This window comes from Microvirga sp. BSC39, from assembly GCF_000739015.1.
Taxonomy (GTDB): domain Bacteria; phylum Pseudomonadota; class Alphaproteobacteria; order Rhizobiales; family Beijerinckiaceae; genus Microvirga.
On record NZ_JPUG01000047.1, the window covers coordinates 1 to 56,227 of the forward strand.

49 protein-coding genes, 1 tRNA gene and 1 pseudogene (1 of these 51 cut by a window edge) are annotated in these 56,227 nt (G+C 64.0%); 27 read left to right on the plus strand and 24 right to left on the minus strand.

The features are described 5' to 3' along the window. Window positions 1–50 precede the first annotated feature (50 nt). Window positions 51–872 carry an IS5 family transposase gene (locus MA07_RS05835; RefSeq protein WP_036345733.1) on the plus strand — a complete coding sequence of 274 codons (822 nt, stop codon included), beginning with the start codon at window positions 51–53 and terminating at the stop codon, window positions 870–872. Window positions 873–889: 17 nt separating this feature from the next. Here MA07_RS05835 and MA07_RS29500 read toward each other — a convergent pair whose 3' ends face one another. Beyond that, window positions 890–1,153: a hypothetical protein gene (locus MA07_RS29500; RefSeq protein ID WP_152568751.1), complete on the minus strand. Its 264-nt coding sequence runs from the start codon at window positions 1,151–1,153 to the stop codon at window positions 890–892. A gap of 1,020 nt (window positions 1,154–2,173) precedes the next feature. Here MA07_RS29500 and MA07_RS05840 point away from each other — a divergent pair. Then, window positions 2,174–3,508: a hypothetical protein gene (locus MA07_RS05840; RefSeq protein WP_152568752.1), complete on the plus strand. Its 1,335-nt coding sequence runs from the start codon at window positions 2,174–2,176 to the stop codon at window positions 3,506–3,508. Window positions 3,509–4,094: 586 nt separating this feature from the next. Here MA07_RS05840 and MA07_RS05845 read toward each other — a convergent pair. After that, window positions 4,095–4,601: a response regulator gene (locus MA07_RS05845; protein ID WP_348270398.1), complete on the minus strand. Its 507-nt coding sequence runs from the start codon at window positions 4,599–4,601 to the stop codon at window positions 4,095–4,097. A 1,101-nt stretch (window positions 4,602–5,702) separates the two neighbouring features. Between MA07_RS05845 and MA07_RS05850 the strand changes: the two genes are divergently transcribed. Continuing rightward, window positions 5,703–5,779: transfer RNA gene (locus tag MA07_RS05850), tRNA-Arg, on the plus strand. A 405-nt stretch (window positions 5,780–6,184) separates the two neighbouring features. Here MA07_RS05850 and MA07_RS05855 read toward each other — a convergent pair. The 9 genes from MA07_RS05855 to MA07_RS05890 form a co-directional block, all read right to left on the minus strand. Continuing rightward, complete coding sequence (locus MA07_RS05855) at window positions 6,185–6,517, minus strand: hypothetical protein (protein ID WP_152568753.1); 333 nt, start codon at window positions 6,515–6,517, stop codon at window positions 6,185–6,187. 138 nt (window positions 6,518–6,655) lie between these two features. After that, on the minus strand, window positions 6,656–6,844 hold the full coding sequence (locus MA07_RS29505; RefSeq protein ID WP_152568754.1) for a hypothetical protein: 189 nt from the start codon (window positions 6,842–6,844) through the stop codon (window positions 6,656–6,658). Window positions 6,845–6,969: 125 nt separating this feature from the next. Further along, complete coding sequence (locus tag MA07_RS05860) at window positions 6,970–7,149, minus strand: YqaE/Pmp3 family membrane protein (protein WP_036347973.1); 180 nt, start codon at window positions 7,147–7,149, stop codon at window positions 6,970–6,972. 62 nt (window positions 7,150–7,211) lie between these two features. Next, the gene (locus tag MA07_RS05865) at window positions 7,212–7,976 is read right to left on the minus strand and encodes an SDR family oxidoreductase (protein ID WP_036347975.1); all 765 of its coding nucleotides are present in this window, start codon (window positions 7,974–7,976) and stop codon (window positions 7,212–7,214) included. Beyond that, a complete protein-coding gene (locus tag MA07_RS05870; protein WP_036347977.1) occupies window positions 7,973–9,214 on the minus strand; it encodes an acyl-CoA dehydrogenase family protein in 1,242 nt (413 codons plus the stop codon). Before MA07_RS05870 ends, MA07_RS05865 begins: the two co-directional genes overlap by 4 nt. A 71-nt stretch (window positions 9,215–9,285) precedes the next feature. Then, window positions 9,286–10,434 carry an acyl-CoA dehydrogenase family protein gene (locus MA07_RS05875; protein ID WP_036347979.1) on the minus strand — a complete coding sequence of 383 codons (1,149 nt, stop codon included), beginning with the start codon at window positions 10,432–10,434 and terminating at the stop codon, window positions 9,286–9,288. Window positions 10,435–10,554: 120 nt separating this feature from the next. Beyond that, window positions 10,555–11,751, minus strand: coding sequence for a pimeloyl-CoA dehydrogenase large subunit (pimC, locus tag MA07_RS05880; protein ID WP_036347981.1), 1,197 nt, complete (start codon window positions 11,749–11,751; stop codon window positions 10,555–10,557). Between the two features lie 47 nt (window positions 11,752–11,798). Further along, window positions 11,799–13,463 carry a dicarboxylate--CoA ligase PimA gene (gene pimA / locus MA07_RS05885; protein WP_036347983.1) on the minus strand — a complete coding sequence of 555 codons (1,665 nt, stop codon included), beginning with the start codon at window positions 13,461–13,463 and terminating at the stop codon, window positions 11,799–11,801. Between the two features lie 5 nt (window positions 13,464–13,468). Next, window positions 13,469–14,482, minus strand: coding sequence for an NADPH:quinone oxidoreductase family protein (locus MA07_RS05890; RefSeq protein WP_036347985.1), 1,014 nt, complete (start codon window positions 14,480–14,482; stop codon window positions 13,469–13,471). A gap of 263 nt (window positions 14,483–14,745) precedes the next feature. On the opposite strand from MA07_RS05890, the gene MA07_RS05895 reads away from it, so the two are divergent. From MA07_RS05895 to MA07_RS05905, 3 genes are all read left to right on the plus strand, one after another. Continuing rightward, window positions 14,746–15,948 (plus strand): acetyl-CoA C-acyltransferase, encoded by a 1,203-nt coding sequence (locus MA07_RS05895; protein ID WP_036348052.1) that lies wholly within the window; start codon window positions 14,746–14,748, stop codon window positions 15,946–15,948. Window positions 15,949–16,029: 81 nt separating this feature from the next. Then, on the plus strand, window positions 16,030–18,099 hold the full coding sequence (locus tag MA07_RS05900) for a 3-hydroxyacyl-CoA dehydrogenase NAD-binding domain-containing protein (RefSeq protein WP_036348053.1): 2,070 nt from the start codon (window positions 16,030–16,032) through the stop codon (window positions 18,097–18,099). A gap of 18 nt (window positions 18,100–18,117) precedes the next feature. Then, window positions 18,118–19,116 (plus strand): alpha/beta hydrolase, encoded by a 999-nt coding sequence (locus tag MA07_RS05905; RefSeq protein ID WP_052002881.1) that lies wholly within the window; start codon window positions 18,118–18,120, stop codon window positions 19,114–19,116. Here the strand turns inward: MA07_RS05905 and MA07_RS05910 are convergent. After that, window positions 19,014–20,306: a TetR/AcrR family transcriptional regulator gene (locus MA07_RS05910; RefSeq protein ID WP_052002882.1), complete on the minus strand. Its 1,293-nt coding sequence runs from the start codon at window positions 20,304–20,306 to the stop codon at window positions 19,014–19,016. The genes MA07_RS05905 and MA07_RS05910 overlap by 103 nt on opposite strands. 429 nt (window positions 20,307–20,735) lie before the next feature. Here MA07_RS05910 and MA07_RS05915 point away from each other — a divergent pair, with 429 nt between their 5' ends. From MA07_RS05915 to MA07_RS05960, 10 genes are all read left to right on the plus strand, one after another. After that, window positions 20,736–21,602 carry a branched-chain amino acid ABC transporter permease gene (locus MA07_RS05915; protein ID WP_036347987.1) on the plus strand — a complete coding sequence of 289 codons (867 nt, stop codon included), beginning with the start codon at window positions 20,736–20,738 and terminating at the stop codon, window positions 21,600–21,602. After that, the gene (locus MA07_RS05920) at window positions 21,599–22,615 is read left to right on the plus strand and encodes a branched-chain amino acid ABC transporter permease (protein WP_036347989.1); all 1,017 of its coding nucleotides are present in this window, start codon (window positions 21,599–21,601) and stop codon (window positions 22,613–22,615) included. Before MA07_RS05915 ends, MA07_RS05920 begins: the two co-directional genes overlap by 4 nt. Beyond that, window positions 22,608–23,372, plus strand: coding sequence for an ABC transporter ATP-binding protein (locus MA07_RS05925; protein ID WP_036347991.1), 765 nt, complete (start codon window positions 22,608–22,610; stop codon window positions 23,370–23,372). The genes MA07_RS05920 and MA07_RS05925 overlap by 8 nt, the downstream gene beginning before the upstream one ends. Further along, window positions 23,359–24,066 carry an ABC transporter ATP-binding protein gene (locus MA07_RS05930; RefSeq protein ID WP_036347993.1) on the plus strand — a complete coding sequence of 236 codons (708 nt, stop codon included), beginning with the start codon at window positions 23,359–23,361 and terminating at the stop codon, window positions 24,064–24,066. The genes MA07_RS05925 and MA07_RS05930 overlap by 14 nt, the downstream gene beginning before the upstream one ends. 114 nt (window positions 24,067–24,180) lie before the next feature. Beyond that, entirely contained in the window at window positions 24,181–25,347 is a 1,167-nt protein-coding gene (locus MA07_RS05935) for an ABC transporter substrate-binding protein (protein WP_036347995.1), read from the plus strand. Window positions 25,348–25,416: 69 nt separating this feature from the next. Beyond that, entirely contained in the window at window positions 25,417–25,896 is a 480-nt protein-coding gene (locus MA07_RS05940) for a PaaI family thioesterase (RefSeq protein WP_036347996.1), read from the plus strand. A 37-nt stretch (window positions 25,897–25,933) separates the two neighbouring features. Further along, complete coding sequence (locus MA07_RS05945) at window positions 25,934–27,577, plus strand: long-chain-fatty-acid--CoA ligase (protein ID WP_244445165.1); 1,644 nt, start codon at window positions 25,934–25,936, stop codon at window positions 27,575–27,577. A gap of 7 nt (window positions 27,578–27,584) precedes the next feature. Further along, a complete protein-coding gene (locus MA07_RS05950; protein WP_036347998.1) occupies window positions 27,585–28,415 on the plus strand; it encodes an SDR family NAD(P)-dependent oxidoreductase in 831 nt (276 codons plus the stop codon). Further along, window positions 28,412–28,888, plus strand: coding sequence for a MaoC family dehydratase (locus tag MA07_RS05955; protein WP_036348000.1), 477 nt, complete (start codon window positions 28,412–28,414; stop codon window positions 28,886–28,888). The genes MA07_RS05950 and MA07_RS05955 overlap by 4 nt, the downstream gene beginning before the upstream one ends. A gap of 5 nt (window positions 28,889–28,893) precedes the next feature. Continuing rightward, entirely contained in the window at window positions 28,894–29,928 is a 1,035-nt protein-coding gene (locus tag MA07_RS05960) for a phosphotransferase (protein ID WP_036348002.1), read from the plus strand. A gap of 4 nt (window positions 29,929–29,932) precedes the next feature. On the opposite strand, the gene MA07_RS05965 is transcribed toward MA07_RS05960, so the two are convergent. The 5 genes from MA07_RS05965 to iolC form a co-directional block, all read right to left on the minus strand. Further along, complete coding sequence (locus MA07_RS05965; RefSeq protein ID WP_036348004.1) at window positions 29,933–30,130, minus strand: hypothetical protein; 198 nt, start codon at window positions 30,128–30,130, stop codon at window positions 29,933–29,935. A gap of 69 nt (window positions 30,131–30,199) precedes the next feature. Then, window positions 30,200–31,003: a 5-deoxy-glucuronate isomerase gene (iolB, locus tag MA07_RS05970; RefSeq protein WP_036348006.1), complete on the minus strand. Its 804-nt coding sequence runs from the start codon at window positions 31,001–31,003 to the stop codon at window positions 30,200–30,202. 12 nt (window positions 31,004–31,015) lie between these two features. Next, complete coding sequence (iolE, locus tag MA07_RS05975; RefSeq protein ID WP_036348008.1) at window positions 31,016–31,900, minus strand: myo-inosose-2 dehydratase; 885 nt, start codon at window positions 31,898–31,900, stop codon at window positions 31,016–31,018. Between the two features lie 20 nt (window positions 31,901–31,920). After that, window positions 31,921–33,768 carry a 3D-(3,5/4)-trihydroxycyclohexane-1,2-dione acylhydrolase (decyclizing) gene (gene iolD, locus MA07_RS05980; RefSeq protein ID WP_036348010.1) on the minus strand — a complete coding sequence of 616 codons (1,848 nt, stop codon included), beginning with the start codon at window positions 33,766–33,768 and terminating at the stop codon, window positions 31,921–31,923. Between the two features lie 84 nt (window positions 33,769–33,852). Beyond that, window positions 33,853–35,766, minus strand: coding sequence for a 5-dehydro-2-deoxygluconokinase (iolC, locus tag MA07_RS05985; protein WP_036348013.1), 1,914 nt, complete (start codon window positions 35,764–35,766; stop codon window positions 33,853–33,855). A gap of 146 nt (window positions 35,767–35,912) precedes the next feature. Between iolC and iolG the strand changes: the two genes are divergently transcribed. After that, entirely contained in the window at window positions 35,913–36,902 is a 990-nt protein-coding gene (gene iolG / locus MA07_RS05990; protein WP_036348015.1) for an inositol 2-dehydrogenase, read from the plus strand. A gap of 262 nt (window positions 36,903–37,164) precedes the next feature. Here the strand turns inward: iolG and MA07_RS05995 are convergent, their stop codons facing one another. Next, entirely contained in the window at window positions 37,165–38,025 is an 861-nt protein-coding gene (locus MA07_RS05995; RefSeq protein ID WP_081928807.1) for a MurR/RpiR family transcriptional regulator, read from the minus strand. Window positions 38,026–38,290: 265 nt separating this feature from the next. Between MA07_RS05995 and MA07_RS06000 the strand changes: the two genes are divergently transcribed. The 4 genes from MA07_RS06000 (at window position 38,291) to MA07_RS06015 (ending at window position 42,742) form a co-directional block, all read left to right on the plus strand. Beyond that, window positions 38,291–39,232 (plus strand): sugar ABC transporter substrate-binding protein, encoded by a 942-nt coding sequence (locus MA07_RS06000; RefSeq protein ID WP_036348019.1) that lies wholly within the window; start codon window positions 38,291–38,293, stop codon window positions 39,230–39,232. Between the two features lie 73 nt (window positions 39,233–39,305). Next, window positions 39,306–40,448, plus strand: coding sequence for an ABC transporter permease (locus MA07_RS06005; RefSeq protein WP_244445167.1), 1,143 nt, complete (start codon window positions 39,306–39,308; stop codon window positions 40,446–40,448). Then, window positions 40,448–41,233, plus strand: a complete 786-nt coding sequence (locus MA07_RS06010) for an ATP-binding cassette domain-containing protein (RefSeq protein WP_036348021.1) — start codon at window positions 40,448–40,450, stop codon at window positions 41,231–41,233. The genes MA07_RS06005 and MA07_RS06010 overlap by 1 nt, the downstream gene beginning before the upstream one ends. Window positions 41,234–41,599: 366 nt before the next feature. Beyond that, entirely contained in the window at window positions 41,600–42,742 is a 1,143-nt protein-coding gene (locus tag MA07_RS06015; protein ID WP_036348023.1) for a Gfo/Idh/MocA family oxidoreductase, read from the plus strand. A gap of 308 nt (window positions 42,743–43,050) precedes the next feature. Here the strand turns inward: MA07_RS06015 and recQ are convergent, their stop codons facing one another. Both recQ and MA07_RS06025 read right to left on the minus strand, forming a co-directional pair. After that, window positions 43,051–44,853: a DNA helicase RecQ gene (gene recQ / locus MA07_RS06020; protein ID WP_036348024.1), complete on the minus strand. Its 1,803-nt coding sequence runs from the start codon at window positions 44,851–44,853 to the stop codon at window positions 43,051–43,053. After that, window positions 44,850–46,121, minus strand: coding sequence for a TIGR03862 family flavoprotein (locus MA07_RS06025; protein ID WP_036348026.1), 1,272 nt, complete (start codon window positions 46,119–46,121; stop codon window positions 44,850–44,852). Before MA07_RS06025 ends, recQ begins: the two co-directional genes overlap by 4 nt. A 152-nt stretch (window positions 46,122–46,273) precedes the next feature. On the opposite strand from MA07_RS06025, the gene MA07_RS06030 reads away from it, so the two are divergent. Further along, window positions 46,274–46,738, plus strand: coding sequence for a CAP domain-containing protein (locus MA07_RS06030; RefSeq protein WP_036348061.1), 465 nt, complete (start codon window positions 46,274–46,276; stop codon window positions 46,736–46,738). Window positions 46,739–46,799: 61 nt separating this feature from the next. Continuing rightward, window positions 46,800–48,578, plus strand: coding sequence for an SLC13 family permease (locus MA07_RS06035; RefSeq protein ID WP_036348027.1), 1,779 nt, complete (start codon window positions 46,800–46,802; stop codon window positions 48,576–48,578). A gap of 108 nt (window positions 48,579–48,686) precedes the next feature. Here the strand turns inward: MA07_RS06035 and MA07_RS06040 are convergent, their stop codons facing one another. Beyond that, window positions 48,687–48,938 (minus strand): hypothetical protein, encoded by a 252-nt coding sequence (locus tag MA07_RS06040; protein WP_036348028.1) that lies wholly within the window; start codon window positions 48,936–48,938, stop codon window positions 48,687–48,689. 209 nt (window positions 48,939–49,147) lie between these two features. Between MA07_RS06040 and MA07_RS06045 the strand changes: the two are divergent. Beyond that, a pseudogene (locus MA07_RS06045) lies at window positions 49,148–49,393 on the plus strand (EamA family transporter); the annotation flags it as partial. On the opposite strand, the gene MA07_RS06050 reads toward MA07_RS06045, so the two are convergent. Continuing rightward, window positions 49,356–50,309, minus strand: a complete 954-nt coding sequence (locus tag MA07_RS06050) for a hypothetical protein (protein ID WP_036348030.1) — start codon at window positions 50,307–50,309, stop codon at window positions 49,356–49,358. The pseudogene MA07_RS06045 and the gene MA07_RS06050 sit on opposite strands and share 38 nt — an antisense overlap. 245 nt (window positions 50,310–50,554) lie before the next feature. Between MA07_RS06050 and ribA the strand changes: the two genes are divergently transcribed. Continuing rightward, window positions 50,555–51,670 (plus strand): GTP cyclohydrolase II RibA, encoded by a 1,116-nt coding sequence (ribA, locus tag MA07_RS06055; protein WP_348270399.1) that lies wholly within the window; start codon window positions 50,555–50,557, stop codon window positions 51,668–51,670. A 203-nt stretch (window positions 51,671–51,873) separates the two neighbouring features. Then, window positions 51,874–52,593, plus strand: a complete 720-nt coding sequence (locus tag MA07_RS06060; protein ID WP_036348031.1) for a DUF4198 domain-containing protein — start codon at window positions 51,874–51,876, stop codon at window positions 52,591–52,593. Between the two features lie 69 nt (window positions 52,594–52,662). On the opposite strand, the gene MA07_RS06065 is transcribed toward MA07_RS06060, so the two are convergent. Together MA07_RS06065 and MA07_RS06070 are read right to left on the minus strand one after the other, a co-directional pair. Further along, the gene (locus tag MA07_RS06065; RefSeq protein ID WP_036348032.1) at window positions 52,663–53,832 is read right to left on the minus strand and encodes a M20 aminoacylase family protein; all 1,170 of its coding nucleotides are present in this window, start codon (window positions 53,830–53,832) and stop codon (window positions 52,663–52,665) included. An 82-nt stretch (window positions 53,833–53,914) separates the two neighbouring features. Next, the gene (locus MA07_RS06070) at window positions 53,915–55,126 is read right to left on the minus strand and encodes a hypothetical protein (protein ID WP_036348033.1); all 1,212 of its coding nucleotides are present in this window, start codon (window positions 55,124–55,126) and stop codon (window positions 53,915–53,917) included. 123 nt (window positions 55,127–55,249) lie between these two features. On the opposite strand from MA07_RS06070, the gene MA07_RS06075 reads away from it, so the two are divergent. After that, window positions 55,250–56,227: the 5' portion of an FAD-dependent oxidoreductase gene (locus tag MA07_RS06075; RefSeq protein WP_036348034.1), read on the plus strand. The gene runs 153 nt beyond the window's last position; 978 of the gene's 1,131 nt are visible here — the first part of the coding sequence; its start codon is at window positions 55,250–55,252; its stop codon lies off the right edge, out of view.

Genomic DNA, 56,227 nt, shown 5'->3' on the forward strand with positions numbered 1-56,227 from the left:
GAATGTCGCAGTGGGTTAGATTGGGCTAGTCTTGAGTCCACATGAGCCGGATGTGGACCAAAGAGCATCGTGAGCGCCAGAAGGCCTTTGAGCGGCAGCGCTACCCGACCGACCTGACCGATGAGGAATGGCAGCGGATCAGGCCGATCCTGCCTCAACCCACCCGGCGTGGCCGCAAGCCCAAGGTGGATCTGCGCGAGATCCTCAACGCCATCCGCTATCTGGCTCGCACCGGCTGCGGCTGGCGCATGCTGCCGCATGAGTTCGGGCCGTGGCAGACGGTGTATTGGTGGTTCCGGCGCTTTGTCCGCCGCCTGCTGTTCCAGACCCTGCACGATGTCGCTCTCATGCTGGACCGCGAGCGCTCAGGCCGGGAGGCGAGCCCGACGGCTGGCGTGATCGACAGCCAGACGGTCAAAGCGCCTGCAGCCCCGGGCGGAGGCGGCTATGACGCGGCCAAGAAGGTGAAGGGCCGCAAGCGGCACATTGCAGTGGACACAGACGGGCGCCTGCTCATGGTCAACCTCACAACCGCCGACATCCAGGATGCTCAAGGGGCCGAGCAAATCATCAAGGCCGTGCGTCAGCGCTGGCCGTGGCTCAAGCACCTGTTTGCCGATGGGGCCTACGACCGTGGGCGGCTGATGAGCGAGGCGGCTTACCGGGATTTCGTGATCGAGATCGTACGCAAGCTGCCCGACCAGCAGGGTTTCCAAGCACTGCCACGCCGGTGGGTTGTGGAGAGAACATTCGGCTGGATGACGCGCTGGCGCCGGCTGGTGCGCGACTACGAAGAGCACTGCGACGTCTCCGAGGCTATGATCGGAGTGGCCATGAGCAGCCTCATGCTCCGCCGCATCGCTCATCCGTAGCAATTCTCAAACGGGCACTAAGTCTCAGCGTCGTTAGCCTCATCAGTAAATGGCTTCGATGGAAGCCGCCCTTCAAGCGCACAAATAATCTTGTACTTATCATCCGTCAGCGACTTGTAGACAGATATGAGCATGAACCACAGGCAACAGACAGCAATTCCGGTCAATGCAATGATCGGTACTGGAAAATATTCGGAACTAAGCCTTACACTTAGAATATCTGCTTTTGCGCCAATCAAAGCGAAGATAGCGGTATTGATAGTAACATAAAACGTATTCATTCCTTGTCGTCGAGCGCGAACCCTGTCCCACATTTCGACAGCAAGCTTATATTGTTCAACTTCAATGTCCCGGGTCTTGGCCCTGTCAATCTCAGTGGTTGCTTGGCTAGGTGCTTCCAGAGGCGCAATTACAGCACTAGCTCCTGTTCAAGATGCAACGATATGCGATGAAGTCTGACTTACAAAGCATTGATCTGCTTAGAGCCTTTCTCCTAGCCCAGAGCAATGCCACATTGCTGAACCGTTATGCATGATCGCTCTGTTAACTCAGACCTTCGCTAAGCCCACGCCTAACCCAATCACTGCCTAAGTGAGGCCATGGCTCAGCCCAAGGATGATCTGATGGGCTTGGAGTACGTCTTGTTAGGCGAGTAACTCACCCTGACACTAACCCTTTGAGGATCATGGTGTGATTATAGATAGGCCTAGCCCTGAGCCTAGAACATTTTGACACCCATTTGAGTGACACGATCTTGCTCAATCTTGGTCAACCGGACCGCTCATGTGACCTTTGGACAAAGGGTCGCGCTCTTACCTGATCGAAGCGAGCTAAGCCCAACACTGATTTGATAGGTCTAATCCTGAGGCTCAGTCATTTCGACTACCACTAGCAATACAATGTGCTGAGCCTCGCTGAACCAGACTGCTCACTCAGGGGCATGACACATCCCTTGGGGTTTTGGGGTTCTTCCCACCACGAAGAGCAGCAGCCTAACCATCGGGCAGACCAAATCATTATGACTACCAACCGAATAATGACGAACTCTAGTCGTGTTAGACCAATACGGTTAGGTACGATGTATGTAATAGATTGTTAGGTCGAAGGTGAGGGTGAGATTAAACCTAATCCCATCCTCCCCTCTTCTCCAATAGATTCCTTATTCAGAATCTCTACCCACCAACACACCTGCTGATTCATAAAAGGCTGCGATATATGCCTCTCGTCAGGCCACGATGCCTTGCGTCCTGCTTATCCAGGTGAGCATCCCATCAACATAACCAAAAAGGATCAATCCGTGCATGACGGATACAAACCCGTTTACCCCTACCCTATCCAATCACCCATTCTTCAACCCTGATCTTATCCCCGCTGAGGGTCTTAATGAGCTTTGCAAGCAGCTTTGGCCTTTGGTCATGACTTACCTTCCTGAGAGCCGGAAGAAACCTTATGGAGTGGAATATGTCTTCCGATCCTTGATAGCTAACTTCGTGAGCGCAATGCAGGTCGGTGAGCAAGTGCTGATCGTGCCGAGGAACAAGAGCTTCTTTCCGGCCAAGAACCGCTACCGACCCGATAAGGCAACATACGGGAGTACTATCAAGGCGCTGGAAGCAATGGTTTCATCAGGGCTGATCACGCAGGATCTTGGATCAGGCAAACACAAGATCACTTGCAATTATCATGGCGCCTACAAATGCGTCAGGGAGGCTACACGGGTCAGGCCCACTGACGACCTCACCCGACGCCTCACACCTCTCCTGACGGTCCCCATCCATAGCCTCACCCGATGGCGAGACGATACAGAGGTCATCCATCTGAGAACCAAGACGCAAGACAGGAGCAAAGGCTCATCAAGTCAGCAAATGCTTTACTGCGATACACCTATGACCAAAACCTTTCGTGGTGAGGTCAGGCGGATCAATCGTCACCTTAAGAATCACTCCTCTCATTATGACGGGAAGCTCAGGGTCAACCTGATGCACGACCATGTTGCCCGCATCTTTAACAACGGTGACTGGAACCAAGGCGGAAGACTCTACGATTACTGGCCGATGAACTTACCCAAAGGTGAAAGGCATTACCTCAGCATTGACGGTGAGCCTCTGGCTGACTTGGACTTCGGATCATGCTTCGTCGCTCTCCTCCATGTCTATGATGGCACAGAGTTTGACCCTGATGCTCCTGATCCCTTTAAGATCGAGGGCTATGAGGAGTTGCGGGATGCAATCAAGCAATGTGCCTACTCCATCCTCAACGCCTCTCGTCGGATAAAGAACTATCCTGAGGACGTTGCCCAGGAGGATGGGTCAAGACCTCCGTTGCGATGGAGGGAAATGGAAGAACTGATCTTCGTGCATATCCCTCTCTTCCAGCAGTACGCTTACACCGCTGTGGGTTTGACGCTCATGCGGAAGGAAAGCGACATTCTCGTCGCGGTTCTGCTGGACCTGATCGAGCGAGGCATTGGGTTCATTCCCATGCACGACGGGATCATGGTTCCTGAGTCCAAGAAGCAGATCACTCGCGACCTGATGCTCAGGCATTATCGAGTCATCACAGGTCAGGGCATCCGGATCAGAGAGAAGGCGATCAGGAAGCCTTCCAATCACGAAGTGGGGCTATCCTACTCCTGACAAGCCGAACGCCGCCTTTGCCCTGCGCCTCACCCATTACAATCACAACCTAATAGCCAGTGATCCTCGTCGATCCCGGCTTTTCCTTTTCAAACCCGATCAATCGAGAACATCAATGAACATTACCATCCGTCCACTGGTCCGGGGGCACTTTGCTGCGTTCCTAGGTCAAAGACTGCTCTGCGAGAGCAAGACACCGTTCTTTACCTCAGCCCGTACCCTGCGAGCCGAGGGTGTACCGGACAACACACCCATCATCATGAAACATGAGGGTTCACCTATTGTCGCTATGAGGTCCACGATAGGTGAAGCCGCGAGTAAGATTGTCCATGAAACCGATAGAGAAGGACCGAAGCTCAAACGCTACCGACCTATGTCGAACCTAGTGCCACGCCAGCGGGTGAGGCAGGAGGCTAGGACGCCTGATATGAAACGGGAAGTACCAAGAGTTAGCCGAGCGCCTATCCAGCTTTCTTTCATCGCGCCTCAGCTATTCGGTGATCACGCCTCATATTAGGACGCAGCCCTCTCAGAAGCCAACCATTGCAACTGAGAGGGTGCTGACCTGTGAGTTTGTCAGGGTATTTTATTGGATCGTTTGGCGAGTAGCCTTCTCAGCTTCAACCAGCACGTCCAGTGCCCTCCACGGCTTGGGCATAAACCTCACATCCCTCAACGCTTTCTCATGCTTGTCTTCAAGGGGAGCACCAGAGGTAAGGACTGTCCGCACCCAAGGCCATTTCAGTCTGACCGTCCGCGCAAGGTCTACACCGTCCATAAGACACGGAAGCCTCACATCAGAAAACAGGAAGGCGACCTCATCCGCATGATGGTGCAGGTAGTGCAAAGCCTCCTCGCCGCTGGAAGCCTCAACAATATCTAGATCAGTTTCTTCCAACAGTGCGGCGGCTAGTGACCTGAGTTCTACATCGTCCTCAACAATCAGCGCTTTCGGGCTCGGCTTGTATTGTTGTCCCATAAGGCAGGCTTCCCCTGTTTGAGTAAGAGCTTTTGCGTTGCTCTTCGTATGAGTTGAACAAATCGTAGAACCGCTGAGGCACAGGCAGTTTGAGAAGCTCGCTGTATGTTTCACGAACATAGCGATCCACTGCGGGAGCCAAGGTAGAAAGGGTGTTAGTACGCGACAATCCAATGGTGTTCAGGCTCATAGGAGTGAGAACCCTCGGTATGGCCTCTGCGGCGTGCTATAATGAAACGGGTGATTAACATATGACAGTGATCACCGAACCGTGAACAGCTAATAAGGTTCCAGCTTGGCAATAAGATATTTGGCAGAACATAGTCGTATTGCTCAGGAGCAGAAGCTTCATCAACTTAACTACTGAGCGAACTCACCGCCTGACCAACAGGGGCTTTGAGCCATGGATGTAGCGGTATCATTGATGATGATCTTTGTTGCCGTAGCAGGATTATTTGTACCGTCGATTTGGTTTAGAAGACGGTCTGCCCAGATTCAGCCGACAAGTTCTGCTCATTCAAACAGGGAAACAGCCCAGCAACTGGCATCGCCCGGCCCTGATCGATTCATCCCGATGCCAGACTATCTCAGGACGAGGGAAGAAATGGTCGCTTGGCTAATTCATGAATTGCCAAAGCTAACCTCACGGCAGCACGAGGTAAGGAAGTAGGATAGTTGCCAAGTACACGAGCAAGGCAAGGACTGGGGTCAGAATAACAACGGCGAGGATTAGCAGAAGCGTGACGTTGAGCAGTCTCATGGCAAGGCTCCCGCACAGCGATATGTGCAGCGTAGCGATAATCTTGACCCTAAAAGGGCATAGCCTTGGCCAAACAAAAGAGGCCCCGTGAGTGGGACCTCAGTTTACTAAAGGGAGTGACCGATGCGATCAGTCGGGACCAGTCTCAGCCTTCAACTCACATCGGTCAATTCACGTATCCTTACTGATAATGAAAGGAATGTTCGTCTACGTGCGGCGGGACACTGGTCCTTGAAATTTTTCTGCAAAAATCTCTGAGCCTATCGTGAGACCTTTGTTCAGAACGGTTCCCCCAGTGGGGTGGGGCTCAGCCTGTCACAACGGTTGTCACAGTGAGTGTGACAAATCGGCTTTGAACTCATGCGCTAAACCTCTTGCCAAGGTATGCGAGGCTGCTACCTTAGGCAGTGTAACTGACTGGATTTACTGACTGTTTCTCAGGCGAACCGCCGCAAGCACCCGTAGCTCAGCTGGATAGAGCGTTGCCCTCCGAAGGCAAAGGTCACACGTTCGAATCGTGTCGGGTGCGCCACTTCTCAGCTCGTTTGGAGCAAGAGGTCAGGCACAACAGGTCGCTCCCTCCAAGACAGCTATTAGCCCTGACGGACGTTGCGATCAGCAACAGAGATATCCGGGATCAGTGGTCCTCGGACAATTCATGTCTCTCGAACGAACCTACTTCCCGATGAAAGCGGAGGCTAGGATCGTTGTGGCGTAGGCTGAGATCACGAAGAACGGGCCAAGCACCGAAGCCGACACAAGCAGGACAAGCGAGTTCTTGAGGGTACGCATCGTGAGGCTCCTATACCTTGGAGCCTCGACCTTAGGGACGATAGGGTTAACCTCAGGCTAACCTTGGCAAGAAAAATTGGCCGTGAGGTATAAGGACCCTCGCATGCGCCGGGAGATCGGCCGACATGCGAGGGTCCGAATGCGATCAGTCGCAGCGGCGAACGCGCCGGGTGACAGAACCGCCCCAGCGATCCTCTTCCACGATGGTGACATTCCGGCAGTTTTCTTCGTAGGCGCCATAGCGCCGCTCATTGCGGCGGGCGTCACGCCGTCCTTGCTCGTAGGCACGCTCGGCATCCCGGCGCTCACGCCACCGCTCGCGCCGCTCGCGTTCCTCCTGCTGAGGATCACGAACGCCGATCTGAGGGCGACCGTCGGGGCCGATGCCGAACTGAATCGCCGGCTGGGCCATTGAGGGCGTGCCGATGAAGAGACCAGAACCGATGGCAGCTACAGCCAAAAGGGCAAATTTTCTCATGGGTTCAATTCCTTAGGTGATCGCGACGTAACGTCCGATGACTAGGGCGGTTCCAACCCACAGCCGCGTCGCGGCACCTTGCCTCACACTCAAAGCAGAGTTCTGACGTTCTGATCTTGAGCGATCTTCTTCAACGACTCAGGCGTTGAAACGCTTACGAGGAGACGGATCGGGAGATTTCAATCCTTCTCCCGCGCGCGATCTCTGACCTGCACGAACCTGTTGCTCACCTCCGGCGAAGCCTTCCTGCCGAATGATCGGCCGGCATGGCTTTGCTGAAAGATCAACCGTGATCTGGCGTCCGGAGATGGGATCGAAAATCGTCATCAAGGTCTGCTCTCGTCGAGGCGCGAGGGTGTCGCTGCCTGCATGAGAGAAACGGCCGAACCTGCGCACCGTTCGGATGACAGATCCCGCGATGTGCGCTCCAGCACCAGGGGAGACTAAGGGCTTCAGCGATACGGCGAAGGGTTCCGCCTAGCGATAATCCAGACCGCGTGGACGATGCCGGGAATGTAGCCCAGAATCGTCAGCAGGATGTTGAGCCAGAACTGACCGCCAAGGCCCACGGTGAAGAACACGCCGACCGGTGGCAGAAGAATGGCGAGGATGATGCGAAGCAGGTTACCCATGGGCCCAGGTCTTGATGACGATCATGAGTGGAACGGGATCGCGCCTCTCCTGTTCCACTCCGTCATGCAATCGTGACGCCGCCATCCACGACCACGGTCTGGCCGGTCATGAAGCTTGATGCCGACGAGGCCAGGAAGGCGGCCACGGGGCCGATCTCGTCGGGGGTGCCGATCCGGCGCAGGGGCGTCTGGCTGTTGCGCTGCTCCAGGGCCTGCGGGTCCTCCCACAAGGCGCGGGCGAAATCCGTCTTGACCAGGCCCGGCGCGATGCAGTTGATCCGCACATTTTGCGGCCCCCATTCCACTGCGAGGTTGCGCGCGAGGGCAAAGTCCGCCGCCTTCGAGATCCCGTAGCCGCCGATTACCCCCGTGCCCCGCAGTCCCGCGATCGACGAGACGATCACCACCGCGCCGCCGCCCCGCTCGGCCATGTCCGGCATCACGAGATTGCAGAGCCAGAGATTGCTCTTCACGTTGGCGCCCATGATCTTGTCGAAGGCCTCGTCGCTCAAGGAGCTCATGGGGCCGTAGACCGGATTGACGGCAGCGTTGCAGACCAGGATGTCCACCGGCCCGAGACGCTCCCGTGTCTCGGCGACGAGCGCTTCGACCTCAGCTTTGCGCGAGATGTTGCAGGCAATGGCGATGGCCTCTCCGCCTCTCTGGCGGATGCCGTCGACCACAGGCTCGCAGGCTTCGATCTTGCGGCTCGACACCACCACCTTCGCGCCAAGCGACGCCATGGTTTCCGCAATGGAGCGGCCGATGCCGCGGCTCGAGCCAGTGACGATGGCGACCCTTCCAGTAAGATCGAAGGGGTTTGTCATGCGGCAGGCCCTGCATTGTGCGGCCGGTCGGCGGCCTTGTATTTGGAGAACTCGATCTTGGCGATGGTCTCGCGATGCACCTCGTCGGGGCCATCCGCGAGTCTCAGCACGCGGGCGCGGGCATAGGCGTAAGCCAGGTGGAAGTCTTGGGATACGCCGCCGCCGCCGCAGACCTGGATCGCCCGGTCCACGACCTTCTGCGCCACGTTCGGGGCCACCACCTTGATCATGGCGATCTCGGCGCGGGCCGCCTTGTTGCCGACCTCGTCCATCATGCGCGCGGCCTGCAGCGTCAGCAGGCGAGCCTGGTCGATCTCCATGCGCGACTCCGCTATCCAGTGGCGTGTCACGCCGTGATCGGCCACCTGCCTGCCGAAAGTGCTGCGCGACAGGGCCCGCTTGCACATGGTCTCCAGCGCGCGCTCGGCCAAGCCGATGGAACGCATGCAATGGTGGATGCGGCCTGGGCCCAGCCGCCCCTGCGCGATCTCGAAGCCGCGCCCTTCGCCGAGCAGGATGTTGGAGGCGGGCACGCGCACGTTCTCGAACAGAACCTCCGCATGGCCATGCGGCGCGTCGTCATAGCCGAAGACGGTGAGCGGACGCACCACCGTCACGCCGGGCGTGTCCATCGGCACCAAGATCATCGATTGCTGCTGGTGCTTGGGCGCATCCGGGTTCGTCTTGCCCATGACGATGGCGATCTTGCAGCGCGGGTCCATGGCGCCGGAGGTCCACCACTTGCGCCCGTTGATCACGTATTCGTCGCCCTCGCGGCGGATCTCGGTGCGGATGTTGGTGGCGTCCGACGAGGCCACCTCCGGCTCCGTCATGGCAAAGCACGAGCGGATCTCGCCGTTCATCAAGGGTTTGAGCCAGCGCTCCTTGTGCTCCTGCGTGCCATAGAGAATGAGCGTCTCCATGTTGCCGGTGTCTGGCGCGGAGCAGTTGAACGGCTCGGCCCCGATGGGCGAGCGCCCCATGATCTCGCACACCATGGCGTATTCGAGATTCGACAGGGAATCCGGATAGTGGCGCTTAGGCAGGAACAGGTTCCACAACCCTTGAGCTTTGGCGCGCTCCTTCAGATCCTCCATGACCGGCGCCACGCCCCAGCGGTTGGGCATGGCGTTGAGCTGCTGCTCGAAGATCTCTTCCGCCGGATAGACATGGGCCTCCATGAATTCCGTAACGCGGTGGCGCAGGTCCTCGGCCCGCGGGCTTATGGGAAACAGCATCGACGTCTCCTCCGAATCATTATGTCGCATTTTCCCAACGGCGAACCGGGTCCACTTCGCCTGAAAATGCTTTAGGCCGCCATCAGGCCGCCGGTTTCCGCAAGCTTCGACAGATGATGATCGGCATCGCCGAACAGGGTGTCGATCATCGTCACGCGCTTGAAGAGGTGCCCGACCTTGTATTCCATGGTCATGCCGACTCCGCCGTGCAGCTGGACCGCCTGCTGCCCCACGAAGCGGCCGGAGCGGCCGATCTGCACCTTCGCGGCCGAGATCGCCTTGCGGCGCTCTTCCGGATTCTGTTCCTGGGCCATCATGGCGGCAAACATCGCCATGCTGCGTCCCTGCTCGAGGGCGATGAACATTTCGGAGGAGCGGTGCTGCAGCACCTGGAACGACCCGATGGTGGTGTTGAACTGCTTCCGGGTCTTCAGGTAATCGACCGTGAGCTTGAGCATCTCGTCCATGGCGCCGATGGCCTCGGCCGCGAGGGCCGCGATGGCGATGTCGGTCACCTTCTCCACGACCGGCAGAGCGCCTTCCGGATTGCCGATGACATTCTCGGCATCGACGCGCACGGATTCCAGCGTCACCTCGGCGGCGCGCTGCCCGTCCTGAGTGGGATAGCCGCGTCGCGAGACGCCGGGCGCATTCGCATCGACGAGGAACAGGCCGATGCCGTCGCGGTCGCGGCGTGAGCCTGCAACGCGCGCGGTCACCAGGATCTTGTCGGCGCTGTCGCCGTGCAGCACGACGCTCTTCTGCCCGTTGAGGATGAAGCTGCCGCCGTCGCGCTGTGCTGTTGTGCCGACATCGAAGAGATCGTAGCGCGACTGCCGCTCCGTATGAGCGAAGGCGAGGCGAAGATCGCCCGATGCGATCTGGGGCAGGTGAGTGGCCTTCTGCTCCTCGCTGCCGCCGTGGTGCAGCAGGCCGCCGCCGAGAATGACGGTGGCAAGATAGGGCTCGAGCGCCAGCGAGCGACCGAAAGCCTCCATGATCGTCATGGTCTCCACGGGGCCGCCACCAAAGCCGCCATGGGCCTCGTCGAAGGGCAGGGCGAGGAGGCCCAGCTCCGCATAGGCGCTCCACAGCGCCCGGCTCCAACCCTCCGGCTCCTTGGCATAGCGCTGGCGGTTCTCGAAGTCGTAGCGGTCCGCCATGAGGCGGTCGACGCTGTCCTTCAGAAGGCGCTGTTCTTCGCTGAGATCAAAGTCCATGTCTTGTCTCCTTGTCATTCCCGGCCGGAGCGCAGCGGAGGGGAAGGAAATCCATCAATTCGAGTGTGCGGGTGGATCCCCTTCCCGGCCCTTTCGGACCGCCGGGGATGACATTCATCGTCAGAATCCCAGGATCGCCTTGGCGATAATATTCTTCTGGATTTCGTTGGAGCCGCCGTAGATCGAGATCTTGCGCCAGTTGAAGTAGGTCGGCGCGGCGGTGCTCGCCCAATCGGGTCCGTCGGTGGGCTCGTTGCGGCCTTCCTCCTCCGGGTGGTACGGCATGGCGAAGGGGCCGACGACCTCCATCAGCAGCTCGGTGGTCGCCTGCTGGATCTCGGAGCCCTTGATCTTGAGGATCGAGGAAGCCGGATCGGGCTTGCCCTTCTCGCGCCGGCTTTCGGCCGCCACCACGCGCAACTGCGTCATCTCGAGAGCCTTCAGCTCTACCTCGACAGCCGCGAGCTTCTCGCGGAAGCGCGGAATCTCGATGAGCGGAACGTCCCCGATGCGCTCGACGCTCGCGAGCTCGCGCACGCGCTTCAGGCGCGCCTTCGAGATGCCGATGCGGGCGATGCCCACGCGCTCGTTGCCGAGCAGGAACTTGGCGTAATCCCAGCCCTTGTTCTCCTGGCCGACGAGGTTCTCGACCGGCACGCGCACGTCGTCCAGGAACACCTCGTTGACCTCGTGCCCGCCGTCGATGGTCTGGATCGGACGCACGGTGATGCCCGGCGTCTTCATGTCGATGAGCAGGAAGGAGATGCCCTCCTGCTTTTTCACGGAGGAGTCGGTGCGGGCCAGACAAAAGATCCAGTCCGCATGCTGGGCCAGCGTGGTCCAGGTCTTCTGCCCGTTGACGATGTAGTGGTCGCCCTCACGCCTGGCCGTGGTCTTGAGCGACGCCAGATCGGAACCGGCACCGGGCTCCGAGAAGCCCTGGCACCACCAGTCGTCGAGATTGGCGATGCGCGGCAGGAAGCGGCGCTTCTGATCCTCGTTGCCGAAGGTGTAGATCACCGGCCCGACCATGCTGACACCGAAGGCGAGCGGCTCGGGAGCCGGGGCCTGCTGCAGCTCGTCCCGGAAGATGTACTGCTTCACCGGGCTCCAGCCGGTGCCGCCCCATTCCACGGGCCAGTGCGGCACGGCCCAGCCCTTGGCATTGAGGATGCGGCTCCAGGTGACGAGGTCGTCCTTGCTCGGATGATGGCCCTCGATCATCTTGCGGCGGATCGAGTCGGGCAGGGCGGTGCGAAAGAATTCGCGAACCTCGTCGCGGAAGGCGAGCTCCTCATCGGTGAAGCGCAGATCCATGGGCGATATCCTCTAGGCAGAGAAACGAAGGGAATGGGGACGGCTGGTCATGGGGCGGCGTTCTCCGCCTTGCGTCGCTCGGCATCGCGCAGCTCGATCTTCGACAGCTTGCCGACCGAGGTGCGCGGAAGCGCCTCGCGGATTTCGAGTGCGGCCGGCATTTCGTGCTTGCCGATCTTGTCGGCGAGAAACGCCTGCAGGTCTTCCAGGGTGAAACCGGGCGCATTGTTCTTCAGCTTCACGAACACCTTGGCAGCCTCACCCCGATAAGTGTCAGGAATGCCGATCACGAGAGCCTCCTCGACCTGCGGGTGCTCGTAGACCGCCTGCTCGATCATCTGCGGGTAGACGTTGAAGCCGCCGGAGATGATCATGTCCTTGCGGCGGTCGACGATGAAGAAATAGCCGTCCTCGTCTCGATAGCCGATGTCGCCGGTGAGAAAGCCGTCCGGGGTGAAGGCCTCGGCCGTCTCCTTCGGCTTATTCCAGTAGCCGCGGCTGACATTGAGACCGCGGACGCGAAGCTCGCCGGTCTCGCGCACGCCGAGCACCCGGCGAGGCTCGTCAAGGGATACGATGTCGAGCTCGACGCCCGGCATGGGGATGCCGATGGAGCCCGGTTTCGGCGGTCCTTTGAGCGGCAGGTTCGTGCCGGCCGGAGAGGTTTCCGTCATGCCCCAGCCGCCGAGAAGTCGCTGCCCTGTCAGGCGATGGAAGCGCTCCCCCACCTCGACCGGCAGCGGCGCTCCGCCGGAGCTGAGATGGATTACGGAAGAAAAGTCGCGGTTCTCGATCCCCGGATGATTGGCGAGCGCGATCCACATGGTGGGAACGCCCGGGAAGGCGGTCGCCCGCTTCACCTCGATATCCCGCAATGTGGTCTCGGGGTCGAAGCGCAGGCGCAGCAGGATCTCGTTGCCGTTCTTGATCTGCCGCAGCAGGATCGTGGTCAGGGCGAAGATGTGGAACAGCGGCAGGGCGCAGATCACCTTCTGCTCGCCGGGGCGCGTATTCAGCTGCGGGCCGAACCACGCCTCGTACATGGCGACCGCCGCCGTGAGATTGCCGTGGGTGAGAATGGCACCTTTCGGCGTGCCCGTGGTGCCGCCGGTATATTGCAGCAGCGCAATGTCGTCCGGCGTGATCGCAGGCCATTGCGCAGGCGCAGCCGCATCGCGCGTGAAGGCCTCGAAGGTGATGACATCGGACCGCTCGGGGATGGGCATGACAGGTGCCGGGCACGGTCCCCAGACGGTATCCTCGCCGACGATCAATAGATCCACATGGCCTGCATCCAGGAGCTTGAGAGCCATGGCCAGCATGCTGGCGAGATTGGTGGTCACGAGAATGCGTGCGCCGCTGTCGTGCAGCTTGTGCGCCAGCTCCCGCTCGGCATCGAGCGGGCTCAGGTGAGCGAGGCGGATCCCGGCCTTCGCGGCGCCGAAGAAGCAGTAAGGGTGATAGGGCGTGTTGGGCAGATAGAGCGCAACTGCTCCGGTCGCGTCGATTGCTGAGCGGAGGAGGGCGGCAGCGAACGCATCGGCCTGACGGCCGATCTCGGCATAGCTGATGTGCCGGTCCCGGTATTCGATGGCAGACCTGTCGCCATAGGCTTCTACTGCGTCATCGAGGAGCTTGGGCAGCGTCGACGGCACAATGGGAGCATCCCAGCGGACGCCGGGCGGATAGGAGCGCTCCCAGGGAAAGGCCATCCGGCTCATGATGCGTCCGCTCCGTCCATGGTGACGACGATCTTGCCAAGAGCCTTGCGCGCGCTCAAGGCCGCGATGGCCTCGCCGGCCCGGGCCAGAGGAACGCGCTCGGAAATCACCGGCTTGATTGTCCCGCCCGCGTAGAGATCGAGAAGTTCTCGCAGATTGGCCGCGTTGGCCTTCGGGTCGCGTCGGGCGAAGGCGCCCCAGAACACGCCGACGATCTGGCAGGATTTCAGCAGCGGCAGGTTGAGGGGAAGCTTCGGGATCCCGGCCGGAAAGCCGACCACGAGAAAGCGGCCTTCCCAGGCGATGGCGCGTAAGGAGGCTTCCGAGTAGTCGCCGCCCACGGGGTCATAGATCACGTCGGCGCCGTTTGGGCCGCATACAGCTTTGAATTGCTCGGCGAGAGCCTTGAGGCCGTCCTTGTCGAAGGGACCGGACGCATACACAAGTGTTTCGTCGGCGCCGTGCTTCTTCGCAAGCGCAGCCTTCTCGTCCGAGGAGACGGCGGCGATCACCCTTGCGCCCATCGCCTTGCCGAGTTCCACGGCCGCGAGCCCCACGCCTCCGGCCGCGCCCAGCACCAGCAGCGTCTCTCCCGCCTTCAATTGGGCCCGGTCCTTGAGAGCGTGATAGGAGGTGCCATAGGTCATGACGAAGGCGGCGGCCTCGTCGAAAGGCATGGCATCCGGCATCGGGATGCAGCGATCGGCAGAGAGGGCGAGCTTCTCGGCCATGCCGCCCCAGCCGCAGGAGCCGATCACCCGGTCGCCGGCTTTCAGGAAGGACACACCTTCGCCGACAGCCTCGACGATGCCGGAGACCTCGCTGCCCGGCGCGAAGGGGCGCTCCGGCTTGAACTGGTAGCGGTCCTCGATGATCAGCGCATCGGGATAGTTCACCCCGCAGGCCTTGATGGCCAGCAGGATTTCTCCCGGCTTCGGGCTGGGATCGGCCACGGATTCCAGCACGAGCGTCTCGGGTCCGCCCGGCTGTTTGCTGAGTAGGGCCAGCATCCTTCGCTTCCTCCCCAGAAAGCGCAATAATCTTTATGGGAGGTAGGGTATCGCCGCCGTTTCCAGATGCAAGCCGATTTTTCGAAAAACTGTGGTGCCGCGAATTTTCCTCATATTTTCAAAAGGATTTGGGCTAGACAAAAACATACCGCTTTTGTCATTAATAACACCAGACAAGGTCAGGAGCGCTCGCCGCCGCCGGCGTCGGGTCGCTTGGAATGAAGGGGCTGCAACCGCCCCAGCGATCCAGGGAGGATCCCAAGATGCGTGAAGCTGTCATCGTTTCCACGGCCCGCACCCCTATCGGAAAAGCCTATCGCGGCGCCTTCAACGACACCCAGGCCCAGGCCCTCGGCGGCCATGCCATTGCCGAGGCCGTGAAGCGCGCCGGGATCGATCCGGGCGAGATCGGCGATGTGGTGATGGGAGCTGCGCTGCAGCAGGGCTCGACCGGATCGAACATTGCCCGTCAGGCCGCCCTGCGGGCAGGCCTCCCGACGACCATTGCCGGCATGAGCATGGACCGGCAATGCGCCTCCGGCCTGATGGCCATCGCAACAGCCGCGAAGGAGATCGTCGTCGACGGGATCGACGTTGCCGTAGGCGGCGGCCTCGAATCGATTTCCCTCGTCCAGAACGAGCATGCGAATCGCTACCGCGCCAAGGACCCCGCCCTCGTGGAGACGGTTCCGGCGCTCTACATGAGCATGCTCGAGACGGCCGAAACCGTGGCCGACCGCTACGGCATCTCCCGCGAGGCGCAGGACGAATACGCCCTGCAATCGCAGCAGCGCACCGCCCAGGCCCAGGCCGAAGGGCGTTTTGCCGCCGAGATCGTTCCCATGACGACCCGCATGGTCGTGGTCGACAAGGCTACGGGCGCCACCTCCCAGCGGGAGATCACGCTCTCGCAGGACGAGGGCAACCGCCCGCAAACACGGCTCGAGGACCTGAAGGCGCTGAACCCGGTGTTCAAGGACGGGCTGCGCGTGAAGGAAGGCCGCTTCATCACGGCGGGCAACGCCTCGCAGCTGTCGGACGGCGCGTCGGCGGCTGTTCTGATGGAGGCCAAGGAGGCTGAGCGGCGCGGCCTGCAGCCGCTCGGTGCCTATCGCGGCATGGCGGTGGCCGGATGCGATCCGGACGAGATGGGCATCGGGCCGGTCTTCGCCGTGCCGAAGCTGCTCAAGCAGCATGGCCTGACGGTGGACGACATCGACATCTGGGAGCTGAACGAGGCCTTCGCCTGCCAGGTGCTCTATTGCCGCGACCGGCTCGGCATTCCCAACGAGAAGCTCAATGTCAGCGGCGGCGCCATCTCCATCGGCCATCCCTACGGCATGTCGGGCGCACGCATGACCGGGCACATCCTAGTCGAGGGCAAGCGCTGCGGTGCGAAATACGGCGTCGTCACCATGTGCGTGGGCGGCGGCATGGGGGCTGCCGGTCTTTTCGAGATCTACTAAGACACGTCTTCAAGACTAGCGCACCGAATCAGGGGAGAAAACAGCATGAGCAGCGCGGCCGAGACGAGTTCCGCAACCCCCATCAATCCCGTCGTCGAACTGAGACGCGACGGCGAGATCGCCGTGCTCGCCGTCAACTCGCCTCCCGTGAACGCGCTTTCGGCGCAGGTGCGCGAGGGCATGGTGGAAGGCATTCGGGCAGCCGGCGCTGACGCGAGCGTCAAGGCCGTAGTGCTGCATTGCGAGGGCCGCACCTTCTTCGCCGGTGCCGACATCAGCGAGTTCGGCAAGCCGCCGAAGCAGCCGATGCTGCCCGAGGTGGTGGACTTCATCGAGGCCTCGTCGAAGCCGGTGGTCGCCGCCCTTCACGGCACGGCTCTCGGCGGCGGACTCGAGACGGCGCTCGCCTGCCATTACCGCGTCGCCGCGCCTTCCGCGAAATGCGGCTTTCCGGAAGTGAAGCTCGGGCTGCTGCCGGGTGCCGGCGGCACACAGCGCCTGCCGCGTCTCGTTGGTCCGGAGCGTGCCATGGAGATGGTCACCTCCGGCAGCCCGATCTCGGCCAAGGCCGCCAAGGAGATGGGCATCGTCGACGAACTCGTCGATGAAAACGATCTGCTCGCCAGCGCCATCGCCTTCGCCCGCAAGGTGGTTGCCGAGAACCGGCCGCTGAAGAAGGTGCGCGACCTCGACGACAAGATTGCGGCAGCCCGCGGCAAGCCGGAGGTCTTCGAGGCGTTCCGCAAGGCCAATGCCCGCAAGTTCCGGGGCTTCCAGGCGCCGGAATACAACATCCGCTGCATCGAGGCGGCCGTGAACCGGCCCTTCGACGAGGGCATCAAGCTGGAGCGCCAGCTGTTTCAGGAACTGGTGAGCGGCGAGCAGTCGGCGGCGCAGCGCCATGTGTTCTTCGCCGAGCGCCAGGTCTGGAAGATCCCTGACATCTCCGACGACACGCCGACCCTGCCGGTGAAGAAGGTCGGCATCATCGGCGCCGGCACCATGGGCGGCGGCATCTCGATGAACTTCGCCAATGCGGGCCTGCCCGTCACCATCGTCGAAGCCAAGCCCGAAGCCCTGGAGCGGGGCCTCGGCGTCATCCGCCGCAACTATGAGAGCACGGCCAAGAAGGGCCGCATGAGCATGGACGACGTGGAGCGCCGCATGGGGCTCCTCACCGGCAGCTTGAATCTGGAAGACCTCGCCGATTGCGACCTCATCATCGAGGCCGTGTTCGAGAACATGGCGATCAAGAAGGAGATCTTCTCCAAGCTCGATGCCATCGCCAAGCCCGGGGCGATTCTGGCCAGCAACACGTCCTATCTCAACGTGAACGAGATCGCCGCGATGACGAAGCGGCCGGAACACGTGCTCGGCATGCACTTCTTCTCGCCGGCCAACATCATGCGGCTGCTGGAGGTCGTGCGCGGCGAGAAGACCAACAAGCGGGTGGTCGCCACCGCCATGCAGCTCGGCCGCCAGATCGGCAAGATCGCCGTGCTGGTGGGCGTCTGCCACGGCTTCGTGGGTAATCGCATGCTCGAGCCGCGCCAGCGCGAAGCCAACCGCCTGATCCTCGAAGGTGCCATGCCGTGGGACGTGGACCGGGTGCTCTATGAGTTCGGCTTCCCCATGGGGCCTTTCGCCATGGCCGATCTTGCCGGCCTCGACATCGGCTGGTCGCGCGAGACCTCGAAGGGGGAGACCGCGCGCGAGATCCTGTGCGAGCAGGATCGCCGCGGCCAGAAGACGGGTGCGGGCTTCTACGATTACGACGAGAACCGCAACGCCAAGCCATCCGGGCTCGTGGAGCAGATCATCCTCGATCTCTCGGCCAAGAAGGGCATCGAGCGGCGCACGATCTCCGATCAGGAGATCTTGGAGCGCTGCGTCTACACGATGATCAACGAGGGCGCGAAGATCCTGGAGGAGGGCATCGCCATCCGCTCATCCGACATCGATATTGTCTGGATCAACGGCTATGGCTGGCCGGTCTATCGCGGCGGCCCGATGTTCTACGGCGAGCAGGTGGGTTTGGGCAAAGTGCTCGACCGGCTGCGTGCCTATGAGGCGCAGTACGGAGCGGACTTCAAGCCGGCTGCGTTGCTCGAGCGCCTCGTCGCCGAGGGCAAGGGCTTCCGCGATCTCTGAAGGAGGATCGCTCCTGCCATGAACGACACGGCTCCCGAACCGCGGCGTCAGACACTGCTTGCATCGCTGGCCGGCGCACGTCCGAGCGCGCCGGGCTGGTTCGATCGGGCACTTTCGGATGCGCCGGAGCGGGGCTTCACGGAGGCGGCAGGCGCCAGGATCGAAACGCTCACCTGGGGCGAGCGTGGCAGGCCCGGGCTCCTGTTCCTCCATGGCAACGGGGCCCACGCCGATTGGTGGAGCTTCATCGCGCCGTTCTTCTCTGTCGATTATCGCTGCACGGCCTTCTCCTGGTCGGGCATGGGCGGGTCGGACCGGCGCGAGCGCTATTCCTTCGATATCTTCGTCGAGGAGGCGATGACGGTTGCCGAAGCGACAGGGTTGTTCGACAGCGAGGTCAGGCCCGTCTTCATCGGCCATTCCTTCGGGGGCTTTCCCATCATCGAGGCCGCCGCGCAGCACGGGGAGCGCCTAGCCGGTGGGATCATCATCGACACGCCGATCTTCTCCCCCGAGCGTCGCAAGGAGCGCAAGGAGAAGGGAGCTGCCTGGGAGATGCGCCCGCACAAGATCTACCCGACCTTGGAGGATGCCCTGAAGCGCTTCCGGCTCGTGCCGGCTCAGCCTTGCGAGAACCTCTTCATCGCGGATTTCATTGCCCGGACGTCGCTGACCCAGGTCGAAACCCCGGAGGAATCCGGCTGGACCTGGCGCTTTGATCCGTATCTCTGGCGCGACTACGAATGGGAGGATCCGGCTCCAGCCCTGTCGGCTCCGAAATGTCCTCTCGCGGTTCTGCTGGGCGCCCATTCCACCCTGATGCAGGCGGGGGACATCACGCGGATGCGCAGCATCCTGCCGCCCGGCACCCCGGTGATCGACATCCCGGAGGCCTACCACCATGTACCGATCGATCAGCCCCTCGCGCTGGTCGCGACGCTGCGCGCCGTGCTGGCCGGCTGGGCCTCGGCTTCCGCCTCGGGCGAGAACACACCGACGAACAGGGGCCGGGCGTAGATATCCGCCGCCGTCTCCCGCGTGACGCCTGAAATCCAGCGCTCGAGCTCCGCCGCCGCATTGATGGCGCTGTCGACCACATGGGCCGCCACGAAGGGATCGAGCGGGCGGATCGAGCCATCCACCATACCGTCGACCACGAAGCTGCCGAAGCGCTGAGCCAGACGGTCCATGGTGCGCTTGGTCTGGCCCCTCAGGCCTTCCGGCAGAGCACTGAAGGCGGAGATGCGCAGCAGCGGGCCCTGATCGGAGATCTGGTAGCGGATCAGCTCGTTCGTTGCGGCGCAAAGACGATCCCAGCCTGTTTCGCCGTCCGCTTCGGCCGCCTGCTGGACCTGCCGCACCACCGCAAAGGTGCGCTCGAAGCAGGCTGTCACGAGGTCGTCCTTGTTGTCGTTGTGATGGTAGAACGACCCCTTGGTGACGTTCAGCCGGGCCGAGATCTTCTCCACGGAAGCCCCGCGATAGCCCTGCTCGTTGATCAGGATGGTGGCCGACCGCAGGAACGCTTCCGGCGACACCTCCTCGACCGAGGGCCAGGTCATCTGCGGCAGCACGGTGGGGCGCCACGCCGCTTGCGGGGTGGCGAGCCCGTGAATCAGGATATCGCCGATCCTGTCCGCGACGCGCCGATAATCCTGGGGCTCGTAATGGTCGATCCAGTGCCGGACGCCGTGCATGACGGAGATCAGCAGATGGGCGCGCGCATTCTTCTGGGCGCGGCTCAGGGGCGGCGCACCGTCGAGATCGTACAGGCTGCGCAGGTGCCGGAACATCTGGTTGTAGGTGTCGAACACCAGCTCCACGTGCGGGCTGGTGAGCGACCGCATGTCGCTGAAGCTCATGAGCGGCGGCCGCTCTCCCGAGGCGCTTTCCGCCAGCCTCTCGCAATACAGCCGCAGGATGGTCCGCAGGCGCTCCTCCGGGGTGTCCTGCTGCAGGGCGGCGGCGATGAGCGCGTCCAGCGCTTCGATGGAGCGCAGGAGGCAGGCCGTCGCCAGTTCCTCCTTCTTGCGGTAATAATAGGTGACGCTGTTGGTGATCAGCCCGACGCTCTGGGCCACATCGGCCAGGGTCGTCCCCTTCAATCCTTTTTGGTTGAAGAGCTGGACGGCCCCATCGAGGATGGCCTGTCGCTTCTGCTCGTACCGCTTGGTCTGGCGCGGAAGAGCGTTGGAGGTCGGCGTCATGGCAGTTTCGTGGCTCCTGGCCCGAGGGCAGGCCCAAGCCCGCCCATGGTTGAGCTCCTAACACGAATTGGCCCCGGGAGCGATGCCCCGAGTGCAACAGTTCGACTGTACCGGTTATTCTAAGAGGGAGTCGAGGATGAATTCCGGGCTGTCGGAAATCGGTGCAATTCCGCTTCCATGATCCGTTGACGAGGCCATGGTCTCGTGTCAGTCTCCTCTCAGACACAGGACAGGGCCAATGAAGCCCTGCCAGCGGTGCGAGCCTGAAAAGGACCGTACCGTTCATTCGAGAGGAAACGATCCGAGGAGCCCGGTTCGTCCGGTTTGAGGGTTCGGTGCCGCAAGTCACAGGCCCTTGAGTCCTGCCCCAGCCAGGCAGGAATGCGGTCGAGCATGGGAGCCCGGAGCCCAGGAGGAGGACGCGGCTCCTTGAACATCTTTTTTCAGCAAGTTCTGAACGGGCTGACGCTCGGGAGCGTCTATGCGCTCGTGGCCCTCGGTCTCACGCTCGTCTACGGGATTCTCCACATCCCCAACTTCGCCCATGGCGCCCTGTACATGGTCGGCGCCTACATGGCCTTCTACCTCGTGGGTTCGCTGGGTGCGAACTACTGGATCGCCATGGCCGGAGCGGCGCTCGTCGTGGCCCTTCTCGCGGTTCTGTCGGATCGCCTGATCTTTCATCGACTTAGAAACGCACCGCCCCTGCACGACATGATCGCGGCGATCGGCCTTCTCCTGTTTCTGGAGGCCGGCATCCAGGCGATCTGGGGCGCTGAATTCCACCGCCTTGCACCGCCTTATCCGCAGATCGTGCGCCTCTTCGATCTCGTGGCGCCTGCGCAGCGTCTGATTATCATCGCGGCGGCGTTCGGCCTGATGTTCATGCTCCATCTCTTCCTGACCCGCACGCTCACCGGCTCCACGATCATCGCCATGGCGCAGAACCGGGAAGGAGCCTCTCTGGTCGGCATCGATGCCACCAAGGTTTCGGTTCTCACCTTCGCTATTTCCGGCGCTCTGGCGGCCGTGGCTGCGACGCTCTTTGCGCCCATCAACCTGATCTACCCGTCCATGGGACATCTGGTGATCATGAAGGCTTTCGTGATCATCATCCTGGGCGGCATGGGCAGCATTCCGGGTGCCATCGTCGGGGGCCTCGTGATTGGGTTCGCGGAGAGCTTCGGGGCCTTCTACGTCTCCACGAACTACAAGGACATCATCGCCTTCGCGCTGCTCGTCCTGATCCTGTCGTTCCGGCCCCAGGGCCTCTTTCCCAGCGGAGCCCGGGCATGACGTCGAAGACCTTGCAAAAGCCTCTTCTCGCCGTCCTGCTGGTTCTGGCTATCGTCTTCCCGATGCTTGCCGCGAACGACTATTACATCTACGTGATGTCGCTCGCCTACATCATGGCGATCGCCGCGGTGGGGCTCAACCTGATCCTGGGCTACACGGGTCAGCTCAACCTCGCGCATGCGGGCTTCATGGCCATCGGCGCCTACACGGTCGGTATCCTGACCGTCGATTACGGCGTGCCCTACTGGATCGCCTTTGTGGCCGCTGGATTCCTGAGTGCGATCATCGGCTTCTTCGCCGGTCTCCTGTCGCTACGGCTGAAAGGGCACTTCTTCTCAATCTTCACCCTCTGTGTCGGCTTCATGATCTATCTCATCATCGAGAAATCGGATGCACTGACCCATGGAACGGTGGGCATCATCGACATTCCGGCACCCACCGGCATAGGCCCTATCCGCTTCGACAACACCTGGTCGCAGTATTACCTCGTGCTCTTCTTCCTCGTGGTGAGCCTGTGGCTCATGAGCCGGATCGTGAATTCGCTGCTCGGCCGCGCCTTCATCGCCATCCGCAACGGTGAGGACTTGGCCGAGACGCTTGGCATCAACCTGATGCGCACCAAGGTTCTGGCCTTCGTGCTCTCCACCTTCTACGCCGGCATGGCCGGTGCGCTCTATGCCGGCTTCGTGCGCTTCATCGGCCCGGCCATGGCGCTGGAGAGTCACACCTTCGACATGATCGCCTTCATCCTCGTCGGCGGCATCGGCACCCTGTTCGGGCCGCTGCTCGGCGCTGTCCTGCTCACCTGGCTGACGCAGTCCCTGCAGTTCCTGCAGGATTTCCGGATGATCGTGTTCGGCCCGCTCCTGATCCTGCTGGTCATGTATTTCCCGCAGGGCCTCATCGGCTACTGGCGCGAAAGGCAGGCACGGCGGGCGGCAGCCTCCATGCAGGACAGGCGCCTCCAGCGCTCCGTGATCGGCTCGCAGCAGGAGGTCAGCACCAATGCTTGAGATCCAGGGCCTGACCAAGCGCTTCGGCGGTCTGACGGCCGTGCGGGACGTGACCACCACCTTCGAGAAGAACCGCATCAACGCGATTATCGGCCCGAACGGCGCCGGCAAGACCACGTTCTTCAATCTGGTGAGCGGCTATCACAAGCCCACCTCCGGACGCATCATCTTCGACGGGCAGGACGTGACGGGCTTGCGTCCCGATCAGGTCGCGAAGCTCGGAGTCGCGCGCACCTTCCAGTCGACCACCCTGTTCGACAAGGCCACGGTGCTCGACAACCTCATCGTCGGGCATCGGCTTCGTACCGCCTCCACCTTCTGGGACGTGGTTCTCAATACGAAGCGCCTGAAAGAGGACGAGCATCGCTGCCGGGCCAAGGCCGAAGAGGTTCTCGATTTCGTCGGGCTCTCCTCCGTGGCGCACCATCTGGCGGCGGACATCTCGCAGGAGGAGCGCAAGCGCGTGGCGTTTGCCCTGGCGCTCGCCACCGATCCGAAAATCGTGCTGCTCGACGAGCCCGCGGGCGGCGTCAATCCGGAGGAGACGCTGGGTCTCGCCGAACTCATCCGAAAGATGATCCGCAAGGGACTGACCGTGTGCCTGATCGAGCACAAGATGGACATGATCATGAGCCTTGCCGACAAGATCGTGGTGCTCGACCACGGCGAGATGATCGCCGAGGGAACGCCGGCGCAGATCCGGTCCGACCAGCGCGTGATTGAGGCTTATCTGGGAGCTGACTATGCTGCGGCTTGAGGGAGCACAGCTCAATTACGGCAGCTTCCGCGCGCTCGACGGAATCTCGATCCATGCGGAGCCGGGCGAACTCGTGGTGATGCTGGGTGCCAACGGCGCCGGCAAGAGTTCCCTGTTCCTGGCCATCAGCGGATTGCGCAAGCTCAGCCGCGGCAACATCTGGTTCAGGGACCAGAACATCGCCGGGCGCAAGCCGTCGCAGATCGTGCAGTCCGGGGTCGTGCATTGCCCGGAAGGGCGCAAGCTCTTCCCCGAGATGTCCGTGCGCAAGAACCTGCTTCTCGGCGCCTACGTGCATCGCCAGGACAAGAAGGAATCCGAGAAGATCCTCGACCAAGTCTTCGAGATGTTCCCGATCCTGTACGAGAAACGGCACGACATGGCCGGTTCCCTGAGCGGTGGTCAGCAGCAGATGGTGGCCATCGGCCGCGCCCTGATGGGGCGGCCGCAGGTGCTGCTGCTGGACGAGCCGTCGCTCGGCCTCGCGCCTCTGGTGGTGAAGCAGGTGCTCGGCGTCATCAAGGCGATCAACGACAAGGGCACGACCGTGCTGCTCGCCGAGCAGAACGCCTATGCGGCCCTGCAGATCGCCCATCGCGCTTACGTCATCGAGAGCGGCCGGATCGTCATGGAAGGCGACCGGGACACCCTGCTCAACGATGAGCGCGTTCGGAAAGCCTATATCGGCGCCTGACCCGGCGCCGGTTGTGGAAGCCTGCGAGCCCAAAAGGTTCGCCAACAGAGAGACGGGAGCCGATTGCGGTCGAACTCCTGCCCCGTGAAGAAAGAACAAGAGGAGAGGAAACAAATGGCTCTTTGGAAACACCTGGTTCACACCGCTGGCGCAGTGACGCTTGCGGCCGGCTTCGCGTCCGTCGCATCGGCGCAGGAGACGGTGAATATCGGCTATACCGGCCCGCTCAGCGGCGGCGCCGCGCTCTACGGCAAGAACACCCTGGTCGGCCTCGAGATGGCCGCGAAGGAGATCAACGACGCCGGCGGCTTCGATGTCGGCGGCAAGAAGTACAAGTTCAACATCGTGGCGCTGGACGACAAGTACTCGCCCAGCGAAGCGGCCGTGAACGCCAAGCGCCTGAAGGCCCAGAACAACACCCCGATGGTCTTCACGCCCCATTCCGGCGGCGCCTTCGCGATCCAGGCTTTCAACGAGCAGGACAACTTCATTCTCGGCGCCTATACCAGCGTGCCGAACATGACCGAGCGCGGCAACAAGCTCACCCTGCGCATTCCGCCGTCCTTTGCGGGTTATGTGCAGCCCTTCATCAGCGTGCAGATGAAGACCTTCGGCAAGAAGCTCGCCATGGCTGGCGGCGATCATGACTACGCCAAGGCCTGGGCGCAGCTCTTGGGTCCCGCCTGGACGAAGGCCGGCGGCCAGATCGTGGCCGAGAACCCGATGTCCTACAACAAGGATACGGACTTCTACAGCGGCGTGAGCCGTGTGCTCGCCGCCAGCCCCGACGTGCTGTTCATCGGCGGCGCCTCCGAGCCGACGGCTCTGGTCGCCAAGCAGGCACGCGAACTCGGCTTCAAGGGCGGCTTCGCCGTCATGGACCAGGCCAAGCTCGACGAGATGGCGGCGGTGACCGGCGGCATGGACATGCTCGAGGGTTCGGTCGGCGTTCTGCCGTTGATCTACGACAAGCGTCCGGGCACAGAGGACTTCATCGCGAAGTTCAAGAAGCAATACGACCGCAACCCGGGTACGGAAGCCTCCTATCACTACTCGACCCTGAATGCCGTGGCAGAGGCCATGAAGCTCGCCGGAACCGTCTCCGACCCGAAGGCGATCCATGCCAAGCTCAGTGAAGCCTATGGCAAGCTGCCGCCGGAAAAGAACCCCGCGCGCATCACCAGCGTCGATGATCGCGGCGGCACCAATGCCAACATCGTCGTGGGCGTGGTCAAGAACGGCAAGGTTGAAACCGTCGAGGCGGCAAGCCTCGGCCAGTAAGAACCTTGATGAACAGGGCCGGCCTTCGGGTCGGCCCTGTTTCTTCCGCAAGAGGGGCAGGCGTTCCGCATGGATGAAATCCCATTCGAAAGCCGCGCCGCCGGCATCCGGGAGCGCGTCGCCCTGCAGGGGTTCATGCGTCTCGTCGGGGCGCAGATCGACGAGCTGGCGCCCGGCTCCGCGACGATCTCCGTCGCCCGTCGCGATGACTTGCTTCAGCAGCACGACCTGTTTCACGGCGGCGTCACGGCTTTCCTGATCGACAATGGCACGACCATTGCGGCCGCGACTGTTCTCAAGTCCGGGCAGGGCGTCCTCACGGCCGAATACAAGCTCAACCTGTTTTCGCCCGCCGACGGGGATCGGCTCATCTGCCGCTCCCGGGTGCTCAAACCAGGCAGCCGCATGATCATCGTGGCGGCGGACGTATTCACCGAAAAGGACGGCCGTGAGAAACAGACGGCGGTCGCGCTCGCCACCATCGCCGTTCTGGATCAGGCCTCGATGCCGCCCTTGCGGCAGGCTGGACAAGTCGCGAGCGGCCGATAAATTCCTGACAATAAGCAAAAAGCGGAGGGAAGAAACGATGTTGAAGGGAATGATGATGGATCGGCAGCTGTCGATCCCGGCAATCATCGATCTGGCCGCGGAGGTGCACGCCAACACCGAGATCGTCTCGGTGGCGACCGAAGGCGGCATCCACCGCACCACCTACAAGGACATCCACAAGCGCGTCGCCCGGCTGGCGCATGGTCTGCGTGCGCTTGGCGTCAAACCGGGTGATCGCGTGGCGACCCTTGCCTGGAACGGCTACCGGCATCTCGAGCTCTACTACGCCATCTCCGGCATCGGCGCCGTGTGCCACACGATCAATCCGCGCCTGTTCCCCGAGCAGCTCGTCTACATCATCAATCACGCGCAGGACTCGGTGTTCTTCTTCGACATCACCTTCGCGCCACTCGTCGCCGCCCTCCGGCCGAAGCTGCCCCAGAACATCACCTTCGTGGCGATGACCGGCCGCGAGACCATGCCGGCGCAGGACGGGCTCGACGGCCTTCAGTGCTACGAGGATCTGCTCACCGGACAGCCTGACACCATCACCTGGCCCGATCTCGACGAGAACACCGCGGCGGCGCTGAGCTATACCTCCGGCACCACGGGCGAGCCCAAGGGCGTGCTCTACTCGCATCGCTCGCAGGTGATCCATGCCATGACGTCGGTGATCGGCGCGTCGCGCTACTTCGGCATGGGAAAAAAGATCCTTCCCGTCGTGCCGCTGTTCCACGTCAACGCCTGGGCGCTGCCCTACTCGGCACCCATCTCCGGCACTTCGCTGATCTTCCCCGGCGCGAAGCTCGATGGCGCGAGCCTGTTCAATCTCATGGACGCCGAGAAGGTCGACAATGCCTGGGGCGTGCCCACCGTGTGGCTTGGGCTCCTCCACGAGATGAAGCAGCGGGGGCGCAAGCCCGAGGGGCTGACCGATGTGATCATCGGTGGCTCGGCGGCGCCGCAGCCGATGATCGAGGCCTTCGAGCGCGATTACGGCATCAGCGTCTGCCACGGCTGGGGCATGACCGAGATGAGCCCCATCGGCACCTTCGGCATGCTGAGCCCCGAGATGGAGCAGTTGCCGCTTGACGAGAAGGTCGCGCTCAAAGTCCGCCAGGGCCGCCGTCTTTTCACCGTGGACATGAAGATCGTCGACGAGAACGGCAAGGAATTGCCGAAGGACGGCGAGGTCTTCGGGGAGCTCTGCGTGCGCGGTCCTGCGGTTGCTTCGGGCTATTACAACAACGAAGCGGCGACGGCGCAGGCCCTCGACCCGGAGGGCTGGTTCAAGACCGGTGACGTGGCCAAGATCACGCCGGACGGCTTCCTCCAGATTGTGGACCGCACCAAGGATCTGGTGAAGTCCGGCGGCGAGTGGATCTCCTCCATCGATCTCGAGAACGCGGCCTTGGGCGCGCCCGGTGTCGCCAATTGCGCTGTGCTCGCCATGCCGCATCCGCGCTGGGGCGAACGGCCGCTCCTCGTGGTGGTGCCGAAGCCAGATGCAAACCCTGCCAAGGAGGATATCCTGGCCTATCTCACCACCAAGGTCGCGAACTGGCAGGTGCCGGACGACGTGCTCTTCGTCGAGAGCATTCCGCTGACCGCTACAGGAAAGATCTCCAAGCTGGAGCTGCGCAAGATCCTGAAGGACTATGTCCTTCCCACGGCCGCGTGAGCGGCCCATGACGGAAGCCTACCTGAACTCGTTGTTCTCGGTCGCGGGCAAGACGGCGCTCGTGACCGGGGGCGCTACGGGCATTGGCCGCATGATCGCCGAGGCTCTCGCGCGGGCCGGCGCACGGGTTCTGATCGCTTCGCGCAAGGGCGAGGCCTGCGAGGCTGTGGCGCGGGAGCTCAATGCGCTTGATGCTGGCGGCACGGCGGAAGGTTTCGCCGGCGATGTGGGGACGGAGGCCGGCGTGATGGCGCTGGCTTCCGAGGTGAAGGCGCGCACGGCGCACCTCCACATCCTCGTCAACAATGCGGGCAAGACCTGGGGCGAGCCGCTGGAACAATTCCCGCACAAAGCCTGGGACAATGTGTTCTCCGTCAACGTGGCGGGGCTCTTCACGCTGACCCAGCAACTGCTGCCCCTGCTTGAGGCGGCGGCCAGCGACGACGATCCCGCGCGCGTCGTCAATCTCGGGTCCGTGATGGGCGCTGCACCCATCGGCGACAATGCCTATTCCTACGCGGCGTCCAAGGCCGCCGTGCACCACCTCACGCGGATCCTGGCAAAGGAGTTCGCCGAGCGCCGCATCACGGTGAATGCCTTCGCGCCGGGACCTTTCCAGAGCCGCATGACGGCTTTCGCCACAGGCGATGAGCAAAAGCGCGCACTGGTTGCGGCCAGCGTGCCCTTCGGCCGCATCGGACGACCGGAGGACATCGCAGGTGCGCTCTTGTTCCTCTGCGGCCGCGGGGGCGCCTATACGACGGGAGCCATTATCCCGCTCGACGGCGGCATCGGCGTGGAGACCGGGCACAAGATCTTCGGCGAGGCGGCGTTATGAACGTACATGCACCGATCTCCGTCTCTATCGACGACCTGAAGAGCCGGGTCGGCCAGGAGGTCGGCGTTTCGTCCTGGAAGGTGATCGATCAGGACAGGATCGACCGCTTCGCAGCTGTCACGGAAGACCTCCAGTTCATCCATGTCGACCCTGAACGCGCCCTCGCGGAGACGCCCTTCGGCGGCACCATCGCGCATGGCTTTCTCACCTTGTCGCTTCTGTCCACCATGGGGCAGGAGGCGCTGCCGGCGATCAGAGGCCGGACAATGGGCATCAACTACGGCCTGGAGCGTGTCCGTTTTCTCTCGCCTGTGCCGGTGGGCGCACGGGTGAGGGGACGGTTCACCCTGTCCGACGTCTCCATGCGCTCCGCCACGCAGGCCATGCTGCGCTATCAGGTGACCGTCGAGATCGAGGGTGCGGAAAAGCCGGCGCTTGCGGCCGAGTGGATGACCCTCGCGGTACTCGGGTAATCGCAATGGCGACACAAGCCGCAGCCCATCTCAACACGGATCGCCTCGGCCCGTATCTCGCCGCGCGAGTTCCGGGCTTTGGCCGCCTCATAGGCGCGGAAAAATTTGCCGGAGGCCAATCGAATCCGACCTTCCTGATCACCTCCACGGAAGGCCGCTTCGTGCTGCGGCGCAAGCCGCCCGGAACGCTGCTGAAATCGGCCCATGCGGTCGACCGCGAATACAGGATCATGGCAGCCCTGGCGCAGACGGATGTGCCCGTGCCGCGCGTCCTGCACCTGTGTGAGGATGAGACGATCATCGGCTCCATGTTCTACGTCATGGATTACCTGGAGGGGCGCATCTTCTGGGACGGGCGGCTGCCCGATCTGAGCCTTGAAGAGCGCAGCGGGATCTACGATTCCATGAACGCGGCGCTTGCCGCTTTGCACAAGGTCGATCCCGCGGCCGTCGGCCTTGCCGACTATGGCAAGCCGGGCAGCTATTTCGAGCGCCAGATCGCCCGCTGGTCAGGTCAATATCGCGCGTCGGAAACCCATCCGATCCCAGAGATGGACGAACTCATCACATGGCTGGAACGTCACACGCCAGCAGATGACGGCCGCGTGAGTCTCGTTCATGGCGACTATCGGCTCGACAACATGATCTTCGAGCCCTCTGGGACGCGCATCCTGGCGGTGCTCGATTGGGAGCTGTCCACCCTGGGCCACCCCTTGGCCGATCTCGCCTATCAGTGCATGCAGTGGCGGCTGCCCTCGGAGGGTGCATTCCGAGGTCTGGGCGGCATCGACAGGAAGGCTCATGGCATTCCGACGGAAGCCGAGTATGTGGAGCTCTACTGCCGTCGAACGGGAACAGAGGTGATCGACCACTGGCCCTTCTATCTCGCCTTCAGCTTCTTCCGCCTCGCGGCAATCCTGCAGGGCGTCTACAAGCGCTCTCTCGACGGCAATGCGTCGAATCCGGAGCGTGCCCGCCTCATGGGCGAGGCCGTGCCGATGATGGCCGGAATGGCCCTGGAGGTTGTCGGCGCCCGCTGATACTTCAGCGGTCCCACTTGATGTTGAGCGCGCTGGTGACGAGCCGGTCGACGAGAACCGGCGCGTCGGCGGCCATGCGCTCGATACCTGCGACAGCCCGGCGCGTCATCTGCCCGTTCAGGAACGCGTAGTCCATCACGATCGCGCTGACGAGCGCGATCACGGTCTTGAAGCCGCGCGAAGCGAGATCGGACCAGGTCATGGGGCCTCTCAGAAAAACGGTGCTGGCCTCATGCCCGAAAGGTTCAGGCAGATCAAGGGACAGAAGAGCTCAGGCCTGCTTCAGCATCCACTCGTGGTCCGGGTCGTTATGGAACTTCCAGACCCGCTTCGGGCCGGCCATCACGTTCAGATAATAGAGCTCGTAGCCATGCGGCGCTCCGACCGGGTGATAGCCCTTCGGCACCAGCACCACATCGCCGTTGGCTGCCGCCAGGGTCTCATCGAGGGAGCGGTCGTCCGTATAGACCCGCTGCAGGGCAAAGCCCGATGGCGGGTTGAGACGGTGATAGTAGGTCTCCTCGAGCAGCGACTCGTGCGGCAGCATGTCCCGGTCGTGCTTGTGGGGCGGGTAGCTCGACCAGTGACCGGAGGGCGTGATGACCTCGACCACCAGCAGGCTCTCCGCAGGTTCCGTCTCCGGCAGGATGTTGCGCACATGGCGTGTGTTGGTGCCTTTACCACGCGTTTCCTGGCCCACTTGGTCGGGGCCGATCACGCGGGCCGGCAGCTTGCCCTCGGCGGGCGCGGTGCAGATTGCGATTTCGCAGTCCGTCTCGGCCTTCAGCGACCAATCGGAACGGGCTGGCGCATAGAGGGACCATGGATCCGGCTCGAACGGCGAGTTGCGCCCGCCGATCGTGCCGAAATCCTGTCCGGCTGCGCCAACATGCGCGCGTCCCGACAGCATGACGATGCAAGCTTCCCGATCCCCCGTCGCCTGTTTCAGGCTCTGACCGCTTTTGATCTGGTAGACCTCGAACCCCACATAGGTCCAGCCGGCCGATGCCGGCGTGATCGCGTGGATGCGCCCGTTGGCATCGGGCTGCGACGGCTTGACGAGAAGCTTGGACATCGTGAGCACTCCTTACCGCAGGCCGGCTTCCTGGAGGTAGCGGGTGAGATTGGCATAGCCCATCTTGGCATAGGTCAGCGGATGCGCCTTCTTCGGGTCCTGCTCCGCCTCGATCACCACCCAGCCGCTATAGCCCGGCAGTTCCTTGAGCACCGAGACGAAATCCACCATGCCGTCGCCCGGAACGGTGTAGACGCCCTCAATGACGGAATCGAGGAAGCTCCAGCCTTCCGCGCGCGAGCGCTCCATCACGCTTTTGCGCACATCCTTCGTGTGCACGTGACTGATGCGGCTGCGGTAGCGGCGGGCGAGCGCCGCCGGATCCGCGCCGCCCCAGGTGGCGTGACCCGTATCGAGCAGAAGATGAACAGCCTCACCGGTGGCATTCATGAAGGCGTCGATGTCGGCCTCCGACTCCACGATGGTGCCCATGTGGTGATGATACACCACGCGGACACCTTCCTGCAGCGTGCGCTCGGCAACTTCAGTGATGCGGCGGCCGAATTCGGCCCAGTCGCGATCCTTCATCACCGGTCGCTGCGACAGCGGCTTGGAGCGGTCGCCGTGGATCGCGTTCGAGGTCTCGGCGAAGACGAGCACGTTCGAGCCCATGGCTTTCAGGAGATCGAGATGCGGGCGCAGTGCCGTCATCTCCGCATCGGCATCGCGGGTGAGAAGCTCGGCGGAATACCAGCCCGACACACAAGCCATGTTGAAGGGTGCAAGCGCCTTCTTCAGGGCATCCGGCTCGCGCGGAAACTTATTGCCGAGCTCCATGCCCTCGAAGCCCGCTTCCTTGGCCTCGGCGAGGCAGACCTCCAGCGGCGTCTCGCCGCCGAGTTCCAGCATGTCGTCGTTGGACCAGCCGATAGGGTTTGCCCCGATGCGGATCGTCATGTTCTTATCCTTCTGTTGTGTCAGTCGCCCACGCGCTGTGCGGTGAGGGCTGTTTCATAATCCTGGCGCGCGGTCTTCACCTGCTCGCGTACGGAAACCTCCGGCACCGCCACATCCCACCAATGGCCACCTTCGTCGGTGGAGGCGAGGGGATCGGTGTCGATGACGATGACGGTGCTGCGCTCCGCATTGCGCGCCTTCTTCAGCGCGTCCTCCAGCTCGCCGATGCCCTTCACCTTTACGGCTTGCGCGCCGAGGCTTGCGGCGTGGGCGGCAAAGTCGATGTCGGGCAGGGTCACGTGGTTGGTGTGCTGCAGCAGGTTGTTGAAGCTCTCGCCGCCGGTGGCGCGCTGCAGGCGGTTGATGCAGCCATAGCCGCGGTTGTCGAGAAGAACGACAGTGAGCTTGTGGCCCAGCATCACGGAGGTGGCGAGTTCCGAATTCATCATGAGATAGGAGCCATCGCCTACCATCACGATGACCTCGCGGGAGGGATCGGCCATCTTCACCCCGAGCCCGCCTGCAATCTCGTAGCCCATGCAGGAATAGCCGTATTCCAGATGGTAGCCGAGCGGTTGCAGAGCCTTCCAGTGCTTGTGCAACTCGCCCGGCAGGCCGCCCGCCGCGCACACCACCACGTCGGTCGGCTGGGAGTTGCGCTGCACGGCGCCGATCACCTGGGCGTCGGACGGCAGTTCCGCATTGGTCGGATCCGTGAAGCGGGCGGCGGTGTCGAACCAGCGGGTCTTCTCCTCCCGCGCTTTCCCGGTCCACCCTTCCGGCGCCTTCCAGCTGCCGAGCGCCCGGCTCAGTTCTTCCAGACCCACACGTGCGTCCGATATGAGCGGCAGCGCGTTGTGCTTCGTTGCATCGAAAGCCTGAATGTTGAGGCCGACGATGCGCCGGTTCGGGTTCTTGAACAGGGCCCAGGAGCCGGTGGTGAAATCCTGCAGGCGGGTGCCCACCGCAATCACCACGTCGGCATCCTCTGCGAGCGCATTGGCAGCGCCGGTGCCGGTGACGCCCACCGCGCCGAGATTGGCCTGATGGTCATGGGGCAAGCTCGACTTGCCCGCCTGCGTTTCGCCGACGGAGAGCCCGTGCTTGTCGGCGAAAGCAGCCAGCGCCTGTTCCGCGCCGGAATAGAGCACGCCGCCGCCTGCCACGATGAAAGGCTTCTTGGCGCTGCGGATGAGATCGGCGGTCTGTGCAAGCTCCGTCTCGTCGGGGCGGATGCGGCGCGGCGTCCAAAGTTTCTCCGCAAAGAAGCTCTCTGGATAATCGTAGGCCTCGGCCTGGGTGTCCTGGCAAAGCGCAAGCGTCACCGGGCCGCAGTCGGCCGGGTCCGTGAGCACCGCCATGGCACGCTGGAGCGCGGGAATGATCTGCTCGGGACGCGAAATGCGGTCGAAATAGCGCGAGACGGGTTTGAAGCAGTCGTTGGCCGACACCGTGCCGTCGGAGAAGTTCTCGATCTGCTGCAGCACCGGATCGGGCCTGCGGTTGGCGAAGACATCGCCGGGGAGAAGGAGCACCGGCAGGCGGTTCACGTGGGCGACGGCTGCGGCGGTCACCATGTTCGTAGCGCCGGGTCCGATGGAGGTGGTGCAGGCCATCATGCGGCGGCGCCGCGAAGCCTTCGCGAAGGCGATGGCCGCATGGGCCATACCCTGCTCATTGTGCGCGCGGAACGTGGGAAGCGTGTCACGCACCCCGTGCAGCGCCTCGCCCATGCCGGCCACATTGCCGTGGCCGAAGATCGCCCAGACGCCGCCGAAGAGCGGCACCACCTGTCCGTCGATCTCCGTCTTCTGCGCCGTCAGGAACCGGGCGATGGCCTGCGCCATGGTCAGGCGGATCGTGCTCATGGGTCTTCCTCTCGAATGGCGCCGACCTTGGACGAGGGGCGCAGCGTTCTCAAGCTGATCTTCAGGATAACGGTCCCGTTGAACTCATGCAGCCTTTGCGCGGCCGGACGCCCGCTGCCACGCGTCGACGAGACGCTGGAAGCGGGAGGCCATGTCGCTGACGGCGGCCTCGTCCGTGATCTCGCCCTTCAGCCAGCGCCGCGCGGCGTCGTTGAAGATCGTGCGGCCTACCGCGAAGCCCTTCACCTGCGGCTCCCGGGCGGCGGCCGCGAAGGCTGCTTCCAGCTCGTTCTCCGGCGCTTCGAGGCCGAGCAGCACGATGCCGCGGCAGAGGGGATCGTTCCTGGTGATCACCGCGCCGATGGCGTGCCACGCCGCCTCGTCCCGCTGCGGCTCAAGCTTCCACCAATCGGGCTTGATGCCGAGATCGTAGAGACGCTGCAGGATGCGCGCGACCGTGTCGGTCTTCAGCGCCCCGTGCTTGCCGGCGATGATCTCCACCAGCAATTCGCGGCCGATGCGGCGCGCGGCATCGTGGAGGCGCAGCAGGTCGCGTTCCTGGCGCTCCTTCAACTCCGGCGGATCGTCGGGATGGTAGAAGCACAGGCACTTGATGGTGTGCCCGACCGGCCATTCCACGAGCTTCGCACCGAGCGAGCCGCCGCCTTCGAACTCGAGCGGGCGCGAGCCCGGCAGCTCCACCGGGCGGCCGATCCAGAAGGGATGATCGGCGGCCCGGAACAGGGCCTCGCGGCCATAGGTGCCGTCGATCAGCATGCCGAAGCCAGGGCGGCCGTCTGCTACCCGCGCCGCTGCCTCGACGGCAAGAACCTTGAAGTCGGGAATGCGCTCCACCGGCGCGCCGATTTCCTGCGCCATCGCTTCCAGCTGCATGCGGTGGTCGATGGCGAGCGCCATGAGGGTGTCGGATTGCGGCCGGCGTGTTGTCGCCCAGTGAATGTGGTTGATGTCCTCGTCGAAGCGCAGGGCCTTGTGGCGGCTGCCGGTCTTCAGGAAGTGCTGCAACTCGGGGAAGGTCGGGATCTCGGGCGAGCAGAGCAGGCGGGAGACCGCGAAGGCGCCACTCGCATTGGCGTAGGCGCAACAGGTCTCAAGCGGCTCGGCTTTCAGCCATCCGCGCAGGAATCCGGACAGGAAGGCGTCGCCGGCGCCGAGCACATTGTAGACCTCGACCGGGAAGCCGAGTCCCTTCACGCCATCATCGAGCAAATCCGGAATGGCATCGGGAAACACCACGCAGCCCATGGGCCCACGCTTGCACACGATGGTGGCCTTCGAGATCGCCCGGATGGCCCGAATGGCTTCCAGCGTGTTCTCCGAACCGCCGGCAATGTGCAGTTCTTCCTCCGTGCCAACGATCAGATCGCAATCGGCCAGGATCGGCTTCAAGTGCTCCGTCACCGTATCCGAGCGCACATAACGCGACTCACCTGCGCCATGGCCGAGAAGTCCCCAGAGGTTGGGGCGGTAATCCACGTCGAACACCACCTTGCGGCCGTTCGCCTTTGCGATGCGGATCGCCTTCTTCTGCGCAGCAGCGGTTGTTTCCCGCGAAAAATGCGTGCCGGTGACGACGACGGCTGCCGCCGAGGCAATGAAACTCTCGTTGATGTCCTCTTCCGTCAGCGCCATGTCGGCGCAGTTGTCGCGGTAGAAGATCAGCGGGAACGAATCCTCGTCGCGCACGCCGAGGATCACGAGAGCCGTGAGACGCTGCTTATCGGTGACGATGCCTTGCGTCGCGACACCTTCGCGCTCCATCTGCTCGCGGATGAAGTGTCCCATGGCCTCGTCGCCGACCCGGGTGACGAGGCCTGACCTCAGCCCGAGTCGCGCCGTCCCGATGGCGATGTTTGCAGGACACCCGCCGACAGCCTTGGAGAAGGAGGCCATGTCCTCGAGACGCCCGCCCACCTGCTGGCCGTAGAGATCGACCGAGGAGCGGCCGATGGTGATGACATCGAGGGCTGGCTTCATGCTATTCCTCCCGCTCCCGGCTTCGGTCAATTGTGTCTGAGCCGGGTGCGGCCCTTGCACTTATAGAACGTTTATTCTATTAGCAGCTTACGCTGGAATATCAATTCCAAATGTTGCCGTAGCCGGCAAAGGATCAGAGGGGAAACATGATCAGGATCGCCGTTCTGGGCGCCGGCCGCATCGGCCGCATTCACGGGCGCAATGCCGCCAGCCATCCCGATGCCCGCCTCGTGGCGGTCGCCGATCCGCACGCCCCCTCGGCGCAGGAGCTGGCAACGGCGACGGGCGCTGAGGTTGCCTCGCTGGAGGAGATCGTCGAGCGCTCCGACGTGGACGCCATCCTCGTCTGCACGCCGACCACCACTCATGCGGATCTGATCGAGCGCGGCGCGCGCGCCGGCAAGGCGGTGTTCTGCGAAAAGCCTGTCGATCTCTCGAGCGCCCGCATCGAGGCCTGCCTCGCCACGGTCGAGAAGGCCGGCACGCCGCTGATGATCGGCTTCAACCGCCGCTTCGATCCGAATTTCGCGTCTCTTCGTCGCCGCCTTGCCGATGGCGAGGTGGGCGAGGTGGAGCTCGTGACCATTCTCTCCCGCGACCCCGGCCCGCCGCCGGTGAGCTACATCGCCACCTCGGGCGGCCTGTTCCGGGACATGATGATCCACGATCTCGATATGGCGCGCTTCCTGCTGCTCGGCGACGAGCCGGTGGAGGTGCATGCGGTCGGCTCGTCCCTGGTGGATCCGGCCATCGGCCAGGCCGGTGACGTGGACACCGCTGCCGTGATGCTCAAGACCGCCAAGGGCCGGATCGTGCAGATCTCCAATTCCCGCCGGGCGACCTATGGCTACGACCAGCGCATCGAGGTCCACGGCTCGAAGGGCATGATCCGCGCGGGCAACATCCACCGCACCACGGTGGAGGTGGCCAATGCGTCGGGCGTCACCGCCGATCCGGTGCAGGACTTCTTCCTGGAGCGCTACGCGGATGCCTATCGCGACGAGCTCACCACGTTCCTGAACGCGATCCGCGACGGCAAGCCGTGCAATCCCACCGGCCAGGACGGTCTCATGGCCCAGCGGCTCGCCGATGCGGCGACGGAGTCGGCGCAGAGCGGGAAGCCGGTGCGGCTCTGACACAGGCCTCATCCCGGACGAAGCGCAGCGAAGATCCGGGATTGGGCCTAGGGTAAAGCGCAGGAAGCACTACGCTGTCATCCCCGCGAAGGCGGGGATCCATAACCGCTGATGGTGCAGAAAGAGACGCAACGCTGGTTGGTCGTCCTTAAACGTCGTGTTTATGGATTCCGGGCTCTCGCTGACGCTCGCCCCGAAATGACAGCGTCTCTCTGGTCTTGCGATCCCGGATCGGCTTCGCCGTCCGGGATGACGCCTGGCCTTATCCCTCCGCCCGCTTCTCCGCCGTTCCCACGGCCAGCGCCATCGCCAGGGCAAAGGAGGCCGAGAGCGACCGGAAGGCGCCGAAATCGGCCTCTGCCATCTCCAGCCACACATCGGCGCTCGTCACCAGGGGGCTGAAGGCCGAATCTGTGATCGCCACCACCGGGATGTTGCGCTGCGCGGCGGCCGCTGCGAGGTCCGCCGTAACGGGCGCATAAGGCGTGAAGCTGATGGCGAGCACCGCGTCCCGCCCGGTGGCGGTAGCCAGTTGCTCGGGGCCGAGCTGGCCCACATGGTCGATGAGAATGGCCCGTACGCCCAGCTTGCCGAAGGCATAGGCGCAATAGGCAATGACAGGAAAGACCCGGCGCGCGCCCAGCAGGTAGATCGTATCGGCCTTGGCCAGCGTCTCGATAGCGCGGGACAGCTCTTCCGGGCGCACGGAGCCGCGCATGCGCTCCAGCGAGACGGCGGCTGCATGGGCGAAGCCCTCGAGCAGGGAGGCCGCGTGAACGTGATGCCCCTCGGCGTCCCGCAGGCCCTTCAAACGCTCGCGATAATCCGGGAAGCGCTCCCGCAGGCGATCGCGAAAGATCTGCTGCAGGTGGGAGAAGCCGTCATAGCCGAGGCTCTTGGCAAAGCGCACCAGTGTGGAAGGCTGCACGCCCGCATGCTCGGCGATGCCCGCCACCGTTCCGAACGCCATGTCCTCGGGGTGCTCCAGGGCAAAGGCTGCGAGCTGCTTCAGCCGTTTGGGCATGGCATCGTGGCGGCTGAGCAGAAGGGTCCGAAGCCCCTCGAAATCATCCGGAGCCTCAGTGGTGACCTCTGCCTCGTCCATGCTCTTGCCCGTTCTCATGCCCCGACCTGCGGCTCCAGATCGGGCCTTGACACCAATCCTACAAAAATGGAATAAAAATTCCAATATATAAACAAAAAGGTTCTGGCGTTCCGCATGAAGTGGACGACCGAATTGGTAGAGGGAACGCCAGAAACGGACGATTCGCTCTCGAATCTCTGGTGTTTCACTGACAGTTCATACCAGCGGCCGTGGAAGCCGCAGCGTTCATCTGAGCCGGAACTCTGGCAGATGGCCGCATGAGATACCAGTTGGGAGGAAGCACATGAAATCACTCGTTACAGGTCTTGCCGCAGCCGCCGCTCTGACCCTCGCCGCGGTCACGCCGGTTGCCGCGCAGCAGAATTCCCGCATCATCGTCGTCAGCCACGGACAGGCCAACGACCCGTTCTGGTCCGTGGTCAAGAACGGCGTGGCGGCGGGCGGCCAGGACATGAAGGTCCAGGTCGATTACCGGGCGCCCGAGACCTTCGACATGGTCGCCATGAGCCAGCTCATCGATGCCGCCGTGAACCAGAAGCCCGCCGGCCTCATCGTGTCGATCCCCGACGCCTCGGCGCTCGGCCCGTCGATCCAGAAGGCCGTGGCCGCGGGCATTCCGGTGATCTCCATGAACTCCGGCTCCGACGTGTCGAAGAAGCTCGGCGCGCTGCTCCATGTGGGCCAGGACGAGGTCGAGGCCGGGCGCATCGCCGGCGCGAAGCTCAAGGAGATGGGCGGCAAGGTCGGCCTTTGCGTGAACCAGGAGGTCGGCAACGTTTCGCTCGACTTGCGCTGCAAGGGCTTCACGGAAGGTTTTGGGGGCAAGGTGACGGTGCTGCCGGTCTCCAACGATCCGGCGGATATCCGCGCCAAGGTGAAGGCGGCGATTGCGTCGGACGCATCCGTCGACACGATCCTGGCGCTCGGCGCAGGCACGGCCGGCGAGCCGTCGGTTGCGGCCGTCAAGGAAGCCGGCAAGACCGGCGCCATTCGCGTTGCCACCTTCGACATGTCGGCGGGCTTCCTCAAGTCTGTGGCTGCCGGCGAGGCGGTGTTCGCCATCGACCAGCAGCAATACCTGCAGGGCTATCTGCCGGTGGTGTTCCTGGCGAACTACGCCAAGTACGGCCTGATGCCGGGCGGCGACGTGGCCTCGGGACCGAACCTGATCACCAAGGACAAGGCCGCCCAGGTGGTCGAGCTGTCCGCCAAGGGCATCCGCTGATCGACACACGAAGCCCGCGGCCCCCACGGCCGCGGGCTTTTCCATTCTCATGCATTCACTCGGGAAGGCCCCCATGGTGAACACCCCTCAGCCGACCGCAGATCTGTCTCCGGCTCCCACCGTCAAGAAGATCCAGGACGAGCGGCTGCGGGAGGTCTCCTTCGTGACCAGGATCATGCGGCGCCCCGAACTCGGGGCGCTGGCCGGTCTCATCCTGGTGGCGATCTTCTTCGCCTCCACGGCCGATCCGTCGATGTTCACGCTGGCCGGCATCATGAACATCCTGTCGCCGGCAGCGCAGCTCGGCATTCTCGCCATCGCGGCGGCCCTGCTGATGATCGGCGGCGAGTTCGATCTTTCCATCGGCTCCATGGTGGCGTTCACCGGCCTAATCTTCGGCGCCTTCATCACCTTGAGCGACTGGCCGCTGCTGCTGGCCATTGCCGCCACCCTTGTGATCGCAGCCGTGCTCGGTGGGCTGAACGGCCAGCTCGTCATCCGCACGCGGCTGCCCTCCTTCATCGTGACGCTGGCCTTCCTGTTCATCCTGCGCGGGCTCTCTCTGGTGGGCCTGAAATGGGCCACTGGCGGCTCGACCCAGATGCGCGGCATCGGCGATCAGGCGGGTGAGGGAATCGTGCGCGAGCTGTTCTCGGGCAATGCGCTCGAAGGCGTCTTCGCCTGGCTCGCCGCCAACGATCTCATCGGCAAATTTCCCAATGGCACGCCCACGGTCACGGGTGTCCCGGTCTCGATCGTGTGGTTCGTGGGCTTTGCCCTTCTGGCAACCTGGATTCTCCTGCGCACCCGCGTCGGCAACTGGATTTTTGCGGCGGGCGGCGATCCCAATGCGGCGCGCAATTCCGGCGTGCCGGTGGACCGGGTCAAGACTGGCCTGTTCATGTTCACGGCCGCCGCGGCCGCGCTGGTCGCCATTCTGACCGTGCTCGATGCCGGCTCGACGGATGCACGGCGCGGCTTCCAGAAGGAGTTCGAGGCCATCATCGCAGCGGTGATCGGCGGCTGCCTGCTCACCGGCGGCTACGGCTCGGCCATCGGGGCGTTCTTCGGCGCCATCATCTTCGGCATGGTGTCGATTGGGCTGACCTACACGCGGTTCGACTCCGACTGGTTCCAGGTGTTCCTCGGCGCCATGCTGCTGCTCGCAGTGCTGTTCAACAACTTCATCCGCCGGAAAGTCACGGGAGAGCGCTGATGGACGACAAGCTTCCGCTCATCGAGATCCGCAACCTCGTCAAGCATTTCGGCTCGGTGATCGCGCTGTCCGGCGTATCGCTCAACGTGCATCGCGGCGAGGTCATGTGCCTGCTCGGCGACAACGGCGCGGGAAAATCCACGCTGATCAAGACGCTCGCCGGCGTTCACCGGCCCACCTCGGGCGACTTCCTGGTGGAGGGCAAGCCCGTGAGCTTTAACAGCCCGCGCGATGCGCTCGATGCAGGCATCGCCACGGTCTATCAGGATCTGGCCATGATCCCGCTCATGTCGGTGACGCGCAATTTCTTCATGGGCCGCGAGCCGGTGAAGGGCGTCTGGCCATTCCGCCGCGTGGACTTCGATCATTGCGACGAGGTCACCCGCGAGGAGATGCACAAGATCGGCATCGACGTGCGCGACCCGCATCAGGCGGTCGGCACCCTGTCGGGCGGCGAGCGCCAATGCGTGGCGATTGCCCGCGCGGTCTATTTCGGCGCCAAGGTGCTGATCCTCGACGAGCCCACCTCGGCGCTCGGCGTCGCGCAGACCTCCATGGTGCTGAAATACATCCATCAGGTGCGCAGCAAGGGACTGGGCGTCATCTTCATCACCCACAACGTGCGCCACGCCTACGCGGTGGGCGACCGCTTCACGGTGCTCAACCGCGGCAAGACGCTGGGCACCTACGCGAAGTCCGAGATCGCCATCGACGAGCTGCAGAACCTGATGGCCGGCGGCAAGGAATTGCAGGCGGTTTCGGCGGAACTCGGCGGGATGGTGTGAGCGCGCTTGCTGTTTGATCCCCTCCCCCTTACGGGGAGGGGCAGCCGCGTAGCGGCCGGGTGGGGGTCGCTAGGTCGGAACGCCGCGCGTCATCAGAGATCATGAAGGTTGCTACAATCCACCACGTCATCACCGGCCTTGTGCCGGTGATCCCGATGATGGTGAGCGCCATGCTTTACAGATCGGGATGGCCGGGACAGGCCCGGCCATGACGTGGAGGGTTTCATGACGAGCGGGTATGGCCGGGACAGGACCGTCTCACCCGGTCGCACCACCCCCACCCCTGCCCCTCCCCGCAAGGGGGAGGGGAAAGGTCGATTCGCAGGATGAGAGCAGACGAATATCATTCACTTCAGGAGCAAGCGCATGACAGGTCTCGGCATCGGCCTCATCGGCACCGGCTATATGGGCAAGTGCCACGCGCTGGCCTGGAACGCCGTGGCGGCCGTGTTCGGCGACGTGGCGCGGCCGCGCCTTGCGGTACTGGCCGAGCACTCGCAGGATCTGGCCGAGCGTAAAGCACGCGAACTCGGCTTTGCCCGCGCCACCGGCGACTGGCGCACGCTCGTCGCCGATCCGGCTGTCGACGTGGTGTCGATCACCACGCCCAACGCGTTCCATCCCGAGATGGCGATTGCCGCCCTGGAGGCCGGCAAGCATGTGTGGTGCGAGAAGCCCATGGCGACGCGGCTTGAGGATGCGGAGCGGATGCTGGCTGCGGCCAGCGCGTCGGGCAAGGTGGCGGCGCTCGGCTACAACTACATCCAGAACCCGATTGTCCGCCTGATCCGGCGCCTGCTCGAAGAGGGCAGGATCGGGGATGTGAACCATGTCCGTCTCGAGATGGACGAGGACTTCATGGCGGATCCGGAGGCGCTGTTCTACTGGAAGAGCGAGGCAACGTCCGGCCATGGCGCGCTCGACGATTTCGGCGTTCATGCCCTGAGCCTGATCCGGGTCCTGTTCGGCGGCGTGCGGCGCGTATGCGGCCACATGGCGAGGCCGTATGCGGATCGCCCGGTGCAGGGCGGCGGGCGCCGCGCGGTCGAGACCTACGACATCGCCACAACCCTGATCGAGCTGGAGACCGGCGCTTCGGGGGTGATCGCGCTCAACCGCTCCGCCTGGGGCCGCAAGGGGCGCATCGCCGTGCAGCTCTTCGGCTCGCGCGGCACCATCGTGTACGACCAGGAACGCATGAACGAGGTGCAGCTCTATACTGTGGAGGGAGCCAACGAGACCCAGGGCTTCCGCACCATCCTCACCGGGCCGCAGCATCCGCCCTACGACAAGTTCATCCCGGCGCCCGGCCATGGGCTCGGCTTCAACGACCTGAAGATCATCGAGTGCCGCGAGCTGATCCGGCGCATCGACGGCGAGGCGGCGCACCTGATCACCTTCGAGGACGGCATCCGCATCGAGCGCACGGTGGATGCGATTGCCAGGAGTGCGCATGAGGGGCGGTGGGTGGAGGTGGCAGAGGCGGGTAGCAAGATAGGCGCTGTCTGACCCACCATGTCATCCCCGGCGAGCGGAGCGAGGGAAGGGGATCCACGATCAGGCATGGCGCTATGGATTTCCTTCCCCTCCGCTGACGCTCCGGCCGGGAATGACACTCACTCCGTCATGGCCGGGCTTGTCCCGGCCATCTCGGTGATGTGAAGCGCCGCGCCTTTCCAAACGAGATCACCGGCACAAGGCCGGTGATGACGGGGAGATAACCTTCCGGCTATACCCTCAGGATAAGGGTTGAGAATGGTTGCCGGTCCTGAAGACGTGGATGGCCGGAACAAGTCCGGCCATGACGGGAGGATTGCCTAACCCGCGTGCGCCTTCACCACGTCCAGAAACGCATCGGCGTAGCGGTCGAGCTTGGCCTGTCCGACGCCGTGGATCTCGCCGAAGGCGCGTGACGTGACGGGGCGCTTGGCCGCCATGTCGATGAGGCTGCGATCGGAGAAGATCACGTAAGCCGGCACGCCCTCTTCCTTGGCGAGCTTCGTGCGCAGGGCCTTGAGGTCGAGGAGCAGCGGATCGTCGGAGGGCACCACCGATTCCGCTTCCATCCGGCCGCGCCGGCGGCGGCGCTCGGCCGGTTTCATGAGCACGTCGGAGCGCAGCTCGATCGTCTCCTGGCCTTTGAGCACGGCAACACCCCGGTCGGTGAGGGTCCAGCGGCCGTATTCGGCAAGCTCCAGGCTGATCAGGCCGGCGGCATAGATCTGCCGCAGGAGCGAGCGCCATTCGTTTTTCGAGCGGTCATTGCCCACGCCGAAGGTCTTCAGCTTGTCGTGGCCGAAGCGGCGGATCGAATCCGTAGCCTCTCCCGTCAGGATGCTGATGAGATGCTCGGTGCCGAAGCGCTCGCCGGTGCGCACGATGGCGGAGAGAATCTTCTGCGCCTCGATGGTGCCGTCGAAGGACATGACCCCGTCGATGCACAGGTCGCAATTGCCGCAGGGTTCAGTGGTCTCGCCGAAATAGGCGAGCAGGGTCTGGCGGCGGCAGCGCGGGGCTTCGCACAGGGCGACCAGCGCGTTGAGGCGCTGGCGCTCCACGCGCTTCTGCTCGTCGGCGGCGTCGCTCTCCTCGATCTGCAGGCGGCGCAAGCGCATGTCGTCGAGGCCGTAGAGGGTGAGCGTGTCGGCGGGCGCGCCGTCGCGGCCCGCGCGGCCGATCTCCTGGTAGTAGGCCTCGATGGATTTCGGCAGGGCCGCATGGGCCACGAAGCGCACGTCGGGCTTGTCAATGCCCATGCCGAAGGCCACGGTGGCCACCATCACCACGCCGTCCTCCTGCAGGAAGATGTCCTGGTTCTTGGCCCGGTCCTGCTGGTGCATGCCCGCGTGGTAGGGCAGGGCGCGATAGCCCGCCTGGCTCAAGGAGTCCGCCAGCCGCTCCGTCGCATCGCGCGACGAACAATAAACGATGCCGCTCTCGTGCCGGTGCTTGTCGAGGAAGCCGAAGAGCTGGCGCTTGGAATTCTCCTTCGACTGCATGGCGAGCCGCAGGTTCGGCCGGTCGAAGCCGTGGATGAAGAGGCGCGGCTCCTCCTCGAACAGCCGGTGCATGATGTCGCCGCGGGTCGCCACATCGGCCGTGGCGGTGAGCGCGATGGTCTGCACGTTGCCGAGCCGCTGGCGCACCTCGCCGAGCATGGCGTATTCGGGCCGAAAATCGTGACCCCATTGCGAGACGCAATGCGCCTCGTCGATGGCGAGCAGGTTGACGCCTGAGCGGGCGAGCCATTCGGTGGTGCTCGTGTTGGCGAGGCGTTCCGGGGACGCATAGAGGATGCGCATGCGGCGGTCGCGCACCGCGTCCACCACGCGGCGGTTCTCGTCCTGGTCGTTGGCGGAGTTGAGGCTGCCGGCCTCGATGCCGAAATGGCGCAGCGCCGCCACCTGATCGCGCATGAGGGCGATCAGCGGCGACACCACGAGGGTCAGCCCTTCCCGGGCCAAGGTGGGCAGCTGGAAGCACAGGGACTTGCCCGCGCCGGTCGGCATCACGGCCAGAACATCCTCGCCGGCCAGCACCGCGCGCACGATCTCCTCCTGTCCTTCGCGGAAGGAGGGGAAGCCGAACACGTCGTGGAGGATTTTAACCGGATCGATCACGTCTGCCGTGTGGCCGATGAAGGCTCCAAGGTCAATGCGGCATCGGGAATCCGGAGAGAGGCCAGCACGCCACGGGCGGCCGCGATGCCGGTGGCGAAGGTGGCCTGGAGCAGGTAGCCGCCGGTGGGCGCCTCCCAGTCCAGCATCTCGCCGGCCACGAACACGCCCGGCAGCCGGCGCAGCATCAGGTGTTCGTCGAGCTCGCTGAACGGCACGCCGCCGGCGCTGGAGATGGCGCGGTCGAGGGATTTCGTGCCGGTGAGCCGCAGGGGCACGGCCTTGATCAGGCGGGCCAGCGCCTCGGGCTCCACAGGCAGGGCCGGAGAGGCCTCCCGCAGCAACGCGATGCCGACCGGGCTCAGGCCCGCGCTTTTGCGCAGGAAGGTGGAGGCGGATTGCCCTTTTCGTGGAGTGTCGAGCTTCCTCTGCAAAACCTCCTGCGGGAGGTCGGGCCGGAGATCGACGTGGAGCAGGGCGCTGCCCGTCTCGTCGATGGCATCGCGGAGCTTCGCCGACAGGGCGTAGACCGCCCCGCCCTCGATCCCGTCCTGCGTGACGATGGCCTCGCCCTTCACAACAGTGTCCGCGAAGGTGAGGGCGATTCGCTTCAGGGGCTCGCCCGCGAAGCGGCTGCGCATGATCTCGGACCAGGGGCAGGTGAAGCCCATGTTGGCAGGGCGCAGGGGTGAGACCGCGATGCCGCGCTGGGCCAGCAGGCTCGCCCAGCTCCCGTCCGAGCCGAGGCGGGGCCAGCTCGCGCCGCCGAGCGCCAGGATCGTGGCATCGGGCTTGGCCCGCACCGGCTCGCCGGCCGCATCGGTGAAGATCAGGCGCTCCTCATCGTCCCAGCCCTGCCAGCGGTGGCGCAGGGCGAAGCGCACGCCGAGCCCTTCCAGCCGCTGCAGCCAGGCGCGCAGCAGGGGAGAAGCCTTGAACGCCTTGGGGAACACCCGTCCGCTGGAGCCCACGAAGGTCTCCTGGCCCAGACCTTCGCACCAGGCGCGCAGATCGGCCGGAGCGAAAGCCGTAATCAGAGGCTCGAGCTGCGGCCGGGCCTCGGCGTAGCGGGCGACGAATCGCGCGAAATCTTCCGAGTGGGTCAGGTTCAACCCGCCCCGGCCCGCCATGAGCAGCTTGCGGCCGACGGAGGGCATCCGGTCATAGACGGTGACCGTGAGGCCCGCGCGCCCGAGCACCTCCGCGGCGATCAGGCCGGCGGGGCCGCCGCCGATGATGGCGACTTCGGGAGCTGTGGGGGACGGGAGCATGCGGTCAGCTGACGCGGGAGGACGAGGAATCTGGACCCTCACGCTGCAACATGGCATGCAGCGGCATCGGGTTCATGGCCCCTGCACATGAACGCCAGAAGGTCTTTTTTCAAGGGGAGCGGTGCTTCGAACGCCGCCCGAAGGGGAATGCGATGCGTGCTCTTTTCATCCTCGGCGTGATCGCCCTGGGGCTGGCCGGCTGCGCGGGCGATTCGGCACTGACGCCGACCGATACCGTCCTGGCGAGCTCGACCAACGATGCGGCCCAGGCGGCGGCCCTGATCTCGGCCTATCGCGTGTCGAAGGGCCTGAGCCCGGTCACGGTGGATTCCCGCCTCAACAAGGCGGCGGAGCACCAGGCGCGGGTGGTGGCGGCGGCGGGCCGGCTCAGCCATGGCAGCTTCGTGAGCCGCATGGATCAATATGGGATCAGCGGCTATTCCGCCGAAAACCTGTCGGCGGGCTCGTCCTCGGTGGATGGCGCCATCAGCCGCTGGAAGGCCTCGCCCGGCCACAACAGCAACCTCCTGATGCCCCAGGCGCGCAAGATCGGCCTGGCCCGCGCGGATGCCAACAACCGCTATGGCCGCTACTGGGCGCTCGTGCTCGGACAGTAGCGAAGGCACTTATCGAGGCGTGACGCGTTAGGACTCCGGTTCCTCTCGCTCCACGCTCCCCATGACCCATCAACAAATGCTCTCCTTCGCCATCGTCGCCGGGATGATGGCTCTCTTCGTCTGGGGACGCTTCCGCTACGATCTCGTGGCGGTCCTCTCGCTTCTCGTGGCCGTGCTGGTCGGCATCGTGCCGGCCGACAAGGCCTTCGAGGGCTTCAGCGACGACATCATCATCATCGTGGCGAGCGCGCTTCTGGTCAGTGCGGCCGTGGCGAAGTCCGGCATTCTCGAAGCAGGCCTCAACCATGTCGGGCCTTACTTGCGCACGACGCAGATCCAGGTTGTGGTGCTGGTCGGCGTGGTGACGGTGCTGTCCGCCTTCGTGAAGAACATCGGGGCGCTCGCCATGATGATCCCCGTGGCGTTCCAGATCGCCCGGCGCACCAACACCCCGCCTTCGAGCTTTCTCATGCCGATGGCGTTCGGATCGCTTCTCGGCGGCATCGTGACCCTGGTGGGCACCTCGCCGAACATCATCGTGTCGCGGGTCAGGGGCGAATTGCTGGGCGAGCCCTTCGGCATGTTCGACTTCACGCCGGTGGGCATCGGCATCGCGCTGGCGGGCGTGGTCTTCCTGGCCTTCGGCTACCGCCTGCTGCCGCAGGGCCGCAAAGGAGCCGCTTCGCTCGATGCCGCCCTCGACATCAAGGACTACGTGACCGAGGCCCGCGTGACGGCGGAGTCCGACGTGGTCGGCCAGACGGTGGCGGACCTGCACAAGCTCGCCAACGGCGAGGTGAAGGTCGCGTCGATCATCCGCAACGAGACCCGCAGCTCGAGCCCGCTTCCCGACGCGACCATCCGCGAGAACGACGTGCTCATGCTGGAGGGCGAATCGGATGCCCTCGAGAGCGCCGTCGCCCGGGCCGGGCTGAAGCTCAGCCGCGACCATCACCAGCCGGAAACGGACGAGGCCACGGACGAGATCGGCGCCATCGAGGCGATCGTCGGGCCCAGTTCCGTGCTGACCGGGCTGTCGGCGGAACGCATCGGCCTCTACGAGCGCTTCGGCGTCAACCTGATCGCGGTGAGCCGCAGCGGCGAGCGGTTCAAGGAGCGCCTGCGCACCATCACGTTGCGAGCCGGCGACGTGATCGTGCTCCAGGGCAATCTCAAGCGGCTCCCGGACACCTTGCGCGACATCGGCTGCCTGCCGCTCGCCGAGCGCGAGATCCGCCTGGGGAGCGCGCGCCGGAGCCTGCTTCCCGCCGTTATCCTGGCCGGCACCATGGTGCTAGTCGCCTTCAACATTCTGCCCGTGGCCATCGCGTTCTTCGGGGCCGGCGTGCTTCTCATGCTGTTCGGCTCGCTCACCCTGCGCGAGGCCTACGAGACCATCGAGTGGCCCATCATCGTGATGCTCGGCGCCCTGATCCCGGTCAGCGAATCGATCCGCACCACGGGTGGAACGGACCTGATCGCCGGCTGGCTGTCGTCCGCCGCCAATATGCTGCCGCCGACAGGCGCGCTCGTGCTCATCATGGTGGCGGCCATGGCCGTGACGCCGTTCCTCAACAATGCCGCAACCGTGCTGGTGATGGCCCCCATCGCGGCGAGCTTCGCCGGCCAGCTCGGCTTCAAGCCGGACGCCTTCCTGATGGCGGTGGCGATCGGCGCAGCCTGCGACTTCCTCACGCCCATCGGGCACCAGTGCAACACTCTGGTCATGGGGCCGGGCGGCTACCGGTTCGGCGACTACTGGCGGCTCGGGCTGCCCTTGTCGATAATCGTGGTGGTGGTCGGCATTCCGCTGATCATGCTGTTCTGGCCGCTGAACTGATCTGGAGCATCGTGCGGCCCGCTGGGTCCGGGCACACGATGCCCTCACCCAAGATGAAAGCATCGGATCCGATCCCAAAAGTGCAAGTCCACTTTTGGGTCCGATGCTTTAGCGCAGGACAGCGGTCAGCAGCAGGGTGGTGCCCGCCGCCGAGGTCGAAAGGGCCACGATCATCGCCCAGATGTGCAGCCGGTCCCGCTCCTCCTGATTGAGCAGGGGACGGTAGCGCGCATCGGAGCGGCCGAAGATGAAGCTGACGTTCCGTGCCGGCCGCGGATCGTGGGGCATCACGCAGAAGCTCGACCGGGCCACGGATCGCACCGGCTGGGGTTGAACGCTGTAGGACGGCTCGCGAGACATCGGCGGGTTCATGGCTTGACGCTACACAGGAAGAGATCGTGAGTGAGAGGCTCGCCTCCCAGCCGTGAAGGAGAGGTAAAGGCGCCGAATTGCTTCCCATCATTGTAAATCAAGTCTTTACGAGCCGCTGCAGATCAGGCCTGGCGGTTGAGCACAGGGCGATATCCTGCTGGACCACAGGAAGCGGGACGCGAACCGGCCGGTCCTGCGCCTACCTGATCTTCTTCCGCCTGCTCGCGCGGGCCGGCGCCACCAATGTGGGGCTCGTGACCTTCCTCATCCCGGTGAGCGCCATTCTGCTCGGGGTGCTGATCCTCGGTGAGGCGCTCGCGGCGCGGCACTTTGCCGGCATGGCGCTGATCGGCTTAGGCCTCATCCTCATCGACGGCCGCGCGGTGTCGGCCGTGACTGCGCGGTTCAGCGGGAAGCGGCTGGCGCCGCGCGGAAACGGTTGAACATCATGTCCGGCGCGCTGGTGTTGTGGCGCGACGGCACGAGCCGGCCCATCCAGGCATCCGTCGCCTTGCCGCCCCGGAAATTCATGATCGGCTCCTCGCGCCAGGAGCGCGCGCCTTCCTCCCGCACGGCGACGCGGGCCACGTCCGCGTTGAACTCGGTCACGTACATGGACCGCAGGCCCGCGAAGGGCAGGCCGGAGACCGCCTGATCGAAGGAGACGTCGAGGGTCATGCGCTCCTCGTTGAGCGCCTTCATGGCGACACTCGCCTTGCCGCCCTTGGCCAGGGTGAGAGTGAAGGTCATGGTTGCCGGGTCGAAGGCGACGTCCTTCAGGTTCACCACGGGCCGCTGGTCGAACTCCACCGGGCCGACCAGGAAGGACGAGCCGTAGGAGGTCCAGTCGAGATGCTCAGGGGGAAGCGGCTTGATGCGCCAGTAGCCGTCGCCCGGATAGATCACGAGCACCTCCACGGCCTTGTCGCCGCGCTTCCTGAGCAGCTGGAGCATGTGGATGTTGCGCTCGACCCGTGCGCCGATGGTCACGGTCACGTCGCTGGGGCGCCAGAACTCCGTGAAGGACAGGCCGATGATCTGCACGTTGCCGTCCTCATGGAGGGTCGACATGGTCGGATGCGGCTTGGTGGAGGTCTCCTCCGAGATGTCCTCGCAGGCCGTCCAGTCCGGCTCCCAGCGGTCCTGCTTGAGGGCTCCCATATAGGCCGGATGCACGGCCTCGATCTGGAAGTGCCGCACCTCCGCCGAGGCGAAGTTGATCGCCACGTTGTCCTTCTCGGCGCAGAGCACCGGCTCGCTGGTGTTCGTCACCTCGACCGCTAGGCCGTCGAGCGTCGCGGCGCCGGCCGCGGTGGCAAGTCCAAGGAAGCCGAAGGCAATGAGCCGGGAAGGGAGCATGGAGGTTGTCCGGTGTTCTGCGGAAGCGGGGCTGGTAGATAGCGCGGACCGACTATGCCGTCGAGCCAGGGACTGTTTGCACGAGGGCCTGTTGATCCGGCATGGCAGGGGTCACATCTCTGGCATTAGAGATCGGGCCGGGCCTGTGCTAGGGTGCAGGCGAGCTTGAAGCGTGGCTTGACGAGCCTGTGGCTCCGAAACACCCGATTGTCCGCCAGATGTGAGGCTGTTTGCCCGAGTTTTCGATGATGCGCCTGACCTTGAGCCTGTCCGACAATCCCGCCACCACGTCCGTGGAGCGGGCCATCATGGAGTTCCGCAGCGCCCGTCCCGTCGTGATTGACGGGTCTGAGGGCAGCGCGCTCGTGATCGGCGTCGAGGACCTAGACGGGGCCAGGGCCGCTGAGATCGGGGCTGTTGCAGGCTCCCATGCCCATCTCGTCCTGCCGGCCGCCAGGCTTCGCCGCCTCGGCCTCGAGCGGGAGGTTCCCGGGCGCGTGGCCCTGCCGGTGGTCGATGGAAGCCGCGTGGAAGCCTTGGCTCTTAGAACAGATGGCCGCATCGATGCGCCGGTTCGTGCGATTGACGCCCTCGACGAGGAGGCGCTGGAACTCGCCCGCCTGTCCCTGGTTCTGCCCGCCGTGATCGTGGTGCCGCTGGCGGAAGGCATCGAGATCGATCCGTCGGTGGTCCGCGTCCCGGGCGAGGCGATCCGCGGCTACCGGCGCGCCAGGGCGGCCGATCTGACAATCGTCAGCCGCGCGCCCGTGCCGCTTGAGGGCGCGCCTGTCAGCGAATTCGTGGTGTTCCGCGGCGGCGAGGGTCTGCGCGATCAGGTGGCGATCGTCGTGGGCAAGCCGGACCTCTCCAAGCCCGTGTCCGTGCGGCTGCATTCCGCCTGCCTCACGGGCGATCTCTTCGGCAGCCTCAAATGCGATTGCGGCGACCAGCTGCGCAATACGGTGCGCTTCATGGCCGAGAACGAGGGCGGCATCCTGCTCTATCTCGACCAGGAGGGGCGCGGGAACGGCATTGCCAACAAGATCCGGGCCTACAAGCTCCAGTCTCAGGGCTACGACACCTACGACGCCGACGAGGTGCTGGGCTTCGAGGCGGATCAGCGCCGGTTCGACTTCGCGGCCGTGATGCTGAAGGCGCTCGGCGCCGGCAAGGTCCGGCTGATGACCAACAACCCCGAGAAGATCGCAGCCCTCGCCCAAGCGGGGCTCGAGGTGATCTCCGACCACCGGGTGCTGGGCCGCCCCACGGCGGAGAACGTGAGCTATCTGGCCGCCAAGCGGGATCGGGCCGGGCACTATATCGATCTCGAGGGCATGCTCGCCTGCTCGAGCAAGGACTGATTTCCCCTTCCGCGAACAAGCCGTTTGATCACCCGCAGGACCTGAGGGATTCTGTGGATTCTGTCCGCTGAGCGTGCGGCGCTGGCGGCTCAAGCTCCTGAAATCATTGTCTTCCTTCTTGCCAAACTCCCCAGTCTTGCAGCTGAGATTGTTTGCGTATAGTATACTATACGTAGCTTATGAGCATGAGGAGACACCATCGAATGCTGCGCCCATTATCGCTTGCCCTGGTCATCGCCGGGGCCCTGACGAGTGCCGCCCAGGCCCACGGGATCTGGACGGCCCAACGCCACGGCGACCTTGCCATCGTGTATGGCCACGGCGCCGGGGACGATGCCTATAGTCCGGAGAAGGTGAAAAGCGCCGTCTCGTATCTCGCCTCAGGGGAGAAGCGGGACAGCAGGGTCGTGCATCAGGCCAAGAACGCCCTGGTCGAGCCGGCACAGGATGCGGTCGCCCTGACGGTGATTCTCGACAACGGCATCTGGACGAAAGGCCCCGATGGCAAGTCGGTCAACCGGCCGAAAAGCCAGGTGACGGGAGCGCAGTCGGCGAGCCACTCCGTCAAGATCAACACGACGATCCTGAAAAGCGGCGGCGCCCCCAAGCCGACCGGGCAGGCGATTGAGATCGTTCCTCTCGCCGATCCCATGACCCTGAAGATGGGCGACGATCTTCCCGTTCAGGTGTTCGCGGACGGCAAGCCGCTCGCGGGCGTTCCGCTCTACACCGACTATGTCAATGACGGGCATGCGCAGAGCAGCAAGACGGATCAGGATGGGAAGGTGACGCTCTTCGTCCGCAACGACGGACTGAACGTGATTGGCGTCTCTCACACGAAAAAGACGCCCGACAATGCGGAGGTCGATCAGGTGAGCTACTTCGCGACCCTGTCCTTCACCCTGCCGCACGGCGAGGACTGATCGCGGCAGGGCCGCACTGTTTCTGAAAAGCGAAGGCTGGCCTCTCCTGTGAGAGGCCAGCCGTTTTCGTTAGCGCGCCGGCATGCCGGTTTCGACGATCTTCGCCCACAGCGACACGCCGTAGGGGCTCGCCTCGTCGTTGAAGTCGTAGGCCGGGTGGTGGACGCCGGCCGTGTCGCCGTTGCCGAGGAAGATGTAGGCGCCCGGCCGCTGCTCCAGCATGTAGGAGAAATCCTCCGCGCCCATGAGCGGCGGCACGGTGGTGTCCACCGCGTTCTCGCCGGCCACCGCACGGGCGACGTTCGCCATGAACTCGGTCTTGTCGGGATCGTTCATGGTCACCGGATAGCCGCGGTCGTACTCCACCTCGGCTTTCGCCCCGAAGGCCGCGCACACGTTCTCGACGATGGCGCGGATGCGGGTCTCGGCGAGGTCGCGGACCTCAGGCGAGAGGGTGCGCACGGTGCCGAGCAGCATGGCCGTCTGCGGGATCACGTTGAAGGCCTCGCCGGCCTTCACGGTGCAGACGGACACCACCACGGATTCGAGCGGGTCGGCGTTGCGCGAGGCAATCGTCTGCAGGGCCGTGATTACATGCGCTGAAATCACCACCGGGTCGATACAGTCGTGCGGGCGCGCCGCGTGGCCGCCCTTGCCTTCGATGGTGATCATGAACCGGTCGGCGGCCGCCATCATGGCGCCGGCCCGGATGGCGAACTGGCCGACGGGAATGCCCGGCATGTTGTGCATGCCGTAGACCTCCTGCACGCCGAAGCGCTCCATGAGGCCGTCCTTCACCATCTCGTTGCCGCCGCCGCCGCCTTCTTCCGCCGGCTGGAAGATCACCACCGCGGTGCCGTCGAAGTTGCGCGTCTCGGCCAGGTACTTGGCGGCGCCCAGCAGCATGGCGGTGTGCCCGTCATGGCCGCAGGCATGCATCTTGCCCGGGACCTTGGAGGCGTGGGGAACGTTCGTCGCCTCGTCGATGGGAAGCGCGTCCATGTCGGCGCGAAGGCCGATGACCCGGCCCGAGTTGTTCGTGCGCCCCTTGATGACGCCCACGACGCCGGTCCGCCCGAGGCCGGTCACGACGTCGTCGCAGCCGAAGCTCTTCAGCTTCTCGGCCACGATTCCGGCGGTGCGGTGAACGTCGAACAGGAGCTCCGGGTTTTCGTGGAAGTCGCGACGCCAGGCGGTGATTTCATCGGCGAGATCGGCGACGCGGTTGATGATCGGCATGAAGGATCCTCGGGCAGGGAAGCAGGAACCTTCAGCCAAGCAGAGGCAGGGGGCTTCCGTCAACCATTACGGCATGCTGGCGCTAGAACTTCTTGCGCAGGACGGCCTTGGGGCGGGTGGTGCGGAACTGCCCCTGCTCGATGGCCACGAAGATGAGCACGAGGACCACAAGGGCGGTGAACCACCAGACCTGCGTGGTGCCGATGCCGAGGCAGCCAAGCGTATAGGCACAGGCGAAGGCCGCCATGATGCCGGGCGCCACGGTGGCGCGGTGGCTCTGGATTCCGACAACAGCCCGGTAGAGCAGCAGGCTGGCGGCCACCGCCCCTACGAGGCCGAGCTCGTACCAGATCTCGAACAGCAGGGTGGAGGGCGCCTTGTGGGGAACCAGGCCGAAATACCGGCCGCGCAGGGCGGTTTCGAGCCCATGCCCCGTGAGCAGCCGCAGCGGCTCGTCGAGAACGATCTGGCGCCAGATGTCGAGGCTCACCGTGACGGGAGCCTTCGCGCCGAAGAGGATCGCCGCAAGGGGCTTCAGGAGAAAGGGCAGGAGCGGGGCGAGCAGCAGGAGGCCCGCCATGACCATCCCGACCAGCCGGGGGCCGATGCGGGGGCTCGCGGCCGTGAGAACGAACACGATGGCGCCGGCGGCCAGCCCATAGAGGGGCAGACCGCCCTGCGTGAGAAGGGCTGCGACCGCAACCGCAAGCGCCAGGGCGACGGCTTCCAGATTCCGCCCACGGGAATGGAGCCAGGCGAGCGCCGGCCAGACCAGCAGGGCCAGCATGAGCATGCCGCGCTCGAGGCTCAGGCCCTCGGGGTCGAAGCGGCTGCCGCCCCGGATCGCCAGGAGGATGCCGATCACCGCAGCCAGTCCCACGCCCACGGGCAGGAGATAGAGATTGGCCGCACGCATGCGCTCGGGAACGGCCAGATAGCCGCCCAGCCCCATGAGAAGCATGCCGGCGATATTGAACAGGCGCTCCGAGGCCTCGGACAGGAAGGGTGTCCAGACCAGGGACAGCCCGGCCCAGAACAGCAGGACGAGCCCGGCGATTCCGCCCCTGGAGGTCGCGAGCGCCAGCATCTTCTCCCGGGCATGCTTCGCGCTGCCGTCCAGCACCGAGGCGAGAACGAGGAGAATCACCGCGAGCGGCGCCATCACCACGAGGGCGCGCCGCGTGAACAGGGCCGCCAGGGGAACGGCGAAAAACAGCGTCGCGAAGCCGAGGCGCCGCAGCACGGCGGCGGCATCGGCGGAAGGGTTGGCCGTCTGGGAAACGGGGCGGACCATGCTTTGGGCTATCGACCTTGGGACGTTCGGGACCGGGAGCCTAATGGACGAAGTCGCCAAAAGCTGTAGGTGTCGTGCAACACATCTCTGTTCCTTTGGTCTCTCCGGGAGAGCACGGCCCCCATGGCATCGAGCGCCAAAACCAACCGCAAGCACCTCCTCCTGGTCGGCGGCGGGCATGCTCACGTTCTGGTGCTGGAGGCCTTTGCCCGCGATCCCGAACCGGGTCTGGCCATCACCCTGGTCAGCAGGAACCGCCTGACGCCCTATTCGGGCATGCTGCCGGGCCATCTGACAGGCGCCTACACACGGGACGAGATCCACATCGACCTGGAGCGCCTCGCCCGTGCCGCCGGCGCCAGGCTGGTTTTGGATGAGGCCATTGGTTTCGACAGTGCTCTCCGGCGCGCGCGGCTGAAGGGCGGCGAGGCATTGGCTTACGACATTCTCTCGGTCGATATCGGCATCACGCCGGATCTGTCCGGGATCGCCGGAGCCGATGAGCATGCGCTCGCCGTCAAACCCATCGGCAGCCTGCTGGAGAAATGGGACCGGCTCGCGGAGAAGGCTCTCGCGCCCGACGGTCCCCGACGCTTCGCCATCGTCGGCGGCGGGGCTGCCGGAATCTGCCTTGCCTTCGCGGTCCGGGCATTCTTCACAAAGCGGGTGAGCGATTCCATCGAGGTCTCGCTCATCGCTGCGTCCGAAGCATCCGGCATCAATGCAGGCATGCGCAGACGCATCGCGCGGGCGCTCAAGCGCCGCGGAATCGCCCTTCGTGCCGAGGATGCGGCACTGCGCATCGACCGAGACGGCGTGATGCTGGCGAGCGGCCAGTTCGTGCCGGCCGACGCGGTGCTGGTCTCGACCCATGCCGCGCCCCCGCCGGTGCTTGCCGCGACGGACTGGGCCAAGGACGAGAGCGGCTTTCTCGCCGTTGGGCCCACGCTTCAGATCCTGAACGACGCGGCCGTTTTCGCCGTTGGCGACTGCGCGACGATGATCGCCCATCCGCGTCCCAAGGCGGGAGTCTTCGCCGTGCGGCAGGGGCCTGTGCTGGCCCGCAACCTGAGACGGGCCGTTCGGGGCGAAGCACTTGAG

What these genes read in the sequence shown, in the direction of transcription:
- MA07_RS05935 (WP_036347995.1), top strand. Translation starts at nt 24,181, where the DNA reads ATGGCTCTTTGGAAACACCTGGTTCACACCGCTGGCGCAGTGACGCTT.
- MA07_RS05835 (WP_036345733.1), top strand. Translation starts at nt 51, where the DNA reads ATGTGGACCAAAGAGCATCGTGAGCGCCAGAAGGCCTTTGAGCGGCAG.
- MA07_RS05895 (WP_036348052.1), top strand. Translation starts at nt 14,746, where the DNA reads ATGCGTGAAGCTGTCATCGTTTCCACGGCCCGCACCCCTATCGGAAAA.
- MA07_RS06030 (WP_036348061.1), top strand. Translation starts at nt 46,274, where the DNA reads ATGCGTGCTCTTTTCATCCTCGGCGTGATCGCCCTGGGGCTGGCCGGC.
- MA07_RS06070 (WP_036348033.1), bottom strand. Translation starts at nt 55,126, where the DNA reads ATGGTCCGCCCCGTTTCCCAGACGGCCAACCCTTCCGCCGATGCCGCC.
- MA07_RS05890 (WP_036347985.1), bottom strand. Translation starts at nt 14,482, where the DNA reads ATGCTGGCCCTACTCAGCAAACAGCCGGGCGGACCCGAGACGCTCGTG.
- MA07_RS05865 (WP_036347975.1), bottom strand. Translation starts at nt 7,976, where the DNA reads ATGACAAACCCCTTCGATCTTACTGGAAGGGTCGCCATCGTCACTGGC.
- MA07_RS06000 (WP_036348019.1), top strand. Translation starts at nt 38,291, where the DNA reads ATGAAATCACTCGTTACAGGTCTTGCCGCAGCCGCCGCTCTGACCCTC.
- MA07_RS06010 (WP_036348021.1), top strand. Translation starts at nt 40,448, where the DNA reads ATGGACGACAAGCTTCCGCTCATCGAGATCCGCAACCTCGTCAAGCAT.
- iolC (WP_036348013.1), bottom strand. Translation starts at nt 35,766, where the DNA reads ATGAAGCCAGCCCTCGATGTCATCACCATCGGCCGCTCCTCGGTCGAT.
- MA07_RS05930 (WP_036347993.1), top strand. Translation starts at nt 23,359, where the DNA reads ATGCTGCGGCTTGAGGGAGCACAGCTCAATTACGGCAGCTTCCGCGCG.
- ribA (WP_348270399.1), top strand. Translation starts at nt 50,555, where the DNA reads ATGATGCGCCTGACCTTGAGCCTGTCCGACAATCCCGCCACCACGTCC.
- MA07_RS05840 (WP_152568752.1), top strand. Translation starts at nt 2,174, where the DNA reads ATGACGGATACAAACCCGTTTACCCCTACCCTATCCAATCACCCATTC.
- MA07_RS06035 (WP_036348027.1), top strand. Translation starts at nt 46,800, where the DNA reads ATGACCCATCAACAAATGCTCTCCTTCGCCATCGTCGCCGGGATGATG.
- MA07_RS05955 (WP_036348000.1), top strand. Translation starts at nt 28,412, where the DNA reads ATGAACGTACATGCACCGATCTCCGTCTCTATCGACGACCTGAAGAGC.
- MA07_RS05855 (WP_152568753.1), bottom strand. Translation starts at nt 6,517, where the DNA reads ATGAGAAAATTTGCCCTTTTGGCTGTAGCTGCCATCGGTTCTGGTCTC.
- MA07_RS05905 (WP_052002881.1), top strand. Translation starts at nt 18,118, where the DNA reads ATGAACGACACGGCTCCCGAACCGCGGCGTCAGACACTGCTTGCATCG.
- MA07_RS05925 (WP_036347991.1), top strand. Translation starts at nt 22,608, where the DNA reads ATGCTTGAGATCCAGGGCCTGACCAAGCGCTTCGGCGGTCTGACGGCC.
- iolB (WP_036348006.1), bottom strand. Translation starts at nt 31,003, where the DNA reads ATGTCCAAGCTTCTCGTCAAGCCGTCGCAGCCCGATGCCAACGGGCGC.
- MA07_RS05965 (WP_036348004.1), bottom strand. Translation starts at nt 30,130, where the DNA reads ATGACCTGGTCCGATCTCGCTTCGCGCGGCTTCAAGACCGTGATCGCG.
- iolD (WP_036348010.1), bottom strand. Translation starts at nt 33,768, where the DNA reads ATGAGCACGATCCGCCTGACCATGGCGCAGGCCATCGCCCGGTTCCTG.
- pimC (WP_036347981.1), bottom strand. Translation starts at nt 11,751, where the DNA reads ATGGATCTGCGCTTCACCGATGAGGAGCTCGCCTTCCGCGACGAGGTT.
- MA07_RS05960 (WP_036348002.1), top strand. Translation starts at nt 28,894, where the DNA reads ATGGCGACACAAGCCGCAGCCCATCTCAACACGGATCGCCTCGGCCCG.
- iolE (WP_036348008.1), bottom strand. Translation starts at nt 31,900, where the DNA reads ATGACGATCCGCATCGGGGCAAACCCTATCGGCTGGTCCAACGACGAC.
- MA07_RS05910 (WP_052002882.1), bottom strand. Translation starts at nt 20,306, where the DNA reads ATGACGCCGACCTCCAACGCTCTTCCGCGCCAGACCAAGCGGTACGAG.
- MA07_RS05995 (WP_081928807.1), bottom strand. Translation starts at nt 38,025, where the DNA reads ATGAGAACGGGCAAGAGCATGGACGAGGCAGAGGTCACCACTGAGGCT.
- MA07_RS05860 (WP_036347973.1), bottom strand. Translation starts at nt 7,149, where the DNA reads ATGGGTAACCTGCTTCGCATCATCCTCGCCATTCTTCTGCCACCGGTC.
- pimA (WP_036347983.1), bottom strand. Translation starts at nt 13,463, where the DNA reads ATGGCCTTTCCCTGGGAGCGCTCCTATCCGCCCGGCGTCCGCTGGGAT.
- MA07_RS05920 (WP_036347989.1), top strand. Translation starts at nt 21,599, where the DNA reads ATGACGTCGAAGACCTTGCAAAAGCCTCTTCTCGCCGTCCTGCTGGTT.
- MA07_RS06050 (WP_036348030.1), bottom strand. Translation starts at nt 50,309, where the DNA reads ATGCTCCCTTCCCGGCTCATTGCCTTCGGCTTCCTTGGACTTGCCACC.
- MA07_RS06040 (WP_036348028.1), bottom strand. Translation starts at nt 48,938, where the DNA reads ATGTCTCGCGAGCCGTCCTACAGCGTTCAACCCCAGCCGGTGCGATCC.
- MA07_RS05945 (WP_244445165.1), top strand. Translation starts at nt 25,934, where the DNA reads ATGTTGAAGGGAATGATGATGGATCGGCAGCTGTCGATCCCGGCAATC.
- MA07_RS29505 (WP_152568754.1), bottom strand. Translation starts at nt 6,844, where the DNA reads ATGACGATTTTCGATCCCATCTCCGGACGCCAGATCACGGTTGATCTT.
- iolG (WP_036348015.1), top strand. Translation starts at nt 35,913, where the DNA reads ATGATCAGGATCGCCGTTCTGGGCGCCGGCCGCATCGGCCGCATTCAC.
- MA07_RS05950 (WP_036347998.1), top strand. Translation starts at nt 27,585, where the DNA reads ATGACGGAAGCCTACCTGAACTCGTTGTTCTCGGTCGCGGGCAAGACG.
- MA07_RS06025 (WP_036348026.1), bottom strand. Translation starts at nt 46,121, where the DNA reads ATGCTCCCGTCCCCCACAGCTCCCGAAGTCGCCATCATCGGCGGCGGC.
- MA07_RS06015 (WP_036348023.1), top strand. Translation starts at nt 41,600, where the DNA reads ATGACAGGTCTCGGCATCGGCCTCATCGGCACCGGCTATATGGGCAAG.
- MA07_RS06060 (WP_036348031.1), top strand. Translation starts at nt 51,874, where the DNA reads ATGCTGCGCCCATTATCGCTTGCCCTGGTCATCGCCGGGGCCCTGACG.
- MA07_RS06005 (WP_244445167.1), top strand. Translation starts at nt 39,306, where the DNA reads ATGGTGAACACCCCTCAGCCGACCGCAGATCTGTCTCCGGCTCCCACC.
- MA07_RS29500 (WP_152568751.1), bottom strand. Translation starts at nt 1,153, where the DNA reads ATGAATACGTTTTATGTTACTATCAATACCGCTATCTTCGCTTTGATT.
- MA07_RS05870 (WP_036347977.1), bottom strand. Translation starts at nt 9,214, where the DNA reads ATGCTGTTTCCCATAAGCCCGCGGGCCGAGGACCTGCGCCACCGCGTT.
- MA07_RS05940 (WP_036347996.1), top strand. Translation starts at nt 25,417, where the DNA reads ATGGATGAAATCCCATTCGAAAGCCGCGCCGCCGGCATCCGGGAGCGC.
- MA07_RS05875 (WP_036347979.1), bottom strand. Translation starts at nt 10,434, where the DNA reads ATGGACTTTGATCTCAGCGAAGAACAGCGCCTTCTGAAGGACAGCGTC.
- MA07_RS06065 (WP_036348032.1), bottom strand. Translation starts at nt 53,832, where the DNA reads ATGCCGATCATCAACCGCGTCGCCGATCTCGCCGATGAAATCACCGCC.